Origin of the sequence: Xanthomonas sp. DAR33341, assembly GCF_003992815.1 — a bacterium.
Classification (GTDB): domain Bacteria; phylum Pseudomonadota; class Gammaproteobacteria; order Xanthomonadales; family Xanthomonadaceae; genus Xanthomonas; species Xanthomonas cissicola.
Window position 1 is genome coordinate 1 of record NZ_QEYV01000021.1, and the last position, 57,671, is coordinate 57,671.

At 64.8% G+C, this 57,671-nt stretch carries 36 protein-coding genes and 2 pseudogenes (1 of these 38 running past the window's edge); 21 read left to right on the forward strand and 17 right to left on the reverse strand.

Features of this window, described 5'->3' with window-relative positions:
• A pseudogene (locus tag EO156_RS07775) lies at nt 1-2,429 on the reverse strand (type IV secretion protein Rhs); the annotation flags it as partial.
• 342 nt (nt 2,430-2,771) lie between these two features.
• Entirely contained in the window at nt 2,772-4,676 is a 1,905-nt protein-coding gene (htpG, locus tag EO156_RS07780) for a molecular chaperone HtpG (RefSeq protein WP_016851156.1), read from the reverse strand.
• Between the two features lie 173 nt (nt 4,677-4,849).
• On the opposite strand from htpG, the gene rsmD reads away from it, so the two are divergent.
• From rsmD to EO156_RS07815, 6 genes are all read left to right on the forward strand, one after another.
• Nucleotides 4,850-5,539: a 16S rRNA (guanine(966)-N(2))-methyltransferase RsmD gene (gene rsmD / locus EO156_RS07785; RefSeq protein WP_029829133.1), complete on the forward strand. Its 690-nt coding sequence runs from the start codon at nt 4,850-4,852 to the stop codon at nt 5,537-5,539.
• The gene (coaD, locus tag EO156_RS07790) at nt 5,536-6,042 is read left to right on the forward strand and encodes a pantetheine-phosphate adenylyltransferase (RefSeq protein ID WP_005917071.1); all 507 of its coding nucleotides are present in this window, start codon (nt 5,536-5,538) and stop codon (nt 6,040-6,042) included. Before rsmD ends, coaD begins: the two co-directional genes overlap by 4 nt.
• 46 nt (nt 6,043-6,088) lie before the next feature.
• Nucleotides 6,089-6,586: a hypothetical protein gene (locus EO156_RS07795; RefSeq protein ID WP_005931897.1), complete on the forward strand. Its 498-nt coding sequence runs from the start codon at nt 6,089-6,091 to the stop codon at nt 6,584-6,586.
• Between the two features lie 231 nt (nt 6,587-6,817).
• Complete coding sequence (locus EO156_RS07805; RefSeq protein ID WP_016850607.1) at nt 6,818-7,102, forward strand: YfhL family 4Fe-4S dicluster ferredoxin; 285 nt, start codon at nt 6,818-6,820, stop codon at nt 7,100-7,102.
• Nucleotides 7,099-8,877, forward strand: a complete 1,779-nt coding sequence (ggt, locus tag EO156_RS07810) for a gamma-glutamyltransferase (protein WP_029829130.1) — start codon at nt 7,099-7,101, stop codon at nt 8,875-8,877. Before EO156_RS07805 ends, ggt begins: the two co-directional genes overlap by 4 nt.
• A 289-nt stretch (nt 8,878-9,166) precedes the next feature.
• Nucleotides 9,167-10,927, forward strand: a complete 1,761-nt coding sequence (locus EO156_RS07815) for a glycoside hydrolase family 9 protein (protein ID WP_016851229.1) — start codon at nt 9,167-9,169, stop codon at nt 10,925-10,927.
• 149 nt (nt 10,928-11,076) lie between these two features.
• Here the strand turns inward: EO156_RS07815 and upp are convergent, their stop codons facing one another.
• A complete protein-coding gene (upp, locus tag EO156_RS07820) occupies nt 11,077-11,709 on the reverse strand; it encodes a uracil phosphoribosyltransferase (protein ID WP_003489787.1) in 633 nt (210 codons plus the stop codon).
• Between the two features lie 151 nt (nt 11,710-11,860).
• Here upp and EO156_RS07825 point away from each other — a divergent pair, with 151 nt between their 5' ends.
• From EO156_RS07825 to EO156_RS07840, 4 genes are all read left to right on the forward strand, one after another.
• On the forward strand, nt 11,861-14,419 hold the full coding sequence (locus EO156_RS07825) for a TonB-dependent receptor (RefSeq protein WP_016851230.1): 2,559 nt from the start codon (nt 11,861-11,863) through the stop codon (nt 14,417-14,419).
• Entirely contained in the window at nt 14,416-15,534 is a 1,119-nt protein-coding gene (locus tag EO156_RS07830) for a phytase (RefSeq protein WP_016851231.1), read from the forward strand. The genes EO156_RS07825 and EO156_RS07830 overlap by 4 nt, the downstream gene beginning before the upstream one ends.
• The gene (locus EO156_RS07835; RefSeq protein WP_029829127.1) at nt 15,531-16,910 is read left to right on the forward strand and encodes a metallophosphoesterase family protein; all 1,380 of its coding nucleotides are present in this window, start codon (nt 15,531-15,533) and stop codon (nt 16,908-16,910) included. Before EO156_RS07830 ends, EO156_RS07835 begins: the two co-directional genes overlap by 4 nt.
• Nucleotides 16,911-17,283: 373 nt before the next feature.
• On the forward strand, nt 17,284-17,991 hold the full coding sequence (locus EO156_RS07840; protein ID WP_016851232.1) for a glycosyltransferase: 708 nt from the start codon (nt 17,284-17,286) through the stop codon (nt 17,989-17,991).
• 349 nt (nt 17,992-18,340) lie between these two features.
• On the opposite strand, the gene EO156_RS07850 is transcribed toward EO156_RS07840, so the two are convergent.
• Nucleotides 18,341-19,837, reverse strand: coding sequence for an aminotransferase class III-fold pyridoxal phosphate-dependent enzyme (locus EO156_RS07850; RefSeq protein WP_016851233.1), 1,497 nt, complete (start codon nt 19,835-19,837; stop codon nt 18,341-18,343).
• A 121-nt stretch (nt 19,838-19,958) separates the two neighbouring features.
• Between EO156_RS07850 and EO156_RS07855 the strand changes: the two genes are divergently transcribed.
• From EO156_RS07855 to secF, 6 genes are all read left to right on the forward strand, one after another.
• Nucleotides 19,959-20,390 (forward strand): Lrp/AsnC family transcriptional regulator, encoded by a 432-nt coding sequence (locus EO156_RS07855; RefSeq protein ID WP_003489775.1) that lies wholly within the window; start codon nt 19,959-19,961, stop codon nt 20,388-20,390.
• 118 nt (nt 20,391-20,508) lie between these two features.
• Nucleotides 20,509-21,579, forward strand: coding sequence for a tRNA preQ1(34) S-adenosylmethionine ribosyltransferase-isomerase QueA (gene queA / locus EO156_RS07860; protein ID WP_016851235.1), 1,071 nt, complete (start codon nt 20,509-20,511; stop codon nt 21,577-21,579).
• An 81-nt stretch (nt 21,580-21,660) separates the two neighbouring features.
• Nucleotides 21,661-22,806, forward strand: a complete 1,146-nt coding sequence (gene tgt / locus EO156_RS07865; protein ID WP_016851236.1) for a tRNA guanosine(34) transglycosylase Tgt — start codon at nt 21,661-21,663, stop codon at nt 22,804-22,806.
• Between the two features lie 131 nt (nt 22,807-22,937).
• Nucleotides 22,938-23,291 (forward strand): preprotein translocase subunit YajC, encoded by a 354-nt coding sequence (gene yajC / locus EO156_RS07870; protein ID WP_003489768.1) that lies wholly within the window; start codon nt 22,938-22,940, stop codon nt 23,289-23,291.
• 190 nt (nt 23,292-23,481) lie between these two features.
• A complete protein-coding gene (gene secD, locus EO156_RS07875; protein ID WP_005917104.1) occupies nt 23,482-25,326 on the forward strand; it encodes a protein translocase subunit SecD in 1,845 nt (614 codons plus the stop codon).
• A 59-nt stretch (nt 25,327-25,385) separates the two neighbouring features.
• On the forward strand, nt 25,386-26,354 hold the full coding sequence (secF, locus tag EO156_RS07880; protein ID WP_010372305.1) for a protein translocase subunit SecF: 969 nt from the start codon (nt 25,386-25,388) through the stop codon (nt 26,352-26,354).
• 554 nt (nt 26,355-26,908) lie between these two features.
• On the opposite strand, the gene EO156_RS07885 is transcribed toward secF, so the two are convergent.
• The 6 genes from EO156_RS07885 to ptsP form a co-directional block, all read right to left on the reverse strand.
• Complete coding sequence (locus EO156_RS07885; RefSeq protein ID WP_016851238.1) at nt 26,909-27,862, reverse strand: hypothetical protein; 954 nt, start codon at nt 27,860-27,862, stop codon at nt 26,909-26,911.
• A gap of 14 nt (nt 27,863-27,876) precedes the next feature.
• On the reverse strand, nt 27,877-29,742 hold the full coding sequence (locus EO156_RS07890) for an NAD(P)/FAD-dependent oxidoreductase (protein ID WP_029829122.1): 1,866 nt from the start codon (nt 29,740-29,742) through the stop codon (nt 27,877-27,879).
• A gap of 296 nt (nt 29,743-30,038) precedes the next feature.
• Nucleotides 30,039-31,316 (reverse strand): carbohydrate porin, encoded by a 1,278-nt coding sequence (locus EO156_RS07895; RefSeq protein WP_016851240.1) that lies wholly within the window; start codon nt 31,314-31,316, stop codon nt 30,039-30,041.
• A 185-nt stretch (nt 31,317-31,501) separates the two neighbouring features.
• Nucleotides 31,502-33,244 (reverse strand): fructose-specific PTS transporter subunit EIIC, encoded by a 1,743-nt coding sequence (locus EO156_RS07900; protein ID WP_033482785.1) that lies wholly within the window; start codon nt 33,242-33,244, stop codon nt 31,502-31,504.
• 152 nt (nt 33,245-33,396) lie between these two features.
• A complete protein-coding gene (pfkB, locus tag EO156_RS07905) occupies nt 33,397-34,353 on the reverse strand; it encodes a 1-phosphofructokinase (RefSeq protein WP_003490124.1) in 957 nt (318 codons plus the stop codon).
• Nucleotides 34,350-36,866: a phosphoenolpyruvate--protein phosphotransferase gene (ptsP, locus tag EO156_RS07910; protein ID WP_029829118.1), complete on the reverse strand. Its 2,517-nt coding sequence runs from the start codon at nt 36,864-36,866 to the stop codon at nt 34,350-34,352. Before ptsP ends, pfkB begins: the two co-directional genes overlap by 4 nt.
• Nucleotides 36,867-37,027: 161 nt before the next feature.
• Here ptsP and EO156_RS07915 point away from each other — a divergent pair, with 161 nt between their 5' ends.
• Both EO156_RS07915 and EO156_RS07920 read left to right on the forward strand, forming a co-directional pair.
• Nucleotides 37,028-38,023: a LacI family DNA-binding transcriptional regulator gene (locus EO156_RS07915; protein ID WP_005933858.1), complete on the forward strand. Its 996-nt coding sequence runs from the start codon at nt 37,028-37,030 to the stop codon at nt 38,021-38,023.
• A 51-nt stretch (nt 38,024-38,074) separates the two neighbouring features.
• Complete coding sequence (locus tag EO156_RS07920; protein WP_126936741.1) at nt 38,075-38,545, forward strand: hypothetical protein; 471 nt, start codon at nt 38,075-38,077, stop codon at nt 38,543-38,545.
• 1 nt (nt 38,546) lies between these two features.
• Here EO156_RS07920 and EO156_RS07925 read toward each other — a convergent pair whose 3' ends face one another.
• Genes EO156_RS07925 through EO156_RS07935 form a run of 3 tightly spaced genes read right to left on the reverse strand, consistent with a single transcriptional unit; the run spans nt 38,547 to nt 43,720 of the window.
• Complete coding sequence (locus EO156_RS07925; protein WP_005933604.1) at nt 38,547-41,717, reverse strand: multidrug efflux RND transporter permease subunit; 3,171 nt, start codon at nt 41,715-41,717, stop codon at nt 38,547-38,549.
• A 12-nt stretch (nt 41,718-41,729) separates the two neighbouring features.
• Entirely contained in the window at nt 41,730-43,034 is a 1,305-nt protein-coding gene (locus EO156_RS07930; protein WP_029829115.1) for an efflux RND transporter periplasmic adaptor subunit, read from the reverse strand.
• A gap of 14 nt (nt 43,035-43,048) precedes the next feature.
• Nucleotides 43,049-43,720 (reverse strand): TetR/AcrR family transcriptional regulator, encoded by a 672-nt coding sequence (locus EO156_RS07935; protein WP_016851524.1) that lies wholly within the window; start codon nt 43,718-43,720, stop codon nt 43,049-43,051.
• A 278-nt stretch (nt 43,721-43,998) separates the two neighbouring features.
• Here EO156_RS07935 and EO156_RS07940 point away from each other — a divergent pair, with 278 nt between their 5' ends.
• The 3 genes and pseudogenes from EO156_RS07940 to EO156_RS07950 all read left to right on the forward strand — a co-directional run.
• Nucleotides 43,999-49,008: an NAD-glutamate dehydrogenase domain-containing protein gene (locus tag EO156_RS07940; RefSeq protein WP_016851523.1), complete on the forward strand. Its 5,010-nt coding sequence runs from the start codon at nt 43,999-44,001 to the stop codon at nt 49,006-49,008.
• 338 nt (nt 49,009-49,346) lie between these two features.
• Nucleotides 49,347-49,808, forward strand: a complete 462-nt coding sequence (locus EO156_RS07945; RefSeq protein WP_078585842.1) for a hypothetical protein — start codon at nt 49,347-49,349, stop codon at nt 49,806-49,808.
• A gap of 125 nt (nt 49,809-49,933) precedes the next feature.
• Nucleotides 49,934-50,035, forward strand: a pseudogene (locus tag EO156_RS07950) (IS5/IS1182 family transposase); the annotation flags it as partial.
• 68 nt (nt 50,036-50,103) lie between these two features.
• Here EO156_RS07950 and EO156_RS07955 read toward each other — a convergent pair.
• The 4 genes from EO156_RS07955 to EO156_RS07970 all read right to left on the reverse strand — a co-directional run.
• Nucleotides 50,104-51,531: a DHA2 family efflux MFS transporter permease subunit gene (locus EO156_RS07955; protein ID WP_016851522.1), complete on the reverse strand. Its 1,428-nt coding sequence runs from the start codon at nt 51,529-51,531 to the stop codon at nt 50,104-50,106.
• Between the two features lie 418 nt (nt 51,532-51,949).
• On the reverse strand, nt 51,950-52,936 hold the full coding sequence (locus EO156_RS07960; RefSeq protein WP_005930803.1) for an HD domain-containing phosphohydrolase: 987 nt from the start codon (nt 52,934-52,936) through the stop codon (nt 51,950-51,952).
• Nucleotides 52,937-52,969: 33 nt separating this feature from the next.
• Nucleotides 52,970-57,064 (reverse strand): CHASE domain-containing protein, encoded by a 4,095-nt coding sequence (locus EO156_RS07965; protein ID WP_016851521.1) that lies wholly within the window; start codon nt 57,062-57,064, stop codon nt 52,970-52,972.
• Between the two features lie 144 nt (nt 57,065-57,208).
• A protein-coding gene (locus tag EO156_RS07970) for a DUF445 family protein (RefSeq protein WP_016851520.1) crosses the window boundary here: on the reverse strand, nt 57,209-57,671 show its final stretch. The gene runs 842 nt beyond the window's last position; only the last 463 of its 1,305 coding nucleotides appear in the window; its start codon lies off the right edge, out of view — the gene reads right to left on this strand; the stop codon is at nt 57,209-57,211.

Sequence of the window (57,671 nt, forward strand, 5' to 3'; positions counted from 1 at the left end):
AACTTGGTGTCGGCCTTGATGCCGGCGACATCCTGCAGCGTGCGCGAGAGGCGATTGAGCGGGTCGTACTCGCTCTGCGTCGCGGTTGCCAGCGCATCGGTCACTTTGGTGGCGTTGCCGTTGGCGTCGTACGCGAAGTCGGTGGGGTCGCTGGCGGCAGTGGCCTGGGTCTTGAGCTGACCGAGCTGGTTGTATACACGTGAGAGCGTGCGCTTCAACGCGCCCGACGCATCGGTGGTGTCTTCCTTGATGCGGTTGCCGGCATTGTCCAAGGTGTAGTGGACCGTATTGCCCGCGTTGTCGGTGATGTCGGTCAGCCGATGCGCCGCATCGTAGGTGAAGGCAGTGAACGCGCCATCGGGCTGGGTGACCTGCCTGACCAGGCCGGTGGGCCAGTAGTCGATGCGGGTGATGCGGTCATCGGCCTCGCTTGAGGCATCGGCGCCGCGCACCTTGCTGGCCGTCGGCCAACCGCGCGGGTGATAGCTGTAGTCGGTGACGATGCCGTTGGCGTCGTTGATGGACAACGGGCGCCCTGCGCCGTCGTAGGCGAGGTATTCGGTGATCTGGCCGAGGGCGTTGGTGATTTTCCATCGGTCGCCTTTGCGGTGCGGGCAGCTGAATGGTGTTGCGGCGCAAGTGCTATCGTCGGTGGCGTAATACGTGTAGCGCAGCAGGTCGGATAGATCGCTGCGCGCGCCGTCGACCGAGGTCGCCAGTCCAAGCAACGGACAGGTGCCCGCGTCTATGTCGGTTTGTTCGCAGTATGTGGTGGCTGTGGTTCGGGTGGTTCCGGCGACTGGATCGGTACGTGAAGAGCTCAGTGCCTGGCCGCGGGCGTTGTAGGTCCAGGTCGATTGTTCTATCAGCGTATTTGTCGCGTCATACACTTGCCGTGTTACTGGGACAGACAGGTCGGGATGCCATTCGGTTTGCGTGGTTCGGAGATGACTACCGTCGTAGCTATTTTCCGAAGCGGAAATCACGTGTCCGTTCTGATCACGGCTGAAGTTTTTTACTAGGGCACCATTGTTCGACCCACTCAGATAGCCGTCATCGCCATACGAGTAGGACGTTTCCGAGCGCTGACAACCAACGCACGCATCAACCGTCCTGCGTAGCCGCCGGCCGTTGTTGAACACGTCGAAATAGAACTCCTTGGACGACCCCAGGGGAGGCGTAACTGTCACTTGGTTGCCATTCTCCGCATAGGCTACAGCGAAGTGATTGCCGCCGATGCCGTTCTCTGTGGTCGTGGCACGCCCTTGCGTGTCGTAGACATACCGGCCGATCACAGTGCCGGTCTGGTCCAGCTTTTCCGTCAACAACACATTGTCATTGCCACTGTTGACGTAGCGATAGCCTACGGAATCTCCCGTCGAACCTGCCGATGTGAGGCGCTTCTCCGCATCGTACATGTAACCGATGCGTCCGCCATCGGGCAGATCGACACTGCTCGCTTGCATGTAGGAGGCGTAATTGATCGTGGCTTCACGGCTCTGCCGATCAATCAATTTGATAGGCTGGCCGGTCGCATCATAAACGACGGAGATCAGCAATTCGCCAAGACGTTCAACTCTGACAAGACGCCCCTTGCTATCGAAGATGTAGGTCAGCGTTCCGATACGCAACTGCCAGCCAGCGAAGGAGCCGTCCGTCTCTGCAATCTCAGAAAGGTGATAATGCCTTAGATCCGATTGCGTCAGCCATACGCCGCTGGTGTCCTTGATAAAGGGGGCGACCTTCCCGTCCTCCAAAAATACGAAGCCGGCCCTTTTTTGCTTATCCACCTCTACGCGAGACGTTAAAATGCTGCTCCAGTTCTTGCCAAAAGGAAAGAGGCCGGAGCTGGAGGAGGACAAAAAGGTCTGCTCAAGTGAAAATCCGTGGAATATCGCATCAGATCGATGCTCGACCTTATTCGCGCCGGAGCAGGAGATTGGGTTGCCGACTTCTGTGCTCATTCCAGTGCATTGTGCGGGTTTTGCAGCATCCGCCAGGTTAGTCGGCCTGCTACATATCCAGGAATCTGGATCATATATTCGGATGAGCGTGTAGCCGGCAGGGCACGCGGGAGCCGGGACGACCCAGTTCTGTCCATATCCTTCAATTTTCGATCCTACTGGGTATCCACCGCTATTGGGGCCAGTAAAAACAAGGGTGTGATGGCATCCAGGGTAATTGTCTTCCACGTAGTGGATATTCGTATAGACATAGCCATTATTCGCTTCAGGGAATGCGCTGATCGCAATCTCGCAGGCCGTGGTCCCGTCTGAAAGCTTGGGGAACGTATTGGGAACGTTGATCTGAATCGAATATTGCGTCAATGCCGGCATGCGGTCGAAATTTATGACCTCTGCGGGTGCATCGCTGATCCATGCGCTTCCTGATACCAGTACGAGCGCCAGCAAGGACGAAAATTTGCGCATCCAGCTTCAATCCTTACTATGGGAAATTTTCCCAAGATTAGCAAGAAACTAGAGTTCCGGCACAGTTGTAGTGCGATCCAGTTTCCAGGATGAGGCAGCGATACTCGGCCGGCCTTGGGGGTTTTCGGGTTTGGTCGGATAGGGGGTAGGTATTCGGCATCTCAGGTCGTTCGCCTCAGAGATTTCGAGCCGTAAGCCGCCAACTAAGCTAGACGTACACTCCGACTGCCACAAGGGATTGGGGCTCCGGCATCGTTCGATGCGACAACCCACATCCAAACGCAAAGACCGGCGATTACGCCGGTCTTTGCTGTTTGGCTGCTTATCCCACCAATGGGGCGGTTAGGCCGACAACTCCAACAACAACTTATTCAACCGCCGCACATAGGTCGCAGGATCCTTCAGGCTATCGCCTGCAGCCAGCGCCGCCTGATCGAACAACACACGGCTCAGGTCGCCGAAGCGATCCATATCCTGCTCCGCATCCAGTTTTTCGATCAGCGGATGGGTGGGGTTGAATTCGAATACCGGCTTGCTTTCCGGCACCGCCTGGCCGCTGGCTTCCAGCAGCTGGCGCATCTGCAGGCCCAGGTCGCCTTGGCCGATCGCCAGGATCGCGGGGGAGTCTGTCAGGCGGTGCGAAACGCGTACTTCGGCCACGTCGTCGCCTAGCGCTGCCTTGATGCGCGAGGCCAGGCCTTCCTTGGATTTGGCGACTTCTTCCTGCGCCTTCTTGTCTTCTTCCGAATCCAGCTTGCCCAGGTCCAGGTCGCCGCGTGCCACGTCCACGAACGACTTGCCGTCGAATTCGGTGAGATAGCTCATCAGCCATTCGTCGATGCGATCGGTGAGCAGCAGCACTTCGATGCCCTTCTTGCGGAACACCTCAAGATGCGGGCTGTCCTTGATCTGCGCATAGCTCTCGCCGGTGAGGTAGTACAGCTTGTCCTGGCCTTCGGCCAAACGACCTACGTAGTCGGCCAGGCCAATGCTCTGCGCGCCGCTGGTGTCGTGCGTGGAGGAGAAGCGCAGCAGGCCGGCGATCTTTTCGCGGTTGGCGTAATCCTCGGCCGGGCCTTCCTTCAATGCCTGGCCGAAGTTGCGCCAGAACGTGGCGTAGTCGTCCGGCTTGTCCTTGGCCAACTTTTCCAGCATGTCCAGCGAGCGCTTGGTCAGTGCGGACTTCATCGAGTCGACCACCGGGCCGGACTGCAGGATCTCCCGGGAAACATTGAGCGACAGGTCCGACGAATCCACCACACCCTTGATGAAACGCAGGTACAGCGGCAGGAATTGCTCGGCCTGGTCCATGATGAAAACACGCTGCACGTACAGCTTCAGGCCCTTGGCCGAATCGCGGTGGTACAGGTCGAACGGCGCGCGGCCGGGCACGAACAGCAGCGAGGTGTATTCCAGCTTGCCTTCGACCTTGTTATGGCTCCACGCCAGCGGGTTGCCCGCGTCATGGGCGATGTGCTTGTAGAACTCCTGATACTCCTCGTCCTTGATCTCGGACTTGGGGCGCGTCCACAGCGCGCTGGCGCGGTTGACGGCTTCCCACTCCGGCTCTGCAGGCTTGTCGGCGGCTTCGCCGTAATGCTCCTTGCGCATCTCGATCGGCAGGCCGATGTGGTCGGAGTATTTCTTGAGGATGCCGCGCAGCGTCCAGCCATCGGCGAACGATTCTTCGCCTTCCTTCAGGTGCAGCACGATGCGGGTGCCGCGCTCGGGCTTGTCGACGCTGGCGATTTCGAATTCGCCTTCGCCACGCGAGGACCAGTGAACGCCTTCGCTGGCCGGCAGGCCGGCGCGGCGCGAATACACGTCCACCTGGTCGGCGACGATGAAAGCGCTATAGAAGCCCACGCCGAACTGGCCGATCAGGTTGGCGTCCTTCTTCTGGTCGCCGCTGAGGTGCTTGAGGAAATCGGCGGTGCCGGACTTGGCGATGGTGCCCAGGTGCGAGACCGCATCCTCGCGGCTCATGCCGATGCCGTTGTCGTCGATGGTGACGGTGCGCGCGTCCTTGTCGTAGTCGACGCGGATGCGCAGCTCGCCGCTGCCTTCCAGCAGCTCGGGCTTGACCAGGGCTTCGAAGCGCAGCTTGTCGGCGGCGTCGGCGGCATTGGAGACCAGCTCGCGCAGGAAGATTTCCTTGTTCGAGTACAACGAATGGATCATCAGCTGCAGCAGCTGCTTGACCTCGGTCTGGAAGCCGAGCGTCTGCTTATCGGTTTCAACGGTCATTGGGGTCGTGCTCCGTGGTGGTCCAGGCCGCAACGCGGCCGATGGCCTGGGGATGCGGCCGTCTACCGATTTTTCAAGGCGGGCCTGCGCGAATGTGCCGCGCGCGGCGGCTGGCGCGGGGGAGGGCGGCCGCGGCGATGGCGGCGGTATCATGGCCGGCCGTTCGTCCTGCCTTGAGCCATGTCGCCAACTGCGCTGCTGCCGTGCTGTACCCGCCCGCCCTCGACAGGTGCGTGGCGATGAGCCGCCCGCAGCGTCCGGCGCCGCGTGGCGCGGAAGGGCAGGTGCGCATCGTGGGCGGGCGCTGGCGCAATACGCGGCTGGCAGTGCCCAGCTTGCCTGGCCTGCGCCCCAGCAGCGACCGGGTGCGCGAAACGGTGTTCAACTGGCTGATGCCGCGCCTGCCCGGCGCGCGCGTGCTGGATCTGTTCGCCGGCTCGGGCGCGCTGGGTCTGGAGGCAGTGTCGCGCGGCGCCGCGCATGCCACCCTGATCGAACGCGACCCCGGCCTGGTGCAGCGGCTGCGCGAGCACGTGACCCGGCTGGATGCCGCCACGCAGGTCCAGGTGCTGCAGGAGGATGCGGTGCGCTGGCTGGAGCGTGCGCCCGCAGCGTTGGCCGATATCGTGTTCGTCGACCCGCCGTTCGCGGCCGGCCTGTGGCCGGCTGTGCTGGAGCGCCTGCCGGCGCATGTGGCCGCCGACGCCTGGCTCTACCTGGAAGCGCCCGCCGATGCGCCGCCGCTGCTACCGGCCGGCTGGCACCTGCACCGCGAGGGCGCCACCCGTGAGGTGCGCTATGCGCTGTACCGCCGGGCCGCTGCTACACTGAAGAGCGATCCGACCCCGGTAGTCTCCGTATGAGCGTTGCCAATAGCCGCACCGCCGTCTATCCCGGTACCTTCGACCCGATCACCAATGGGCATATCGACCTGGTGAATCGCGCCGCGCCGTTGTTCGAGCGGGTGGTGGTGGGCGTGGCGTACAGCCCCTCCAAGGGCCCGGCGTTGTCGCTGGAGCGCCGCGTGGCGCTGGCCCAGGAAGCGCTGGCGGCGCATGCCAATGTGGAAGTGCGCGGCTTCGATACCTTGCTGGCGCATTTCGTGCGCGAGATGGGCGCCGGCGTGCTGCTGCGCGGCCTGCGCGCAGTGTCCGACTTCGAATACGAATTCCAGATGGCCAGCATGAACCGCCATCTGATCCCGGAGGTGGAAACGCTGTTTCTCACCCCGGCCGAGCAATACAGCTTCATCTCGTCCTCGCTGGTGCGCGAAATCGCGCGGCTGGGCGGGGATGTGTCCGGCTTCGTGCCGGCATCGGTTGTCGAGGCCTTGCGGCAGGTGCGGCAGTCCCGCGCGCAGGCCTGATCATCTGCAGTTACATCACCACACGCATTTCAAAGGGAGGAGTTTCATGAAACACACCATGCGCGCTCTGGCGCTCGCTTCGATCGCCGCTCTGGCGGTCACCGCCTGCAAGAAGGAAGAGCCGGCACCGACCGCGGCCGCCGCACCGGCCCCGTTGACCGCACCGGCCAAGGACGACAACGCCGGCTGGAAGAAGTACCTGCAGGAAGTGGTCGGCCAGAACCTGGGCACCACCACCAACAGCCCGTTCCTGTACTACTTGCCGCCGGAGTCGGACGCCGAATTTGCCGGCAGCTACGAGCGTCAGCTGGAAAGCGTCAAGACCGCACTGGCGCGCGGCGTGCAGCCGGGCAACATGCTGGCCTTCGGTTCGTCGGCGTCCAGCAAGATGGCCGACCTGATCGATGCAGCGTTCAAGGACGTGGCACCGGACTCGATGAAGGGTGTGCGCGTGCTGTTCATCGGCAATGCCGCCGATAACGCCCGTGTGCAGACCATCGTCCAGCCCAAGGGCGCGGAATACATCTTCGTTGAAGCCAAGTAATGCCGTACCAGGCCGGGTGCGCGGGAGGGCGCATCCGGCCGCAGCCTGGGAATGCACCATGCTGCCGAGTTCGCAGTCCACCGGAGCCGGCCGCGTCAGGCCGGTATCCGACAGCGCCCACGGCGTTGTCCACCTGCCCCTGCGCGCCACGTACGCCGGGCTGCGGCAGTACATTGCGTTCCAGCGCCTGCGGTTGCAGCGCGCTGTGTCGCGTCGCATCGTAGTGCCGATATGTCTCTGAAAATCAACGAGCTCTGCGTCAACTGCGACGTCTGCGAGCCGGCGTGCCCGAATCAGGCCATTTCGATGGGCGAAACCATCTACGTCATCGATCCGGCACGTTGCACCGAGTGCGTGGGCCATTTCGACGAAGCGCAGTGCGTGGTGGTGTGCCCGGTCGAATGCATCGACCCGGATCCGGCCATTCCGGAAACCCATGATCAGTTGCTGGCCAAGCTGATGCAGTTGCAGCGCGATCACCCCGAATTGTACGAACAGGAGTCCCCCGCCCCGTGAGCACTTTTTCCCGACGTTTTTCTTCGCGCGGCGTGTTGCTGCTGGCCTTTGTGCTGGCGCCGGCGGCCTGGTGCGCCGATGCCGCCAAGCCGGCGACGGCCACCACCGCAGCGGTTGCCGCGCATCCGCCCGGCGCGGCGATCGCCAGCGGCCATGCGCTGGCCACCGATGCCGGCCTGCAGATCCTGCGCGAAGGCGGGAATGCATTCGATGCCGCGGTGGCGGTGTCCTCCACGCTGGCGGTGGTCGAGCCGATCAGCTCGGGGCTGGGCGGCGGCGGTTTCTTCCTGTTGCACGACGCCAAGACCGGTAAGGACGTGATGCTGGACGCGCGCGAAACCGCGCCCGCGTCGGCCACCGAAGCGCAATTTCTCGACAAGAAGGGCGAGCTGGACCGCGACCGCTCGGTCAACGGCCCGTGGTCGGCGGGCATCCCGGGCCTGCCCGCAGCGCTGGTGGAGCTGGCTGCCAAGCACGGCCGCCTGCCGCTCAAGCAGTCGCTGGCCCCATCGATTCGCATCGCGACCGAGGGCTTCCCGGTGTATGCGCGCATGGCCAAAGGCTATGCCTCGCGACGCGAGGTGATGGAGCGTTACCCCGGTACGCGCGCGGTGTATCTGCGCGGCGGCAAGCCCATTGCCGAAGGCGAGATCTTCAAGCAGCCGGAGCTGGCGCATACGCTGCAGCTGCTCGGCGACAAGGGGTTCGACGGCTTCTACAAGGGCGAAACGGCCAAGAAGCTGCTGGCCGGCGTGAAGCAGGCCGGCGGCCAGTGGAGCGCGGCAGAGCTGGCCGGCTATCGTGTCAAGGAGCGCGCGCCGATCCAGTTCGACTACCGCGGCTGGAAGATCACCACTGCGCCGCCGCCGTCGTCCGGTGGTATTGCGCTGGCGGCGATGCTGCAGATTCTGGAAGGCTGGGATTTGAACACGCTCGATGACGTGCATCGCACCCATCTGGTGGTGGAGTCGATGCGTCGCGCCTATCGGGATCGCACCTTCTTCCTGGGCGACCCGGACTTTGTGGACGTGCCGCAGCGCGTGCTGACCAGCAAGGATTACGCGCAAGGCCTGCGGGCCACCATCAACCCGGACAAGGCCACCCCCAGCGATCTGCTGTCGGGTAACCCCACGCCGCTGGAAGACGACGAGACCACGCACTTTTCCATCATCGATGGCGAAGGCAACCGCGTTGGCGCCACCCAGACCGTGAACCTGCTGTACGGCTCGGGCCTGATTCCCAAGGGCACCGGCGTGCTGCTCAACAACGAGATGGACGACTTCGCGCTCAAGCCCGGCACCCCGAACGCCTTCGGCGTGATGGGCTACGCCGCCAACGCGCCCAAGCCGGGCAAGCGCATGCTCAGCTCGATGACGCCCACCTTCATGGAATCGGCCGACAAGGCGATCGTGCTCGGCACCCCGGGCGGCAGTCGCATCATCACCATGGTGCTGCTGGGGATCCTGGGCTATGACGCCGGCCTGGATGCACAGGCGGTCAGCGCCTTGCCGCGTTATCACCACCAGTGGCTGCCGGACGTGATCGATGCCGAGACCGACGCGTTTTCGGCGCAGACCGCCAAGGGCCTGCAAGCGATGGGGCATGCGCTGGAATTGCCAGGCGACACCGCCGAAGGCGGCCGCGGCTCCAGCCATGTGTGGGGCAACCTGCAAACGGTGGAGTGGGACAAGCGCAGCAACGTGCTCAGCGGCGGCAGCGACCCGCGCAACCCGGTGGGCAAGGCGCAAGTGCAGTTGGACACTGCGGCACACTAAGGTGTGAAACCCATTGCGTTGACGCCCGGTAGCCGGCAAGGCGGCCGGGCGTTGTTCGTTGTTTCGATCGATCGCCGCAGATGCAATGCGACCGTGGTTGCCCGGGGTGGCGCGTTTGCCGCCAGCCCGGCATGCAGTTGATCGGCGGCATGCAGTGATGATGAGCGCGGCATGGCTGCGTGCGAGGCGATCCGTGCATCGGGCGCATTCCCGCAGCGATGCGGATTGACGCATCGGCTATGCCGGCATTGGACTTGTCGCTGCAAGATAATGCGGCGACCATCGCGGCATGACTATCTTCAAGACTCTGCTCACCAGCCTGATGGTCGTTTCGCCAGTGCTCGCCTGCGCTGCCGAGACGCCCGGCAGGCAGGAGGCCATGGCGGCCAGCGACGCCATCCACGTCAACCAGCTGGGCTATCTGCCGGGCTCGGCAAAACTGGCGATCGTCGGGCTGCCGCCGCAGGGCGCCGCGAACCGTTCGGACCGCTTCACGGTCGAAGATGCACAGGGACGCAGCGTGTTGCAGGGAATCCTGCAGCCGGCCGCGCTGTGGTCGCCGGCCGGTCAGCAGGCGCGGGTGGCGGATTTTTCCGGGCTGCGTGCGGCCGGAACCTATCGGTTGAAGGTCGACGGGCTGCCGGCATCGGAAACCTTCGCCATCAACGCGCATGCCTACCAGCCCCTGGTCGATGCAGCGTTGAAGGCGTTCTACTTCAACCGTGCCAGCACCGCACTGCCGGCACGCTACGCCGGGCGCTATGCGCGCGCGGCCGGGCACCCGGATACGCAGGTGCGCATCCATCGGTCCGCAGCGTCTGCGACGCGTCCAACCGATAGCGTGATCAGCGCGCCCAAAGGTTGGTACGACGCGGGCGACTACAACAAGTACGTCGTCAATTCCGGCATCAGCACCTACACCTTGCTGGCGGCCTACGAGCAGTATCCGGCGTTCTTCAAATCCAAACCGTTGACCATCCCCGACGATGCGCCCGGCGTGCCCGGCATCCTGCAGGAGGCCTGGTGGAATCTGGACTGGATGCTCGCCATGCAGGACCCGGCCGATGGCGGCGTGTACCACAAGCTCACCGACAAGCAGTTCGATGGCTTGGTGATGCCGGATCAGGCCACGCAGCAGCGCTACGTGGTGATGAAGACGACTGCCGCGAGCTTGGACTTCGCTGCGGTGATGGCCGTGGCCAGCCGCGTGTATGCGCCGTTTGAACAGCAGTATCCGGGTCTGTCGGCGCGCATGTTGAAAGCCTCGCGGGCTGCATGGGCGTGGGCGAAGCAGCATCCGGATGTGATCTACCAGCAGCCCAGCGACGTGCGCACCGGCGGTTACGACGATGCGCACCTGGACGACGAATGCGCCTGGGCGGCGGCCGAGTTGTACATCGCCACCGGCGAGGATGGGTTCTACGATGCGATGATCGCGCGCAACGTGCCGGCCACCGTGCCGTCGTGGGGCAATGTCGGTGGCCTGGCCTGGATGTCGTTGGCCGGGCATCGCGAGCAACTCACGCCGCATGCCGATCGCGCGCGGATCGCACGGGAGATCACCGGCCTGGCACAGCAGTTGGCCGACACCTGGCAATCATCGGCATGGCGGCTGGCGATGAACGATGGCGATTTCGTGTGGGGCAGCAATGCAGGGGTGCTCAACCGCGCGATGATGCTGCTACAGGGCTACCGGCTGACGCAGCAGCGGCAATTTCTGGATGCGGCGCAATCGCAGCTGGACTACATCCTGGGCCGCAATCCGCTGGGGCTGTCCTTCGTTACGGGAATAGGCAAACGCACCCCGATGCATATCCATCACCGCCCCTCCGAGGCCGATGGTATCGAAGCGCCGGTACCGGGTTGGCTGGTCGGCGGCCCGCAGCCGGGGCAGCAGGATGCCAAGGAGTGCAAGGTGCCGTATCCCTCCAAACGGCCGGCGTTGTCGTACCTGGACAACTTCTGCAGCTACTCCACCAACGAGGTGGCGATCAACTGGAATGCGCCGCTGGTGTATGTGAGCGCGGCGATCGAGGCGTCGACGCGCTGAGGTGGGCGTTTTCAGCGCGACAGAACGCTTGCCTTCTTCCTCCGGGAGAAGGTGGCGCATAGCGCCGGATGCGGGTACGGCGTCGGCAGGAACACCGACACATCGTACCCTCACCCCAACCCCTCTCCCGGGGGGAGAGGGGCTTAAACTCACTCCAGCCGCGTCCCAAAGATCCGGTCGCCTGCATCGCCCAGGCCGGGCAGGATGTAGCCCTTGTCGTTGAGGTGGTCGTCGATGGCCGCGGTATAGACCTCGACATCCGGGTGCGCCGCTTCCAGCGCCTTCAGGCCTTCCGGCGCAGCGACCAGAAAGATGCCTTTGATGCGCCGTGCGCCCGCGCGCTTGAGCATGTCGATGGTGGCGATCAGGGTGCCGCCGGTGGCCAGCATCGGATCCAGGATCAGTGCGTCGCGTTCTTCCAGGCGGCCAGTGAGGCGTTCGAAATAGGGCACCGGTTGCAGGGTCTCTTCATCGCGCTGCAGACCGACCACGCTCACGCGTGCGGCAGGAATCAGTGCCAGTACGCCGGGCAGCATGCCCAGACCGGCGCGCAGGATCGGTACCAAGGTGATCTTTGCGCCGGCAATGCGCTGCACCGTCACCGGGCCGGCCCAGCCGGGCTGGGTGTGCGATTCGGTGTCCAGGTTGGCGGTGGCCTCGTAGGCCAGCAGCGTGCCCAGTTCGGTGACCAGTTCGCGGAAGCCCTTGGTGCTCAAGGCGGCATCGCGTAGCAGGCCGATCTTGTGCTGGACGAGGGGGTGGCGGACTTCGACGATTTTCATGGGTGGGGGCAGGCGGGAGAGAGGCACAGTGTGCCGCAGCCGCGCGGTGTGTCGCCACATTTCGGGTGTGATCGCCGATGCATATGTCATGTCAGTGAAACGTCGTAGACATAGTGTGCCCACCCATTCTTAACCGATTGGGGAAGCACCCGTGTTGAACAAGACTCCGCTCTGCCTGGCGATCACGCTGACGTTGGCTGCGGCCACGTGGAGTCCGCTGGCGCATGCGGCCGAGGGTGCGGCCACTGGCGGCGGCGCCAGCGCTGCGGCAATCGACCTGGAGCGGCTGGAGGTGCGCCCGCAGCTGGAAGCGCAGGAGCGCGCGGTCGATCTCAAGCGTGCCTCCGATGCCATCCAGGATGCCGTCGCCTCCGATGCGATGGGACGTTATCCGGACAAGAATGTTGCAGAATCCTTGCAGCGCCTGCCCGGCGTCAGCGTCACGCGCGACCAGGGCGAAGGCCGCTTTGTGGTCATCCGCGGCCTGGATTCGTCGCTCAACAGCGTCACCATCGACGGCATGACCATGGGCACGCCGGAAGACGGCACGCGCTCGGCACCGCTGGACGTGATTCCCTCCGATTCCACCGAGCGCCTGAAGGTGGTCAAGTCGCCGACCCCGGACATGCCGGGCGATTCCATCGGCGGGGCGATCCAGGTGGAATCCACCTCCGCCTTCGATCGCGACGGACGCACGTTGCGCGGCTCCATCGAAGCCAGCCACCAATCGCTGTCGGGCAAGACCAGCCCGAAGGGCGCGTTCAACTACAGCGACATCTTCAATGGCACCTTCGGGGTGGCGGTGGGTGTGAACTACCAGGACCGCGAGTTCGAATCGGACAATACCGAAGTGGCCTACGACACCTTCGACGGCGGCGCGGACGACGATCTGTTCGCCGGCGAAGTGCAGCGCCGCAAATACTTCATCGAACGCACCCGCATGGGTGCGAACCTCAATCTGGACTGGCGCCCGGACGCGGATAACCGCTACTACCTGCGCACGCTCTACAGCCGCTTCGACGATGCCGAAACGCGTCAGCGCACCATCTTCGGTTTGAGCGATGGCGAGGTCAGTGCCAATGGCGACGGCACCTATACCGTGGCCAACCTGCCGGCCGACAGCATTTCCAAGCGCGTGCGCTACCGCACCAAGCAGGAAGACACCATGGCGTTGAGCGTGGGCGGCGAAAACCGCCTGAGCGCTGCCACCGTGGATTACAAGCTGGGCTACACCAAGACCCGCGAACGCGTGAACGATGAAAAGGAAGCGCGCTTCAATTACGACGGCGACGATCTGGCGGCCACGGTGGATCAGCGCAGTGGCATTCCGAAGCTGGGCTTTTCCGACAACGGTTGGCAGAGCAACGATGATTTCGTATTCGATCGCTTCGTGATTGCGCCCACGCAGGTGGACGACAGCGAGCGCAGCGCGCAGATCAATGTGCGCTTCGACGGCGAGCGTTCCAGCCTGAAGATGGGCGTGCTCGGCCGCTGGCGCCAGCGCGGGGTCAACGTGGACGAAAGCGAGCTGCGTCGTGGGCCGGCCATCGACCTGAGCGACTGGACCACCGCCGCGCCCGAACACCGTGGCGGTACCTTGGGCCAGAGCATCGGCTCGGACGGCATGCGCCGCTACTGGAACACCTCCGGCGATCTGTACAGTGCGCGCCCGCAAGATGTGGGCGGCAATCTGCAGACCTCGCTGCAGGACGATTACACGGCCACCGAAGATGTCTTCGCCACCTATGCGATGGGCACCTGGGACATCGGCGCGCTGCGCATGATCGCCGGCGTGCGGGTGGAAAATACGCAGTTCAATGCCACCGGCAACCAGGTGGACGTGGCAGCCAATGGCCGCACCGCCACGGTGACGCCGCGCGAGGCCTCCAGCAGCTACACCAACGTACTGCCCGGCCTGCATCTGCGTTACGACAGTGGCAATGACTGGGTACTGCGCTTTGCGGCCAACAAGACTTTGTCGCGCCCGGCGTTCGGCGATGTGTCGCCGCGCGTGAGCATCAACCGTGGCGATAACGAGGTGAGTCTGGGCAACCCCGATCTCGATCCGTATCGCTCGCAGAATCTGGACCTGTCGTTCGAAAAATACATCGGCAGCACCGGCGTGATCTCGCTGGGCGTGTTCCACAAGTCGATCGACGACTACATCGTGCAGACCATCAATACCGATGATGCGGAATTTCCGGGCCTGCGGGTCACACGCTCGATCAATGGCGACACCGCAAAGGTGCGCGGCGCGGAATTCAATTGGCAGCAGACCCTGGACTTCCTGCCCGAGGGCTGGAATGGCTTTCTGGTGGGTGCCAGCGCCACGGTGCTGGACAGCGATTTCAACCCGGGCCTGGAAAATCGTGCCGGCGATGACTTCACCCTGTCGCGTGCGTCCAAGCGCATCTACAGCGGCCACCTGGGCTACGAAAAATACGGGTTCAGCGCGCGCGTGGCGGCGGTGTATCGCAGCCAATATCTGGACACCATCGGGCAGAGCCGTGCGTACGATATCTACGTCGCCCCACACACGCAGCTGGATTTCAGCATGAACTATCAATTCAACAGCCACGTCAGCCTGTATCTGGAAGCGCAGAACCTGCTGGACGAGCCGTTGGAGCTGTATCAGGGCATCCGCTCGCGCACCCTGCAGAATGAAGAGTACGGCCGCACCTACGCGCTTGGCCTGAAGGTGGCGCTGTGATCGCACCACGCACCTTCGTGCAGATCACGCTGCTGTCCGCCGCCGCATTGGTCGGTTGCGCCAGCGCCCCGGCCGGCCGCGAAGCCGACGAAGCGCTGCTGAAGGATCCCTTGCTCAGCGAGGCCAAGGTGGCGCACGACGTGGTGCCGGAAGCCTTCATTACCGCGCTGACGCCATCGGACAACCTGGATTCGCCGGCCAGCTGGCTGGCGCCGGATGGCCGCCGTTGGGTGATCGCCACGGCCAAGGGCACGCATGCGCTGGTGGTGTTCGACGGCGACAGCGGCAAGCGGCTGCGCGTGGTCGGCGGCAAGGGCAAAGCCCTGGGCAAACTCGACCGCCCGAATGGCATCTCGGTGGTCGATGACCTGGTGTTCGTGGTGGAGCGCGACAACCGGCGCGTGCAGGTCTTCTCCTTGCCCGATCTCACGCCGGTGACGGCGTTTGGCCAGAACGAGTTGCGCGAGCCCTACGGCCTGTGGGTACGCAAGCACGATGGCGGCTACGAGGTGGTGGTCAGCGACAACTACATGTCGCCGGCCAACAAGGATCTGCCGCCGCCGCTGGCCGAACTTGGCCAGCGCTTTCGGCGTTATCAGCTCAATGCTGCAGGGCAGGGCTGGCAGGCACGCCTGACGCAGAGTTTTGGCGACACCAGCGAAGCGGGCGCGGTGCGGATTGCCGAATCGGTGTTCGGCGATGAAGCCAATGCGCGGCTGATGATTGCCGAAGAAGACGTGGCCGTGGGCACGCAGTTGCGCGACTACGGCATGGACGGGCGGTATCGCGGCCGCGACGTCGGCGCCGGGCTGTTCAAGGCGCAGGCCGAGGGCATCGGCCTGTTCGCATGCAGCGACGGTAATGGCTACTGGATCGCCACCGATCAGTTCAAGGACCGCAGCGTATTCCAGGTCTTCGATCGCAAGACGTTGGCGCATGTCGGCGCCTTTGCCGGCCGTGTGACCGCCAACACCGATGGCGTGTGGCTGGATCAACGCGGCGATGCGCGCTTTCCGGGCGGCGTGTTCTACGCGTTGCATGACGACCAGGCAGTGGCCGCGTTCGATTGGCGCGATATCGCGCGGACATTGCGCCTGAAGGAGTGCACGCCATGATGGCCGCGCGCGCATCGATCTACGCGTTGCTGGCAGCGATCGCAACCACGAGCATTCACGCGTCGGCGGCCGACCGCGCTGCCGAACCCAATACGCAGGTGCCGGCGGGTTCCATGCATTATGTTGCCGACGGCTTCCCGGACCGCATCGTTGCCACCCCCGCCCAGGACGCGGCCACTGGGTTTGCGGTTGCCTGGCGCACCGATGCCAGCGTCGAGAGGCCCTGGCTGGAACTGGTGGTCGCCGGCGATTCGCCGGATGTGGGTACGCCCCGACGCATTCGGGCGAGCACGCTGACGCTCGCCAGCGAAAACGGCAGCTCGCATCACCATCGCGCCGATGTCGATGGGCTGCAGCCGGACACGATGTACGCGTACCGCGTGCAGGGGCAGGGAACATGGGGCGCGTGGAATCACTTCCGCACGGCTGCCACAGCCACCACGCCGCTGACCTTGCTGTATTTCGGCGATACCCAGAACAAGAACCTCAGCCTGGTCTCGCGGGTGATCCGTCAGGCCTGGCGCTCGGCCCCGGACGCGCGGCTGGCCTTGTTCGCTGGCGACCTGGTCAGCGGCAAGGACGGCCAGGACGACAACGAATGGGCCGAGTGGTTCGAGGCCGGGCGCTGGCTGCTGGAAGGCACTGCAGTGGCGCCGGCGCCGGGCAATCACGAGTATCACGAAGAAGGCGAGGACACGCCGCAGGCAACGCGCATTCTCGGCAGTCATTGGCCGGTGACCTTTGCATTGCCGCGCAACGGACCGTCGGCCGCCGCGCGCACCAGCTACTGGTTCGACTACCAGGGCGTGCGCGTTGCCGTGCTCGACGGCACCTCGGCGCTGGATCTGGGCACCGGCCCCGCGCAGGCGCAGTGGCTGGACAAGGTGCTGGCCGACAACCCGCATCCCTGGTCGATCGTGCTGATCCATCAGCCATTCTTTTCGCCGCGCGCCGATCGCGAAAACGAAAAGTTGGTCGAACAGGTGTTGCCGGTGATCCGCCGCCACAAGGTGGATCTGGTGTTGCAGGGCCACGACCACACCTATGGCCGGCGCGGCGATGCGGCCGGGCAGGCGACACCGGTATTCGTGGTCTCGGTCGCCGGGCCCAAGCAGTACCGCCTGTCGGACATGGCGCGCACCACCATGCGCCCGGTGGGCGAAGACACCCAGCTCTATCAGGTGCTGCGTCTGGATAGCCAACATCTGGTGTACGAATCGCGCACGGCCACCGGACGTCTCTACGACGCGTTCGAACTGCAACGCGGCAGCAACGGCAGCAAACGCTTGATCGAACGCGAGGCTGGACGCATTGCGCCGCGCAATTGCCCGCGCAGTGCAACGCTCAAGGGGCGTGCGGATCGATGCTGGGAATGAGCGAGGGCAGGCAACAGCCTGTCCGCAATGCCGTGCTGCTGGTGGGCAGAGCCAGCAGTGCGCAGAGTTTCTGCGTGCCAGGTGCACCTAGCGGTGTGTCCTCCGCTAGCTTCTTCGACGTACCCGCTGCCGCCTTGAATATGACAAGGCAGCAAGCGGTTTAATCCGGATTTCGACGGCAGTTACGCGTTGTTTCAGGACTTCGCATCTGCATAGCTTGTTTCTATGGGCGCGCGTTTGATCATCAGCGAGTGCGATTTATGTCACGTCGCTAGTGCGACTACGGTTGGTGCGGCCGGGCCAGCGACCAGGTAGCCGAATCGATGCGGCACTGCGGTGGCGGCTCGGTTCCCCCACAGCCAGAGTCGCGCCCATGATTCCCCAACTGATTCACCTGACCGCGCCCACCAAGCAGCTGCTATGGGAAGAGCGCAGAATCTGCGATCGCCTGCAGCGCCTGTTGCCTGGATGGACCTGTTACGTCTGGGACGATGCCGATAACTCCCAGCTGATGCGGCGTGCGTTCCCCGAGTTTGCCGAGCGCTACGAGCAGATTCGCTTCAGTGTGATGAAAGCCGATATCGCCCGCTGCGCGTACATGCACGCACATGGCGGCTTCTACTTCGACACCGACTACAAACTGCTACGACCGCTCGATGCGCAGGTGCTGTCGCAGCATTGCGTGCTGCCCGTCGAGGAAGGTGCGCCGGGCCAGGAAGACTTCAAGATCGGCAATGCCGTGTTCGGCTCCGAGCCCGGGCATCCGTTCTGGCGCGCGTTCATCGAGCACATCTTTACCGCGTATGCGCCGGAAACGCTGCAGGACCACCGCGAGATTCCGATGATTTCGGGCCCGCGTGGACTGACGCGTTTCTACAACGCGCACGGTGGGCAGTTCGCCGACATCCTGTTCCCGCCACGCGATGCCTTCCACCCGGATCGCACCTGGTTCGGGCTTGGCCATCGTGGCGGCAAGAGCGCGGTCGGCTCGCACCTGTGTTGGGCTTCGTGGCGCGGCAAGTCGCCGCGGCGTGCGCTGACCAACTATCTGCGCCGCAAGTTGAACGCTGTGCCGATTTGAGTGGCAGCGTGCGCGTGATAGGGCAATCGGCCTGGGGCGGGGCCGCTCGGGTCGAATCTGAGTGAGGTCATTGCCCTGCATGCTGCCGGCGATTTATGCGAGCGCAAGCTTGCATGTTCAATTCGCTTCGCATCGTGTGTTGCAGGTGTTGCACGAATTCGGACCAGGCAACGCAGGCCGGACAATGGCTGATGGCCCAGCCTGGATCGGTGGACGCAACCGAAGGCTTGCGCCACTGTCGCTGACACCGGTCAGGGTTCCAAGGCACACCGCAGAGAACTGGTAGCAGACCTATCAGCCATCTGCAGCACACCGACGCCATACGCGCCGGCATGCCGCGTTGAGCGAATCAGGCCGCCTCGGCCTGCACCTGGCGTGGGCCTTCCTTGAGCGCACGCGCGATCAAGCCGACCAGCAGATCGAGCTCGTCTTCATCCATCGCAAAATGCGGAGTGAAGCGCAGCGAATTCTCGCCGCCGTGGATCACGTTGACGCCGCGATGGCGCAACCACTCCTCGGTGGAACCGGCGCCGTAGCACTTGAATTGCGGTGCAAGTTCGCAGGAGAACAACAGGCCGGTGCCTTGCACCTTGGTGATCAAGCCGCCGAGTTCGGCCTGCAGCGCTTCCAGCTTGGCAATCGCCTGCGCACCGCGGATGCGGATGTTGTCGCGCACCTGCGGCGTGAACAAGGCCAACGTGGCGCAGGCCACATCGAGCGCGCGCGGGTTGGTGGTCATGGTGTTGCCGTAGGTGCCCTTGCGATACACCTGCGCGGCGTGTTCGGTCACCGCCAGCACCGACAGCGGGTACTGGGCCGCGTTGAGCGCCTTGGAATAGGTCTCCAGATCCGGCGGGTCGAGCTGCTCGAACCCCGGGTAGTCCACTACCGACAATACGCCATGCGCGCGCAGCCCGGCCTGGATGGAATCGACCAGCAACAGGCTGCCATGGGTCCGGGTGAGCGCGCGCGCGGCGGCGTAGAACTCGGCCGGCAACGCACGCCCCGGGTCGCCTTCGCCCATCACCGGCTCCAGGAATACCGCTTCGATAAACCAGTGATTGCGCGCGGCCTCATCGAAGGCGCGTTGCAACGCGGTCACATCGTACGGGGCGATCGCGATGACCGAATCCTCGTCTCGATAGCTGGCCAGGTATTTGGTATAGGTCTTGCGACTGGAATCGGAATACAGGCCCGGGCGATCGGTACGGCCATGGAAGCTGCCCTTGACCACCAGGCGCTTGATGGTGGCACCGGCGTGCCGCGCGCCGGGGTCGGTGTGCAGCTTGGCGTTGGTATCGACGATGCGGGCGGCCAGGCCCACCGCTTCGGAGCCGGAATTGAGACACATGAAGCGTGCGAACGGGCAGCCGCCGCGGCTTTGGCCGATCTCGGCACGCAGGGCGCGATCGAGCCGGCGTTGCGCCAGGCTGGGCGTCATCACGTTCGCCATCACCTGCGGGCGCGCCATGGCCTCGAGCACCGCGGCCGGCGTATGGCCGAAGCCGAGCATGCCGTAGCCGCCGGCGTCGTAGAGCACCGCGCCCTTGAGCGTGACAACCCATGGTCCGCGTGCGGCCAGTGCCACGTAAGGCGTCACTGCGTCGTCGGCGTAGAAATTGATGAAACCTTCCTGCACTGCGCCGATCTGCGCCTCTTCGTCCAGGTCCAGCAGGTCGGCGGCGTCATCGCGCACCAGCGCGTATTCGGCTGCCGCCGCATGGATGGCCTGCTGCAGGTCAGGGTGGCTGACGGCCAGCCGCGCGATGGTCGCGTCGTCCAGGCCTTCGGTCAGGCGGCGGCCGCTATGGGCACGCAGCGGGGCGAGCGGGGCAAGGACGGACATGGCGCATCTCCTTCAAAGGTGGCGTTCCCTTCCTATTATCGGCAGAAGATCGGCGTTTGGCAGCGTGAATCTGGGCAAGAAGTACGATATTTTCGGCGATTCGCCGAAACGAATGCGCAATGTGAAGATCACCCCGTCCGACGAACGCCTGTTATCGCTGCTGCGCGAGGACGCACGCGCCTCCACCGCCCAGATCGCGCGGCGGCTCGGGCTCTCGCGCACGACCGTGCAGAGCCGCATCGAAAAGCTCGAACGCGACGGCGTGATCAGCGGCTACACCGTGCGCACGCATGACCACTACGAGCAGGGCCGCATCCGCGCGCACATCCTGATTACCGTGCTGCCCAAGAAAATGCCTGCCGTGGTGAAGGCCCTGCGCGATATTCCGGAAGTGCGCCTGCTGCATTCGGTCAGCGGTGCCTACGACCTGGTCGCCCTGGGGGTGGTCGGCGGCGTCAACGAGATGGACGTGCTCACCGACGCCATCGGCGCCATCGACGGCGTGGAGCGCACGACCAGCGCGATCATCCTGTCGACCAAATTCGAGCGGTGAATGGAGAATCGGGAATAGGGAATCGGAAGCGCTGCCGCCCGTCCGATTCCCCAGTCCCAATTCTCAATTCCCGGCCGCAGTTACACTATGCGGCTACCCAGACAACGATCCCGCGGCCTTGAAGAAGTCCGATTTCCATTACGACCTGCCCGACGAACTGATCGCCCAGGCGCCGCTGGCCGAGCGCGCGGCGAGCCGGTTGCTGGTGGTGCCGCCATCGCCGCAGGCGCTGGCCGACCGCCAGGTGCGCGATCTGCCCGAGTTGCTGCAGCCCGGCGACCTGCTGATCTTCAACGACACCCGGGTCATTCCGGCGCGCTTGTTCGGGCACAAGGCCAGCGGCGGGCGGGTGGAAATCCTGATCGAGCGCCTGCTTGGCGAGCGTCAGGCGCGGGTACAGATCGGCGCCAGCAAGTCTCCCAAGGCCGGCAGCCTGATCGCGCTCGATGCCGGTGGCCAGGCCGAGGTGCTGGGCCGCGATGGCGAGTTCTATCTGCTGCGTTTCGAGATCCCGACCCCGCTGGAGCACTGGCTGCTGGAGGCTGGCCGCCTGCCGCTGCCGCCCTACATCCGCCGCGAGCCGGGCGTGGAAGACCGCGAACGCTATCAGACCGTGTTCGCGCGCGAAGTCGGTGCGGTGGCCGCGCCCACCGCCGGGCTGCATTTCGACGAGCCGCTGCTGGCACGCTTGCGCGAGCGCGGGGTGGAGTTCGGCCACGTCACCTTGCATGTGGGTGCCGGCACCTTTCAGCCGGTGCGGGTGGACAAGCTCGACCAGCATGTGATGCACAAGGAGTGGCTCAACGTCGGGGCGGCGCTGGTGGAACAGGTGCGCCGCACGCGTGCCCGCGGCGGCCGCGTGATCGCGGTGGGTACCACGGTGGTGCGCTCGCTGGAAAGCGCCTGGCGCAAGACCGAGGCCGCGCCCGAAGGCGAATTGCAGCCATTCGCCGGCGAAACCCAGATCTTCATCCTGCCCGGCTACCGCATCCGCAGCGTCGATGCGATGGTCACCAACTTCCATCTGCCCGAAAGCACCTTGATGATGATGGTCTCTGCCTTCGCCGGCCGCGAGCGCATCTTCGCCGCCTACCACCACGCCATCGCGCAGCGCTACCGCTTCTTTTCGTACGGCGATGCGATGTTGTTGTGGGGCGGGGAAACGGGAGTCGGGAATGGGGAATCGTAAGGCGGGACCCGCCGAACGATCAGCCACCTGCCAACCGCTCTTCCCATTCCCGATTCCCCACTCCCCATTCCCGGCCCCTCAATGTCCCGACTCCAGTTCCAACTCCAAGCCACCGACGGGCATGCCCGGCGTGGGCGCCTGACCTTTCCGCGCGGCACGGTCGAAACGCCTGCGTTCATGCCGGTCGGGACCTATGGCTCGGTCAAGGGCATCCTGCCCGAGCAGATCCGCGCGCTGGGTGCGGAGATCATCCTGGGCAACACCTTCCATCTGTACCTGCGTCCGGGTCTGGAGGTGATCGGCGATCACGGCGGGCTGCACGGGTTTGCGCGCTGGGATGGGCCGATCCTCACCGATTCGGGCGGCTTCCAGGTGTTTTCGCTGGCGCATCGCCGCAAGATCACCGAGCAGGGCGTGACCTTTTCCTCGCCGACCGATGGCGCGCGGGTGTTCCTGGGCCCCGAAGAGAGCATGAAAATTCAAAAGGTGCTCGATTCGGACATCGTGATGATCTTCGACGAGTGCACGCCGTATCCGGCCACCGAGGACGTCGCGCGCCGCTCGATGGAGCTGAGCCTGCGCTGGGCGCAGCGCTCGCGCGATGCGCACGACGGGCTGGGCAACGATGCGGCGCTGTTCGGCATCGTGCAGGGTGGGGTGCATCCGGATCTGCGCAGCCGCTCGCTGGACGGCCTGCAAGCCATTGGTTTCGATGGGTATGCGATCGGTGGGCTGGCAGTGGGCGAGCCCGAGCACGAACGCAATGCCATGCTCGAACACCTGCATCCGCGCCTGCCGGCCGAGCGCCCGCGCTACCTGATGGGCGTGGGCCGCCCGGAAGACCTGGTCGAAGGCGTGGCCCGCGGGGTGGACATGTTCGACTGCGTCATGCCCACCCGCAACGCGCGCAACGGCCACTATTTCACCTCGTTCGGCACCGTGCGCATCCGCAATGCCAAGTACGAGCGCGACCTGGACACCATCGAGCCGGGCTGCGGTTGCCATGCCTGCAGCAGCGGCTATACGCGCGCCTACCTGCGCCATCTGGACCGCTGCAACGAAATGCTGGCGCCGATGCTGGGCACCCTGCACAACCTCTGGTACTACGAAAAACTGATGGCCGACATGCGCGCAGCGATCGCTTCGGGAACCTTTGTGGAGTTCCGGCGGTCCTTCTATGCGGCACGCGGCGCCACCACGCCGCCGTTGTCGGGGGAAACCAGCTGAGACCGGCCGCCCGCGCCCCGGCGCGGACGGCGTGGAACCTGCGTGGCATAATTCCCGGCTGTTCCGCCCCGGCGGTACCTGAATAGCGAGCGAGCCCGTGGGCGCGCTGGCACCAAACTAGGATGCACTGAATGAACCTGCTCGATTTCCTGATCCCCGCTGCCCAGGCGCAGGCCGCTGGCGGCGCGCCGGCACCCGGCCCGATGGGAGGCCTGTCCACCTTCGCGCTGCCGATCATCCTGATCGCGGTGATGTACTTCCTGATGATCCGCCCGCAGATGAAGCGTCAGAAGGAGCACAAGGCGCTGCTGGACAAGCTGGCGCGCGGCGATGAAGTGATCACCTCCGGCGGCGTTGCGGGCGTGATCACCGACATCGGCGACAACTTCATCAGCGTGGAAGTGGCCGACAACGTGCGTATCCGCGTGCAGAAGAGCGCCGTGGGCCATGTGCTGCCGAAAGGCACGCTGAAGTCGGCGAGCTAAGCGCGTCCTGCAATGGCTGCGCCGCTGTCAGGCAGGCGCAGTCGCCAGGTGGAACCGGAGGTCGTGAACCGCTGGTTCCACCGTACCGCCCGTATCCATCTGAAGACCATTGGCGACGTTGTACCGGTCGCTTGAAGTCGTTCTCACTGCTAGGCGCGGCGCCGGGATGGTGCCACGCGGGACTGTCGCAATGCTCGAATTTCCTCGCTGGAAGTACTTCCTGATCCTGCTGGTACTGGCCGTCAGTGCGCTGTATGCGCTGCCCAACGTCTACCAGAAGGACCCGTCCGTGCAGATCACCGCCAGCCGCGGTGCGCAGCTCGACGACGCACTGCGCAGCCGCATCGACGGTGAGCTCAAGAGCGCCGGCATCACCCCGAAGGCGATCACGAAAGAAGGCGACAGCCTGATGGTGCGGTTGCCTTCGCTGCAGGCGCAGACACGCGCCAACGACGTGTTGCGTCAGCAGCTGGGCGAGAACTACACCGTGGCGCTGAACCTGGCCTCCACCGTGCCGGACTGGCTGGCCAAGCTGGGCGGCCGACCGATGGTGCTGGGTCTGGACCTGGTGGGCGGCGTGCACTTCGCCATGCAGGTCGATCAGAAGGCCGCGCTGGAAAAGCGCCTGGACGGGTTTGCCGAGGATATCCGCACCACCTTGCGCGATGCGCGTATCCCATATCGCTCGGTGGAGCGTCGCGCCGACAACAGTATCCAGGTCAACCTGGGCGAGGGCGCCAGTGCCGACGCCGCGCGCGTGGCGCTGGCCAAGGCGCAGCCGACCCTGACCTACGACGTCAGCGGCCAGAACATCGCCGTGAAGGTGCCGGAGGCCGAACTCAAGCAGATCGCCAGCGGTGCGATCGAGCAGAACCTCACCACCTTGCGCAACCGCGTCAACGCACTGGGCGTGTCCGAGCCGACCATCCAGCGCCAGGGCGAGGACCGCATCGTGGTCGAACTTCCCGGTCTGCAGGACACCGCCGAAGCCAAGCGCCTGATCGGTGCCACCGCCTCGCTGGAATTCCGCGCCGTGGTCGACGGCAACGCCGACGATGCCGTGCGTAGCGGCAACATTCCGCCGGAGGCCAAGGTCTATCGCCTGCGCGACAGCAACGCTCCGGTGTTGTTGAACAAACGCGCGCTGGTGACTGGCGACCAGATGGTCAGCGCATCGGTCAGCACCGACCAGAACGGCATGCCGGCAGTGGCGGTGACGCTCAACAACGTCGCCGGCCAGCGCATGTTCGACTACACCAGCGCCAACGTCGGCAAGCTGATGTCGGTGGTCTACATCGAGCGCATTCCCACCGTGACCATGGTCGACGGCAAGGAAGTGCGCAGCGTGCGGGTCAAGGAAGAAGCCTTGTCGCCGACCCGCATTGCCGGCGTGTTCGGCAAGAACTTCCAGACCACCGGTCTGGAAAAGACCGAAGCCGAGAACCTGGCCAAGCTGCTGAAATCCGGCTCGCTGGCCGCGCCGATGGATTTCGTCGAGGAATACGTGATCGGTCCGAGCCTGGGTGCGGAGAACGTGGAGCGTGGCGTCACGGCGGTGGTCTACTCGTTCCTGTTCACCCTGGTGTTCTTCACCATCTACTACCGCGTGTTCGGCGCGATCACCTCGGTGGCGCTGCTGTTCAACCTATTGATCGTGGTGGCAGTGATGTCGCTGTTCGGTGCCACCATGACGTTGCCGGGCTTTGCTGGCCTGGCGCTATCGGTGGGTCTGTCGGTGGACGCCAACGTGCTGATCAACGAGCGTATCCGCGAAGAGTTGCGCCTGGGCGTACCGGCCAAGTCGGCGATTGCGGCCGGTTACGAAAAGGCCGGCGGCACCATCCTCGATGCGAACCTGACCGGCCTGATCGTGGCGGTGGCCTTGTACGCGTTCGGTACCGGCCCGCTGAAGGGTTTCGCGCTGACCATGATGATCGGTATTTTCGCCTCGATGTTCACCGCGATCACGGTCTCGCGTGCGCTGGCGGTGCTGATCTACGGCAGCCGCAAGAAGCTGAAGTCTGTCGCTATTTAATGCGAGTCCCTCGCAAGAGCCCGCACATCCATGTGCGGACTTTTTAGGAAGATCTTTCGATGAAAATTTTTCCGCTTCACCTGATCCCGAACGACACCAAGATCGATTTCATGAGCTGGCGCAAGCCGGTGCTCATTTTGATGCTGGTGCTGGCAGTCGCCTCGGTCGGCATCATCGTCGGCAAGGGTTTCAACTACGCGCTGGAGTTCACCGGCGGCACGCTGGTGCAGACCTCGTTCCAGAAGACCGTGGACGTGGATCAGGTGCGCGAGAAGCTGTCCAAGGCCGGCTTCGAAAACGCCCAGGTGCAGAACGCCCGCGGCGGCAATGAGGTCATGATTCGCCTGCAGCCGCATGGCCAGAACAACAATCGCGACGATGCCGCACGCACCGTTGCCGAAGATGTGCGCAAGGCGGTGACCAGCGACGAGAATCCGGCCACCGTGCAGCCTGGCGAATTCGTCGGCCCGCAGGTCGGCAAGGATCTGGCCTTGAACGGCGTGTATGCCACGGTGTTCATGCTGGTGGGCTTTTTGATCTACATCGCGTTCCGCTTCGAGTGGAAGTTCGCGGTGGTCGCCAGCCTGACCGCGTTGTTCGATCTGCTGGTCACCGTGGCCTTCGTGTCGCTGACCGGCCGCGAGTTCGACCTGACCGTGCTGGCCGGCCTGCTGTCGGTGATGGGCTTTGCGATCAACGACATCATCGTGGTGTTCGACCGCGTGCGCGAAAACTTCCGTGCCCTGCGCGTGGAGCCGCTGGAAGTGCTCAACCGTTCGATCAACCAGACGCTCTCGCGCACGGTGATCACCGCGGTGATGTTCTTCCTGTCGGCGCTGGCGCTTTACATCTACGGCGGCGAGTCGATGGAAGGCCTGGCCGAGACGCACATGATCGGTGCGGTGATCGTGGTGATCTCCTCGGTAATCGTAGCCGTGCCGATGCTGAGCATCGGGCCGTTCGCGGTGACCAAGCAGGACCTGCTGCCCAAGGCCAAGGACGTGGAGGCGCTGGCGCGCCGTCCTTGACGGGTTGGCAAAAGGTGACGAAAAACCGCGCATTGCGCGGTTTTTCGTTTTCTGAGGTGGTCTACATGTTTGCGTGCTGGTGCATTAACAGCATCGCCGAGCGCTCTGGACAATAGCGCCGCTGGAGTTGCATGAGCGCCGGCCGAACATCCCGACACCGGCCTTGGCGGCGTCTGGTCATCCGTCTTGCTCGCGCAATGGCTTGCTGCTGGCGTGCTGTCTCCATCGTATGTATGCACCAGTTGCATCGATTCCTGGATCGACGGGCGGGCTCGGCCAGGGAGAGTTTCATGCGCCTGGTGGGGGACGGCGTCATGTTGCGCAAAGAAGTTGCCGTCGACCACATCCACGCGCCCGCGCCAGGCGGGCTTGAGGCCGATGATGTACATGTCGGCGCTGACCTAGTGCAGACGATCTTCCGGCAGTAGCGTGCCCTTGACTTCCAGTCGATTCTTGATGGCTGCATACATCGCACGCGGGTGCGCTCATGGGGCGCAGGTTCTGCGATTGCATGGCGTGCTTGCTGTGGCTGAGCATGGCTGGTTGTTCGTTCGCTACGTCGCGGTGCACTGGATGCCGTCGGCGATGACCTGAGCATAGCGATCGAATGCCTGTCCCTCGGGTAGAAGCAGGCGCGGAATAGCCAGTTCGCATTCCAGCAACTGCAGTCGGCCATCCCGATCATGGAGTACATCGATACGATCGAACCATAGCCAGCCGTAGCGGCGTACCAACGTGTCATGGACGTGCTGGGCCCAACTCAGCTCTTCGCGGCCCGCACTCCACGGCTGATTACGGCCGCCCAGACGCTCGTGTGCCCACCAGCCGCCTTGATCGCCAACGGTCTTGCGGACCGCGTGGCTGAAGTGTCCGCCAAGAAACACGAAGGAAAGCTCGCCGAACTCGAGTACCGAAGGCTCGAAGCGCTGCACGCAGATGCTATGAGTTTTCAATAATCTGGACAGGATTGCCGTATAGCGTTCGGTGTCTGCTCCGAGCACGTAGTGACTCTTGGCGCTGCGTCTGCCGCCTCGCGAAAGGCGGATGGTTCTCCACGATCCGGAGGAAACGGTCGGCTTGATGACGATGTCGTCCCAGCCGGTTTCCGCCATGAGTTCCTGGATGCGCAGCGGCGCGGCGCACTCGACCCACCGGGTCGGGATCAGGTCGATTCCTGAGTCGCCCAGCTTGCGCAGATACAGACCCTTGTCGAGCGCATCGCGGATCAGCACGATATTGTTGGCGAACGGAATCGCTCCATCTGGAAGATCCTGCACACGCTGATGCAGGCGCTCTATCTGATTCAGGAATCCACTGTGCTTGTGATACCAGCGACACATGCGGACATTGATGAGATCGACGCCGCGCAGGTCCACTTCGTCGATCTCGTTCAAGTGCACCATGCGTGCGTGCACCCCACGTAAGCGCAGGGCTTGAACCGCTTCCGGATACTCCAGATGCGGTGCACCCAGACTGAGGTAGATCGCATTCTTCTGCTTGGCAACCATCAAGGCGCGCTCCGTTATCGCGCGTCCTGCTGAGGTGATGGTACGTCGTTGACAGCAGCGTGGACGCGGTTGACGCCACGCCAGCCTCTGCGCATCCGCGTCTCCGCAGCGTCCCACGCATAGCAGAGCGCAAACTGCAGCAATAATCCCAATGGACGCAGCCGGATGACCCAGCCAAGACGCGTCATGGGGGAGATGGGTAACCGGTCGAACCATGTCGCGCTGCCAGCTGGCCGCTGGTCGGCAGGTTGCACGAGGTCGCGTGCGCTGACGTCGATATGGCCAACCTTTGCGCCGCCAAACAGCTTCCAGACACGCGGCAGCGGAGCCGTCAGGCTCAGGAAACTGGTGATACGCGGTACCCTGATGCCATTGTCCTGGCGCCAACGTGCGCGTCTGGCGAGCTGACGTTGTAGATGCGCCTGCAGGCGTTGCACCCGTTCTGGCGACAGCCATAGCCAATAGGGCGAGCGCGAGTAGAACAAACGCGATTCCAGTCGCTGCCGCAGACGGCGCAGCTGGGCGGTTTCACGCGAGGATTGACCTTCGGTCTGCACGAGCCAATGCGTCAACGCCGAGCGAGTGCTGCCCATGCACCAGAACACCGCCATATCCAGCATGTGCGACAGCAGGAAGAAGCGTGAATCCTCGATGGCCGGCGAGTACTTCTGGTGGACCATGTTGCGCAACATGTGCCAGTCCTGGCGGGTGGCATGATTGATTCTCTCGATATAGCCCCGGTCCAGATGCTGATCGAGCACGTCGCGTTGCACCACGTTGGCGATGTGCCAGCTGGTCACCATGCCCAGCGCCATGCCCTGGCTGTAATAAGCATCGATGATGCTCGCCGAGTCTCCGGCCATTGCGTAGCGACGCGCGCTGACAAAGGTGTCGGTCCAATGCTGCACGTTGCGAAAGGTCTGTAGCTCGAGCAGTGTCTGTTCGTTGATGACGCCGTCCAGCAACGGATAGCGCCGGATCAGGTTCCAGAATTTCTCGGCAGGTGTCGCCCCTTCCGGCGGGTTGCGCTGGTCGAAGGTCGCGCCAACGCTAATACGATCCTGGGACAGGCGAATCACCCAGATCCAGTAGCCGCGCCCCCAAAGGTGTACGGTATACAGATCGCGAGGCGTCGATCGCCCGTCCTGCAGCAGGCAACGCCAGCGCGCATCGAACACCGCATCTCCCGCATGTTCGAACTGGCCCCAGATGGCGGTGGTCTGGAATCCATCGCGCCCTTCGTGCTGCTCTGCGGTGTGTCCCTGCTGCCTGGCCAATAGCCGACTGCGCCCTGAGCAATCCACCAGCCACCGCGTATCGCTCGTTCCCTCACACCCCTGGCCTTGCCAATGCATCAGGTGGGGTCCTTCGTCCTCTGCGAGCACCACCTTGCGGATGCGCACGTTGTCGATCAAGGTGATGTTTGGATGTTCACGTGCCGCTTCGAGCATGACCGCTTCGGCTTCTGGCCTGACGATTTGCATGTCCAGAAACATGCAGCGAAACCATTTCTTGTCGGGGGCCAGGTCATAGAGATAGTGCGGTGGATGCGGATCTGCGTTGACTGCCCATTCGGTGGCCTGGCCGAAATCGTGACGGTACTCGGCGCCAGCGCTGAACCAGACGCCGAGCTTGATGAACGATCGCTCGGTGATAAATGTGTCCAATTCGCCGATGGTGCGCAAGAATGCGCTGGTAAAGACCAGAAAGGATTCGCCTACCTTGAAGCTGTGTCTGCGCGCTTGCAGGTTGTCGATCAGCGTGACGTTTAACCCACGCTTGGCCAACTGAAGTGCATTCGTCAGCCCGATGATGCCTGCACCGATGACGACGACTTGATTGGATTTAGGTGGGCATTGGTGTGCAGCAGTCGAACTCATGTCCGTGATCCTTCAACGGCCGATGAAAGACCGGTACTTGAGCCTACCTACGGTTTTTCACAGAGAGTGCGCCGTCGCGAATTTATGTCGCGCAATTGCACGATTTTTTCAGGCGCGAAAGCGAAAGTGGAAACATTGTCGAGCATTTATCGTCGATTCCCCCAACTGGCGCTTATGCGGTATGGGTCGGCAAAAGCGGTAACAGCCACCTGCACAGCCAGAGCCAGACCCCAGGCAATGCGAGCGACGGCCCGCATTGCAGGCCTCGCCATGAAAACGCTTGTGCTGGTGCCCGATCACAGATTCCAGTCGATCCGCATGCCCGCGATCAGCGCGTTCTTCAGATCGGTGGTGCGGGTCGGTTCGTTGAACTGATCCGGGTTGATCACGTAATGCAGGTTCGGCGCGATGCGCAGGCGCTTGGTGACCTGGATGCCGTAGCTCAGCTCCATCATGATCTGGTTGTCGGCCGGGGTGCCGGTGCCGCCGGCGGAGGCGCGCGCCAGGCGCAGGTTTTCGATCGCTTCGTCGCTGTATTTCTGCTGCGTGATCACAAACGCAATGTTGTCCTGCGGGCGGCTGGCGAAGGTGCCTTTCTGCACCAGGCCGAGCTGGATGAAATGGTCCTCGATCGCTTGGCCGCCGGTGCTCTGCAGCACAGCGCCGAACACGGTCAGGCCGCGCGTGCCCGACGGGTCCGGATTGGTCACCTGCTGTTCGAAGCGTGCGAACAGGCCCGAGCGGCCTTGCTTGTTTTCATACCCCAAGCCGCTCAGCACGGCCGGGTTGCCGTTGCGGTCGCGCAGCGGGTCGGTGTAGTCGGAGTTGTCCTGCCAGCCGCCCAGTTCGTACATGGCGGCCATGCTGCCGTCGCCGCCCTTGTTCTTGTAGCCCACGGCATAGGGCACCACCACGCCGGTGGTGTCGTTGGTGCTCCAGTTCAGGCCGTGCTGGCCGTCCTGCGCCTGGATTGGGTTGACCTCGTAGGCGCCGACATGCAGATAGACCTTCGGTGTGACCCAGGCGGTAGCATGCGCGGCCCAGCTGGAGACCGGCCAGTAGGTGAAGTTGCTGGTGCGGAACACGAAGGTGGGGTTGCCGCAGGCCGAGTTGCCCTGGAAGTACTGGCACAGGTCCGAGCCGAGGAAGTGGATGTTGGCCACGCTGCGGCCGGCTTCCAGTTCCAGACGGTCGTTGAAGAGCTTCTGCAGCAGGGTGAAGTTGGCCAGGCGCGTGCCCTGTCCGCCGTAGATTTCCTGCACCGAGGTGCTGTTGCCGATGCTGCTGTTGGCCAGGTTGGTGCCGTGGCGGTTGGTGACGTACAACTTCACCGTGGCGCCGTTCCAGCCGAACAGGCGGTCCATGTCGACATCGGTGCCGACCATCAACTGGCCTGCGTAGGCGTCGCCGCTTTTGCGGCCGCCGTCGATCATCGAGGCGGCTTCGCCGGTGTAGCCCAACTTGAGCTTGAAGGCGTCTGCGGCGTCCTGCGCGTGGGCGAGCGGGGTCAGCGCCAGTGCCAGCGACACGCACAGCAGGCGGGGACGGGCATGGCGGGGGGCGAGGACGGTCATGGCAGGACTCCGAACGAAGGTAGGCGTGGCCGGGTGGCGAACGCGACAGCTAGGGGATGGGCAAGCCGCTGGCCGCGCACGAAGGTGCGCAGCGCAGCGGTGAAACCAGTCAGGGGTGGAGCGGGGCGGCGATCAGGCGTGGCGCATGCGCGGGCGGCAAGCGGCAGTGGCGGGGGGGTCGAAGGTCAGGCGACCACGTCGGCCACCGGCTTCTTGAGCAGGCGCAGTGCCACCGCGGTGACCACCACGCCGACCACCAGGGCCAGCACGTAGTTGAGCAGGTGGGTGACGGCGTTGGGGATCAGCAGCACGAAGATGCCGCCATGCGGCGCCTTCAATTCGGCACCGGCGGTCATCGAGATGGCGCCGGCCACGGCCGAGCCGATCACCAGCGCCGGGATGGTGCGCAATGGGTCGCGCGCAGCGTAGGGGATGGCGCCTTCGGTGACGAAGGCCAGCCCGAGCACGCCGGCGGCAGTGGCCGATCCGCGTTCTTCGGCGGTGAAGCGGTTGCGGAATACCCAGGTCGCCAGCGCGATGCCCAGCGGCGGGGTCATGCCGGCCACCATGGCGGCGGCCATCGGGGTATAGACCTGGCTGGCGATCAGGCCGGTGGAAAACGCATAGGCCGCCTTGTTGACCGGCCCGCCCATGTCGAAGGCCATCATGCCGCCGAGCAGCAGGCCCAGCAGCAACGCGCTGCTGCCCTGCATGCCGCGCAGCCAGGCGGTGAGCCAGGCCAGCAGGTCGGCCACCGGCTGGCCGAACACGTACATCATCGCCAGCCCGACCAGCAGGGTGCCCAGCACCGGCAGGATCAGCACCGGCTTGAGGCCTTCCAGGTTGCGCGGCAGGCGGATGTAGCGGTTGAGCGCAGCCACGCCATAGCCGGCGATGAAGCCGGCAATGATCCCGCCGAGGAAACCGGCATTGAGATTGGCCGCCACCAGGCCGCCGATCATGCCGGGCGCGATGCCGGGGCGGTCGGCGATGGAGTAGGCGATGTACCCGGCCAGGGCCGGCACCATCAGGGTGAAGCCGGCCTTGGCGCCGATCTGGAACAGCGACCAGGCCAACGTGCCCTGGTGCGCATCGTCGCCGGCGTAGATGCCGCCCAGCGCAAAGGCCAGCGCAATCAGCAGGCCGCCGGCAGTGACGAAGGGCAGCATGAACGAGACGCCGGTCATCATATGCTTGTAGGCGCCGGTGCGGCCATTGCCCTTGCTCGCGGCGGCGCTGGCGGCGGTGCCGGTGGCGGGCGTGGCGCCGCCCTGCACGCTGGCCTCGGCCAGGGCCTTGTTGATCAGCGCCGGGCCATCGTTGATCGCCGGCTTGGTGCCGCTCTTGAACACGCGCTTGCCGCCGAAGCGGGCCAGATCGACCTCGCGGTCGGCCGCGATGATGACCACGTCTGCCGCACGGATTTCATCGTCGGTGAGCGCGTCCTGCGCACCCACCGAGCCCTGGGTTTCCACCCGCATCTGGTAGCCGAGCTTCTTGGCGGCCTGCTGCAGGCCTTCGGCGGCCATGAAGGTGTGCGCGATGCCGGTAGGGCAGGAGGTGATGGCGACGATGCGCTTGCTGCCGCTGGCGGCGCCACCGGGACTGCCGGCGACGGCCGGGTCGGCGTGGGCGGCCAGCTTGCCGATCGCAGCGGCCGGGTCGTCCAGCACCGCGCCCAGGCTCAGGCGCACCAGTTGCGCATCGCCAAAGCGAGTGGTGTCGGCATCGGCGTCGCCGACCACCAGGACCTGGGCGGCACCGCTGGCGAGTTCGCCCGGCAAGGCGCCGAGTACGCCCTGGTCGCTGCGGATTTCGATCGTCACGCGACGGCCGGCGGCAGTGGCCGCGCGGCGCAGCGCTTCGGCCGCCAGGACGGCTTCGGTACTGCGTTCGCCAGCGGCGATGACCACGATGGAAGAGGACATGGCAAAACTCCTGCTGTGTTGCGGTCGCCGGTGTTGTCGGCGGGGGAATTTCAAGCGTTATGCGTGGCGGTGATGCGCGCGATCTGCCGCTGTCTGCAACTGCCGGCCCGACGGCCACCTGGGTGCATGCATCGGCAGTGGCCAATGGCGGCTCATGACAGCATTTCGATCACGACATCGGTTGCGGCGCGGCGCACGCCCTCTGGGGTCATCCGGCGCGCGTCGCCGCTTTCCAGCCGGCACATCGAAAACGCCGTGGCCAGCCGTGCGCACTGCTCCAGCGTGGTCGCGGCATCGAGCGAGGCGGCGGCCAGACCGGCCACCATCGCATCGCCTGCGCCCACGCTGCTGCCGTGCGCCAGGCGTGGCGGACGGGCGATCAACCGCTGGTCGCGCTGCACGAACAGGGCGCCTTCGGTGCCCATCGAAATGACCACCAGCTGGATGCCGCGTGCGATCAGTTCGTGCGCGGCGGCGCTGAGTGCGCCGCGGTCGTTCAACGGGCGGCCGGTCCAGGCTGCGAGTTCGTCGCGATTGGGCTTGACCGCGTACGGCAGCGCCTCGCGCGCGGCATCCAGCGCGCTCACCAGCGGCATGCCGCTGGTGTCCAGCAGCACGCGCGCACCGGCAGCGCTGGCCTGGGCCTGCAATTGCGCCCAGCTGTCGTCCGGCAGCCCGGCCGGCAGGCTGCCCGACAGCACCACCGGCAGGCCGGGGCGCAGCAGCGGGGCGAGATGATCGGCCACGCCTTGCAGATGCGCAGGCCCTAGGCGCAGGCCGGGCAGGTTGATGTCGGTGGTGTCGTTGCTGCGCGCGTCGACCAACTTGAGATTGGTACGGGTTTCGCCGGCCACGCGCTGGCAGTGATCGGCGATGCCGCGTTCGCGGAACAGGGCTTCGAATACGCCGGCATTGCCGACCCCGAGCACGCCCAGCGCAGCAACCTCGCTGCCCCAGTCGGCCAGGCAAGCGGCCACATTGATGCCCTTGCCGCCGGCATCGTTGCGCACGCTGCTGGCGCGGTGCACGGCGCCAGGCTGCAGGTGTTCGAGCTGGATGGTCTGGTCGATCGCCGGGTTCAGCGTGACGGTGATGGCCTGCAGGCTCATGCCTTGTCCTCGCGCTTGGCTTCCAATGCGCGCACCTGTTCGGCGGTTTCGCAGGCCAGCGCTTGTTCGGCGAGCTGTTGCAGCTGGCTCAACGCGGCGCCGCGCAGGCGTGCCTTGACCGCCGGGATGTCGTTGGGCGTCATCGACAATTCCTGCACGCCCAGGCCGGCCAGCAGGCTGGCGCCGAACGCATCGCCGGCCAGGCCGCCGCAGACGCCGACCCAGCGGTCGTGCTTGCGTGCGCCTTCGATGGTGCTGCGGATCATGCGCAGCACCGCCGGGTGCAGGCTGTCGGCTTCGGCCGCCAGTTCCGGGTTCTGGCGGTCGATCGCCAGCACGTACTGGGTGAGGTCGTTGGTGCCGATCGAGAAGAAGTCTGCGTGGCGCGCCAGCACGTCGGCCTGCGCGGCGGCGGCCGGCACTTCGATCATGATGCCGATCGGCACCTCCGGTGCGTCGAGGTCGGCGCGGATGCGTGCGCAGATCTCGCGCAGCGCGATCAGTTCCGGCACCGAGGTGATCATCGGGAACATGATCGACAGCCGCGCGCCGTCCTTGGCGGCGCGATACAGCGCACGCAGTTGCGGCTCCAGCAGGTCGGGGCGACGCAGCAGCAGGCGCGCGCCGCGCACGCCCAGGAACGGGTTTTCTTCGTGCGGCAATTCCAGATGCGCCACTTGCTTGTCGCCGCCGATATCCAGCGCACGCACGATCAGCGGGCGGCCATCCAGCGCCTGCGCCATCGCCAGGTAGGTGGCGTGCTGTTCGTCTTCGCTGGGGGTGCGGCCGCTTTCCAGGAACAGGAATTCGGTGCGCATCAGGCCAACGCCCTCGGCGCCCTGGGTCAGCGCCATCGCGACCTGGTCGGGTAGATTGACGTTGGCGCCGATGTCGATGTGGTGGCTGTCGGTGGTTTCGGCCGGCAACGCGCGCTGCGCCGCTTCGCGTTCGCGAATGGCCTGCTGCTCGGCGATATGCGTGCGTGCTGCGTCCAGATCCTGCTCGGACGGGTCGATGTACAGACGCCCGCTGCTGCCGTCGATGATGGCGGTGACGCCGTCTTCGATTTCCAGCAACTGGCCGCCGGCCGCGACCAGCGCCGGCAGGCCGAGCGTGCGCGAGAGGATGGCGGTGTGCGAAGTTGGGCCGCCCTGCGCGGTGGCCAGGCCGAGCACGCGCGCGGTGTCCAGATTGGCGGTATCCGACGGCGACAGGTCGCTGGCGAGCAGGATGCACGGCTGATCGGGCAGGTCGGTGAGACCGGCGCCGGCCGCGGCCGGGTCGAGCTGGGCCAGCACGCGCCGGCCGACATCGCGCAGATCGGCCGCGCGACCGGCCAGCACCGGGTTGCCGAGTGCGGCCAGGCCGGAGGCGATCTGTTCCACCGCCTGGTGCCACGACCACGCCACGCCATGGCCTTCGACCATCAGTTGGCAGGTGCGGGTGATCAGGTCGGTGTCGTTGAGCAGTTCGGCCTGGGCCTTGAAGATGGCCGCGTCCGAGGCGCCGAGCCGGCGCTGGGTGTCGTCCTGAATCGCCGCGAGCTGCTGGCGGGTGCGGGTCAGCGCGTCGTGCAGTTGCGCGCCGCCATCGCCCAGGCCTACCGGTTGATCGGCCACTTCGGTCTGCGCGGCGCGCAGGCGATGGACGATGCCGATCGCCACGCCCGGGCTGGCACCAATGCCGACAATGGCCGGCTGCGCTTGCGGCGGCGTCCAGCCGGCCACCGGGGCGGCGCGACGTTGCGCTGCGCGCTCGGCATCGGCCTTTTCCTGCGCGGTCAGGCTGTCCATGACGGCGCGCAGGCGCTTGAGCAGCTCCGCTGCGTCGCTGCCTTCGGCCGAGACGGTGATGCTGTCGCCGGCACGCAGGCCCAGCTGCAGCAAGCCGACCAGGCTCTTGGCATCGGCGGCCTGGTCGCCGGCGCGTACCTGCGCGCGTGCCGAGAAGCCGCGTGCGGTCTCGGCCCAGCGGGTGGCCGGGCGCGCGTGCAGGCCGTTGGGGTAGGCGATGGTCCACTCGAATGCTTCGGCCAGGTCGGTGGCCGGCGCGGCGCTGGTCTCGGGTGCGCGGTCGCCGGTGAGTGCGGCCACGATCACGCTGGGGTCGTCGGTACTGAACAGCGTTTCCAGCTGCGCCGGATCCTGGATCAGCCGGGTCAGCCGGCGCAGCAAGGTGATGTGGGTGTCCGATTGCGCGGCGATGCCGACCACCAGCCGGGTGATCTGGCCGGGGTTCCATTCCACGCCGTCGGGGAGCTGCAGCACTGCGATGCCGTCGCGGCGCACCAGGTGGCGGTCTTCGCCGACGCCGTGCGGGATCGCCAGGCCGTGGCCCAGGAAGGTGTTCGCCAGGCCTTCGCGCCGCCGCATGCTGGCCTCGTAGCCCGGCGCGACGCAGCCGGCCGCGACCAGTAACTGGGCGGCCTGGGCGATGGCGTCGTCCTTGTCGCGGGCTGAGGCGCGCAGGCGCACAAGGTCGGGGGTGACGGGGGCGGGCGACGGAGAGGACAAGGCGGGCTCCGGATGAGGTGGGGCTGGGAAGTATAGTGGGAACGTTCCCACGATTCAGGTCAATGTGCGGTGCACAAAAACGCTGTAGTGCTTTCGGGTTAGCATCAGGGCCGACACCGCGCCTGGGTCAAGGTGCGCAAAATGGAGCGGGAACGGTCCCAGTGAGTATCAGCATCAATGACGTGGCCCGCGTGGCCGGCGTGTCCAAGTCCACGGTGTCGCGCGCGCTGGGCAGCGGCCCTGTCAGCGACGAGGTGCGGGCCAAGGTGGAAGCGGCGGTGCGCCAGACCGGCTATCGGCCCAACCTGATGGCGCGTCGATTGCGATCCCAGCAATCCGGCATCCTGGGGGTGATCGTGGCCGACATCCGCAACCCGTACTTCACGGCGCTGATCCGTGCGGTGGAAGAGGTCGCCTACAAGGCCGGTATGCGCGTGACCCTGTGCAATACCGATGAAGATCCCGAGCGCGAGGCGTTATACCTGGAGCTGATGCAGGAAGAACGCATCACCGGGCTGATTTTTGCGCCGACCCGCGTCACGGTGGGGCGCATGCACGAGTTGGCGCTGGATTACCCCGCCGTGCTGGTTGACCGCGCCGGCCCTGGTAGCCGTTATGACAGCGTCGTGCTGGACAACGGCGCGGCCATGGCCGAGCTGGTGGCGCATCTGCAGGCGCAGGGCTATCGGCGCATCGGCGGGCTGTTCGGCAGCACCAGCACCACAGCGGCCGAGCGCCGCGACGGCTACCTGGCAGCGATGCGCGCACAGGGGCTGCAGCCGGATTACCGCGAAGTGGCGCCTACCGCCGAGGCGGCGATCGCCGAGCTGGGGGCATGGCTGGCCAACGACCGGCGGCCCGAGGCCATCGTCACCAGTAACAGCCTGCTGCTGATGGGCGCACTGAAGGCCGCACGCACCGCCGGCCTGCGCCTGCCGCAGGATCTTGCCCTGGCCGGGTTCGACAACGAGCGCTGGACCGATCTGGTCGAGCCGGGCATCACCGTGGTCGAGCAGCCGGTGGAAGACATGGGCCGGGCGGCGATGTCGCTGCTGCTGGAACGGCTAAGCAATCCGCAATTGCCGATCCGCCGCATGGTGATGACAGGACGCTGCGTGGTGCGTGGGTCGACCGGCGCGCGTATTGCGGGCGTGTAGGGCGGTAGCTTTTGGGTGCGGTGGCTTTAACGGCCATGCGTTCGCGCCCAGGTGCGCTCCTACAAGGATGGCTGTCTGCCGCGCGTTGCGGACCTGCACGATGTCGGCGAACCGGAGGTGTCGCTGGGCGTGATTGTTCACGCCATCGCGCCGATCACCGCAACCTGCCGACCATCGCACCTTCGTAGGAGCGCACCCGGGCGCGACGGGCGTTATCGGGAATGCGTTCGCGCCCGGGTGCGCTCCTACAAGGATGGCTGTCTGCCGCGCGTTGCGGACCTGCACGATGTCGGCGAACCGGAGGTGTCGCTGGGCGTGATTGTTCACGCCATCGCGCCGATCACCGCAACCTGCCGACCATCGCACCTTCGTAGGAGCGCACCCGGGCGCGACGGGCGTTATCGGGAATGCGTTCGCGCCCGGGTGCGCTCCTCCGAGTGGCGGATTTCGCAATGGTTTCAACGATGCCGCACAAAAAAGCCCCGGCAGTGCCGGGGCTTTTTATTTGCAACGACTGCCTGACTCAGCGATCCGGGCGGTGGGTGCCACCCTCGTTCTGCACGGCCAGGTATTCCTTGGACTGTTCGTCCAGCTTGTCGCCCAGCATGCGGCGCACCACCACGAAGAACAGCGGGATGAAGATCACGCCGAGTACGGTGGCGAACACCATGCCGCCGATCACGCCGGTACCGATGGAGTGACGCGAGTTGGCGCCGGCACCGGTGGAGATGGCCAGCGGCAACACGCCCAGGATGAACGCGAACGAGGTCATCAGGATCGGGCGGAACCGCAGGTGCGCCGCTTCCAGGGTGGCCTCGCGCAGGGTCTTGCCCGCCGCCCGCTGCTCCACTGCGAATTCCACGATCAGGATCGCGTTCTTCGCCGCCAGGCCAATCACCGTGATCATGCCGATCTTGAAGTACAGATCGTTCGGCAACCCACGCAGCATCGAGAAGGTGATCGCACCCAGCACGCCGATCGGCACCACCAGCAGCACCGCCACCGGAATCGACCAGCTCTCGTAAAGCGCGGCCAGGCACAGGAACACCACCACCACCGACAACGCCAGCAGCAGCGTGGCCGCATTACCGGCGATGATTTCCTGGTACGACATGCCGCTCCAGTCGAAACCGAATCCCGGCGGCAGATCGTTGTTGACGATATCTTCCATCGCGCTCATCGCCTGGCCGGAACTGCCGCCCGGAGCCGGGTTGCCGACGATGTTCACGGCGGAATAGCCGTTGTAGCGGTTCAGGGCCGGCGAGGCGTAGTTCCACTCGGCCTTGACCACGTTGCTCAGCGGGATCATGGCCGGCTGACCGTCGATACCGGTGGCGGTGGCGCTGGGAGTGAAGAAGTTGCGCAGCGACTCGGGGCCGGCGCGGAACTGATCGTCGGCACGCATGTTGACGCGCTTGATGCGGCCCTCGGCGAAGTAGTCGTTGACGTACACCGGCGCCAGCATCAGCTGGATCGAGCTATAGATATCGCTGACATCCAGGCCCATCGACTGCGCCTGTACGCGGTCTACGTGCAACTGCAGCTGCGGCGAGTTTTCCAGGCCGTTCGGACGCACGCCCACCAGGGTGTCCTGCTTCTCCGCGGCCTTGCCGAGCACGATGTTGCGCGCATTGATCAGCGCCTCCTGGCCGGCACCGGAACGGTCCTGCAGCCACATGTCGAAGCCGCCGAACTGGCCCAGGCCCTGCACGGTGGGCAGGTTGACCACGAAGATCTGCGCGCCCTTGATGCCATAGAAAGCGCCATTGAGTTGCTGGATCAGCTGCTCGGCAGTGACGTCGCGTTCTTCCCACGGCTTGAGCCGGATGAAGCCCATACCGACGTTTTCGCCCGAGCCCAGGAAGCTGAAGCCGGCGATCTGCAGCATGCCTTCCACGGCCGGCTGCTTCTCCAGCACCGCACGCATCTGCGCGAACGCCTCGTTGGTGCGGATCTTGGTCGCGCCCGGCGGCAGCTGCACGATGGCCACCGCAAAGCCCTGGTCTTCTTCCGGCAGGAAGCTGCCCGGCATCCGCGTAAACAGGAAGCCGCACAGCACCAGCAGCGCCACGAACGCAATCATCCATGGCGGCGAGCGCTTGAGGGTATGGCCCACCACGCCGACATAGCGATGCGCCAGCTTGTCGTAGTACTTGTCGAAGGTGCGGTAGACCCAGTTCTTCTTGGTGGAGTGGGTCGACTTGAGGAACGCGCCGCACAAGGCCGGCGTGAAGCTCAACGCGAGGAAGGCGGAGAACCCCATCGACATGGCGATGGTCAACGCGAACTGCTTGTAGATCGCGCCCGAGGCGCCAGGCTGCAGCGAGGAGGGGATGAACACCGCTGCCAGCACCACGGTGATGGCCACCACCGCGCCGGTGATCTGGGTCATCGCCTTCTGGGTGGCCGCCTTCGGCTCGAGGTGTTCCTCGCTCATGATGCGTTCGACGTTCTCGATCACCACGATCGCATCGTCCACCACGATGCCGATCGCCAGCACCATCGCAAACAGCGTCAGCTGGTTGATGGTGAAGCCGATCATGTACATGCCGAAGAACGTGCCCAGCAGCGCGACAGGAATCACCAGCGTGGGAATCACGGTGGCGCGGAAGTTCTGCAGGAACAGCAGCATCACCAGGAACACCAGCACGATGGCTTCCACCAGCGTGTGGATCACTTCCTCGATGGAGATGCGCACGAAAGTGGTCGATTCGTACGGCGCAAACCAGGTCACGCCCTGCGGGAAGGTCGGCTGCAGTTCGTCGAGCTTGGCGCCGACCGCTTCGGAGACGTTCAACGCGTTGGCGCCCGGCAACAGCTGGATACCGAAGGCACCGGTGGGCTTGCCGTTGTACTGGGTATCGAAGCCGTAGTTGCTCGGCCCCACGGTCACGCGTGCAACGTCCTTCAGGCGCACGGTGGCGCCGTTGTTGTCGGTCCGCAGGATGATGTTTTCGAACTGCTCGGGCGAGCTGAAGCGGCCTTCCGCCGACACCGTGGCGGTGAAGCTGATGCCTTCCGGGGTCGGGTCCGCGCCCACCGAACCGGCCGCGAACTGCACGTTCTGGTTACGCACCGCGGTCAGCACCTGGGTCGCCGACAGGTTGTAGCCCTGCAGCTTCTCCGGGTTCAACCAGATGTTCATTGCGTACTCGGCGCCGAACTGGTTGGTGCTGCCCACGCCGGGCACGCGCGAGATCTGCTCGAGCACGCGCGAACCGACGATGTCGTTGAGCGCGTCGCGGTTGATCGAGGGGTTGTCCGAGCGCAACGCGGCCACCATCAGGAAGCCGGCGTTGGCCTTGGCCACCACTACACCTTGCTGGGTCACTTCCGAGGGCAGGCGCGGCGTGGCCAGCGACACCTTGTTCTGCACCTGCACCTGGGCGATATCCGCGTCGGTGCCGGTTTCGAAGGTCAGGGTGATGGTCACGCGGCCGTTGGCGGCCGAGGACGAGTTGAAGTACAGCAGGTGGTCGATGCCGGTGAGCTGCTGTTCGATGACCTGGGTCACCGCCTTTTCGGCGGTGTCGGCGCTGGCGCCGGGGAAGTTGGCGGTGACGGTGACCTGCGGCGGGGCGATCGTCGGGTACGACTCGATACCCAGATTCAGGATCGAGATCACGCCCGCAAGCGAGATCAGGATCGCCACCACCCACGCAAAGACCGGGTGTTCGATAAAAAACTTAGGCATGTCCGGGTTCCGTCACTGCTGCTTGGACTGGGAGTCGGCCGGCTGCGCGGCCGCATCCTGCTTGGGCTGTTGCTGGGCGGCCGGCGCCGCTGCATCGGCCTTGTCGGCCGACGGTGCAGCTTGCGCGTCGCCGCCCTGTGCCGCGGCGGGCGCCGCGCCCGCTGCGCCGGGCTGGCCGCCTTGTGCCGGCTTGTTCGGATCCCACGGCACGCCCTTGGCCGGCTGCCCTTCCTTGGCCTTTTGCACGCCATCGACGATGACCTGGTCGCCCGGGGTCATGCCGCCGGTGACGATCCACTGGCCCTTCTGCTGGCCGTCGACGGTGAGGTTCTTGCGGACCACCTTGCCGTCCTTGCCCAGCACCAGGGCATAGGGTCCGGTGGCATCGCGCTGCACCGCCTGCTGCGGCAGCAGGTAGGCATTGTTGCGCTGGCCCAGGCTGGCCTTGAAGGTCACGAACGCGCCCGGCAGCAGCGATTGTTCGGGGTTGGGCAGGGTGGCGCGCAGCGACACCGCACCGGTGCTCGGGTCCACCGTCACCGCAGACACGTCCAGCGTGCCGGGGTGCTGGTACTGCGTGCCGTTGCCCAGCTCCACGTTGATGGAGGACTTGCCGTCGCCGCTGAGCTGCACGTTGCCGCTGCTCTGCGCCTGACGCAGGGCGGCCAGTTCTTCGCTGCTCATGGCGAAGTTCACATACAGCGGGTCGATCTGGTCGACGGTGGTCAGCAGGGTGGCTTCGCCGGCACCAACCAGTGCGCCTTCGGTCACGCGCTGAATGCCGGCGCGGCCGGTGATCGGCGAGGTCACGGTGGCGAAGCCGAGCTGGATGCGCGCGGCCTCGACCGCGCCGCGCGCCTGTTGCACGTTGGCGCCGGACGAACGCTCGTTGGCTTCGGCGGTGTCGATGTCGGCGCGCGAGACGTACTGCTGCGGCGCCAGGCTGCGCGCACGCGTCGCGGCGATCTTGGCGTTGGTATAGGTCGCTTCGGCGGCGGCCAGCTGGCCCTGCGCCTGCAGCAGCGTGGCCTTCAGCTGCGACGGGTCGATCTGGAACAGCGGCTGGCCTTCGGTGACGTTGGCGCCTTCGGTGTACAGGCGTTTGAGCACCACGCCGTCCACGCGCGCGCGCACGTCCGCCGAACGGTACGCCGACAGGCGGCCGACCAGGTCGCGTTCCAGCGGCAGCGTCTGCGGCTTCATCTCCAGCACCGACACTTCCGGCGGCGGTGCCTGCTGTTGGTCGGGCTTGCTGCAGGCAGCCAGCGCCACGGTGATGGCACAGGCCAGGCCGAATGTGCGGAGCGGGGCAATCATCAGGAGGAACTCCGTTAGGGTCTTGAAGTGAGAAGAGAAGGCGGTGGCGGTGGCGGTGGCGGCGTCGGCGCGGCAGGAGCCGGAGCAAACGCACGCAGGAAGGTGTCCACGGCGAACTGCGCCCACCGCTGCCTGGCGGGGAGGCCGGCGCGATGGGGAACTTGAAACCGTTGGCGGTCGAAATCCAGCCCGACGATCATGCTCAGCAGCAGTTCGGCCATGAAGTGCGGATCGTCATGCCGCAGTTGGCCGGCGTCGATCGCCTGTTCGAAGCGATGCGCCAGGCGCTGCTGCATGCCGACCACGCCGTCGTGGAAGATCTGCTGCGACTGGTCGGGAAACCGGTGCGACTGGGCTTCGACCAACCGGCAGGTCTGTAACACATCGGGGTTGTTCAGACGGTCAAGATGGGCCAGCGCGAAGGCCAGCAGATCGGCGTGGAGATCGCCCGAGACCGTGCCCAGCGGCCCGGCCGCCAGGCGCACGTGGTCCTGAAGTACATCGCGCAGCAGGTTTTCCTTGCAGCCGTAGTAGCTGTACAGGGTTTGCTTGGAACAGCCGGCCCGCTCGGCCACCGCATCCATGCTCAGCCGCATGCCACGCTCGGCCAGCAGCGCATGCACGGCCGCATGGATGCGGCGGTCGCAGTCCGAACGCCGGGCAGCACGGTGGGAACGAGGAATCATGGCGGTAGACTATACCGTCCAGTTTAGTTTTTAAACAGGCTTGACGGCCGCAGCGTTGTCTGCGCAACACCTTGTGTGCCAAGCCTTTGGCCGGACTTTGCCGGTTGTGGCGATCCAGCCCCGCCTTCCTGCCGTCGCGTCTTCGTCCATACAGACATGTAGCGCTTTTGCATGCCGCCAGAGGCCATCGCAGCCCACACATTTGCGCTATGCAGCAAGGCGTCGTCACTGCGCACCGGTACAATTCAGGTTTTCCACCGAGCATTCCAGCTCTACTCATGACAGCCAAGAAAGCCGCTTCGAAATCGTCCACGACGTCGGTCAAACCGGTCGCCGAACGTGCCGTCCCCGTGCTTGCCACCGAACCGCAGGCGGTGACCCTCGAGCCGGTGTTTGCCGCATTGCGCAAGCGCTACCCGGCCGCCCGTCAGGCCGAAGTCCAGGCGTTCGCCGCCGACTTCTACCGGCGCATGGAGGAGGACGAATTCCCGAACCATCCGCCAGAGCAGTGGGCGGCGCTGGCATCGGACATGCTGGAGTTCGCGCGCGCGCGCAAGGCCGGCACGGTCAACGTGCGGGTGTTCAACCCGACCTTGAAGAGCCACGGCTACGAGTCGCCGCATACCCTGCTGCAGATCGTCAACGACGATATGCCGTTCCTGGTGGATTCGGTCAGCATGACCCTGGCCGACCTGGGCATCGGCGTGCACGTGCTGGGCCATCCGGTGCTGCGCATCGCGCGCGACAAGTCCGGCAAGCTCACCGCAGTGGGCGAGGGCAAGAGCGAATCGCTGATGGTGCTGGAGATCGACCGCCAGCCGCCGGAAGAAATGCCCAAGCTGGAAGCGGCAGTGCGCAAGGTGCTGGCCGAGGTGCGCGCCATCGTGCAGGACTGGTCGGCGATGCGCGAGCGCATGGTCATGCTGGCCGACGATCTGGCGACCCGCCGTCTGCCGATCGACGACATCAGCCGGCATGAGGCCCAGGAGTTCCTGCGCTGGGCCGCGGCCGACCACTTCACCTTCTTCGGCTACCGCGAGTATCGGGTGGAGAAGCAGGATGGCCAGGACGTGCTGGCGCCGCTGGAAGAGACCGGCCTGGGCCTGCTGCGCGGACGCGACACCTCGCCGGCGCGCCCGGTGACCACGCTGGCCGCGCATGGGTTGAACGCCTCGTCCAAGCTCAAGGATGCGTTGATCCTGACCAAGACCAATGCACGCTCGCGCGTGCATCGGGTCGGTTACATGGATTACATCGGCATCCTGGAATTCGACGCCAAGGGCCGCATCGTCGGCGAGCAGCGCTTCCTGGGCCTGTTCACGTCCAGCGCCTACAACCGCCGCCCATGGGAAATTCCGCTGGTGCGTCAGCGCCACGAATACGTGATGAGCAAGTCGGGGCTGACTCCGAGCAGCCATAGCGGCAAGGCCTTGCGCCACATCCTGGAAACGCTGCCGCGCGAGGAGCTGTTCCAGTCCAACGAAGAAGAGCTGTACCGCACCGCGATGGGCATCCTCGGGCTGCAGGAGCGCGTGCGTAGCCGCCTGTTCCTGCGCCGCGACAAGTACGGGCGTTTCATCTCGGCGCTGGTGTACATCCCGCGCGAACGCTTCAACACCGATGTGCGCCTGCGCATCGAAGCCTTGTTGAAGGACGCGCTGCACGGCGAATACATCGACTCCAGCGTGGTGCTGGGCGAATCGCCGCTGGCGCAGCTGCACCTGATCGTGCGTCCCAAGAGCGGCGAGGCGTTGGAGTTCAACACCACCGAACTCGAATCGCGGCTGGCGCACCTGCTGCGCAACTGGCGCGATGCTCTGCGCGAAGCGTTGGTTGCGCGGCATGGCGAGGCCAATGGCCTGCGTATGGCGGCCAACTTCGGCCGCGCATTGCCGGCCGGCTATATCGAAGATTCGTCGATCGAATCGGCGGTGTCCGACGTCGAGCATCTCGCCTCGCTGGACGGCCCGGACGATCTGCATCTGAGCCTGCAGGAAATCCGTCGCGACGATGGCGTGCGTCTGGACGCGGGCGAAGGCCTGCGCCTGAAGCTGTACCGCCAGCTCGACGATATTCCGCTGTCCGATGCGATGCCGATGATGGAAAACATGGGCCTGCGCGTGATTTCCGAGCGGCCGTATCGGCTGCAGGTCGGCGAAACGCCGGTTTACATCCAGGATTTCGAGGTCGAATCGACCTCCGGCAAGATCAATGCCGCACACGCCGATGCCAGCTTCGGCGAAGCGTTCGAGCGCATCTGGAACGGCGACGCCGAAAACGACGGCTTCAATCGCCTGATCCTGGCGGCCGGCCTGCATTGGCGCCAGGTGGCCTTGCTGCGCGGCTACTGCAAATACCTGCTGCAGACGGCGGTGCCGTTCTCGCAGGCCTACGTCGAAGCCACCTTCACCCGTTATCCGCTGCTGGCGCGCTTGCTGGTGGAATTGTTCGAAGCGCGCTTCGATCCGTCCACCGGCGCTGAAACCAAGGCACAGATCTTCGCCGGCCAGGAGCGCCTGCGCGAAGAACTGTCTGCGCTGGCAAGCGGCGACGAGGCCACGCTCAAGGCGCTGGAAGCCGTGCTGGAAGCACGCGGCAGCGATCGCAACGCGCAGCAGGACGCTACCCGCGCCACCTTGCTGAAGTTGATGGATCGCGTGTCCAGCCTGGACGAAGACCGCATCCTGCGCAGCTTCATCGATGTGATCGATGCGACCTTGCGCACCAACTATTACCAGACCGACAAGAACGGCAAGCACCCACACTGCATCAGCTTCAAACTGGATTCGGCGCGGGTGCCGGATCTGCCCAAGCCGCGTCCGTATCGCGAAATCTTCGTCTACGGCCCGCGCGTGGAAGGCGTGCACCTGCGCTTCGGCGCGGTGGCGCGTGGCGGCCTGCGCTGGTCGGATCGCCGCGAGGATTTCCGTACCGAAGTGCTGGGCCTGGTCAAGGCGCAGATGGTCAAGAACACCGTCATCGTGCCGGTTGGAGCCAAGGGCGGTTTCTACGTCAAGCGCTCGCCGGTGGGCGGCGACCGCGATGCCATCCAGGCAGAAGGCATCGCCTGCTACAAGCTCTTCATCCAGGGCCTGCTCGACATCACCGACAACATCGTCGGCGGGAAGATCGTGCCGCCACCGCAGGTGGTGCGTCACGACCAGGACGACCCGTACCTGGTGGTCGCGGCCGACAAGGGCACTGCCACGTTCTCCGACATCGCCAATGGCCTGGCGCTGGACCACGGCTTCTGGTTGGGCGATGCGTTCGCCTCCGGCGGTTCGGTCGGTTACGACCACAAGGGCATGGGCATCACTGCGCGCGGCGCGTGGGAATCGGTCAAGCGCCACTTCCGCGCCATGGGCCGCGATTGCCAGAGCCAGGACTTCAGCGTGGTGGGCATCGGCGACATGTCCGGGGACGTGTTCGGCAACGGCATGCTGCTCTCAAGGCACATCCGCCTGCTGGCCGCGTTCGACCACCGCCACATCTTCCTGGATCCGAACCCGGATGCAGCGCTGTCCTTCGCCGAGCGCGATCGCCTGTTCAAGCTGCCGCGTTCCAGCTGGGCCGACTACGACGCCAAGCTGATCAGCGCCGGTGGCGGCATCTATCCGCGTACGCTCAAATCCATCGACATCAGTGCACCGGTGCGTGAAGCGCTGGGCCTGGGCGCCAGCGTCAAGCAGCTGTCACCGAACGAACTGATGAACGCCATCCTCAAGGCCCCGGTGGACCTGTTCTGGAACGGCGGCATCGGCACCTACGTCAAGGCGGCCAGCGAGTCGCATGCCGATGTCGGCGACCGCGCCAATAACGGCTTGCGCGTCAATGGCGGCGAGTTGCGCTGCAAGGTAGTAGGCGAGGGCGGCAACCTGGGCCTGACCCAGCTGGGCCGCATCGAAGCGGCGCAGACCGGCGTGCTGCTCAACACCGACTTCATCGACAACTCGGCCGGCGTGGACACCTCCGATCACGAGGTGAACATCAAGATCCTGCTCAACGACATGGTGCAGGCCAAGAAGCTCACCTACGACGCGCGCAACATATTGCTCGCCTCGATGACCGATGAAGTGGCCGACCTGGTGTTGTGGGACAACTATCGCCAGAACCAGGCGATCAGCCTGATGGAGCGGATGAGCGTCAAGCGTCTCGGCTCCAAGCAGCACTTCATCCGCACATTGGAATTGCAGGGCCTGCTCGATCGCCAGATCGAGTTCCTGCCCTCCGATGCCGAACTGTCCGCACGCAAGGCGCGCGGGCAGGGCTTGTCGCGCCCGGAGCTGTCGGTGCTGTTGTCGTACTCCAAGCTGGTGGCGTTCCAGCAGCTGCTGGAATCGGATATTCCGGAAGACCCGTATCTGTCCAAGGAATTGCAGCGCTACTTCCCGCAGCCGCTGCAGAAAAAGTACGCCGATGCGATGGAGCGTCACCGCCTCAAGCGCGAGATCATCGCCACCGCGGTCACCAACACCACCATCAACCGCATGGGCGCCACCTTCCTGATGCGCATGCAGGAAGATACCGGCCGCAGCATCGGCGAGGTCGCCAAGGCCTATACCATCAGCCGCGAGACGCTGGATGCACGTGCGCTGTGGACGCAGATCGACGCATTGGACGGCAAGGTGCCCGAGTCGGTGCAGATCGATGCGCTGGAAGTGATCTGGCGCCTGCAGCGCTCGTTCGTGCGTTGGCTGCTGTTGCGTCCGGGCCAGATGCCGGGCATCACCGCGGCGGTGGAGCGTTACCACGGCCCGTTCAACGACATCCGTGTGGCGTCGGGCGTGCTGTCGGATGCACAGCGCCCGCAGTACGAAGCCAGCGTGCAGCAGTGGCAGGACAAGGGCCTGACCCCGGCACTGGCGCAGCAGTTGTCCGAACTGCGTTATCTGGAACCGGCCTTCGACATCATCGAAACCGCGCGCACCCGCAAGCTCAAGCCGGTGGACGTCTCCAAGGTGCATTTCCGCCTTGGCGAAGCGCTGGGGCTGCCGTGGCTGTTCGAACAGATCGACGCGCTGGAGGTCAACGGCCGCTGGCATGCGGTGGCACGCGGGGTGCTACGCGACGAGCTGGCCGCACATCAGCGCGCACTGGTGGCGCAGGTGCTGACCCTGCCCGGCAGCAGCGCCGAGGCCAAGGTGGCCAACTGGATGCAGCGCGACGATTCCAGCCTGCGTTTCACCCTGGCCATGCTTGCCGATGTCGCCGAGCAGAAGACCCTGGACTATCCGACCGTGTCGGTGGCGGTGCAGCGGCTTGGGCAGTTGGCTGCGCACGGGGTGTAAGTGCTGATCGAACCGCGCTGACGGAACGTAAAACCCGTCGTCGCGGTTCTCTTTAGTCGCTCCTGGAACGGGATTTTCAGGGCGGCTATGTAATGCAATATTGACGAAGAGGGGCGGCCATGGCTGCCCTTTTTTCGCGTATAAAAATCAATTATTGAAGTAACTCAGGTGGTGGCATAGTAGCGCGGCCTTTAGCTTCGGTTGCGTGTAACTTGAATAAATTAAATTACGAAATCAAACAAATAAAATCTCTGATCTTATCTGTTGTATTTTTTTCAGCTTGCGTTAATTTTTATAGGGGGATGGTTGCGTTGCGGTAAAGCACTCATGGAGAATTTATGGAAAAGGCATTTGCATTCGCAGCTAAATTATTGCTTTTTACTTCTGTTTCCTTCCCGGTACTGGGTTTCGCTCAGGAAAATCATTCCCGAACGTCAATAACCAGCGAAATTACCTATGCGGCAGGCTCGCTTGAAGCGAAACAGATTGCGCAGTGGCTATCAACAGCACCAGGGGCAGGAAAATCTTTCGATTCGAATGTGACATTTTTCGGGGATGTCACCGTGCGTCTTGCCACTGTCAATAGCGGTGGAATCCGCCCTCTTCAGGAAGCGCCACCTGTCCCGCTTCCTGCAAGTGGTTCTAATGGTCAAAGATTTGGAATTTCCAGCTGTGCGGGCGACGTCTCTAGGACATGGTCATATACGTGGCAGTCTGGCGCTAACGGCAGCGGTGGTGGCTGGGTGTTGACTTCTTATACGTACAACCGAACAAGGAGTTGCGGTACGGGTGGAGCCTGATGTCGGTAATTACCTGCTGGCTTTTAAAAGAGTCCACTGAAAAGTGGATTCTTTTTGGCTTGAATAAATTTGGAGGGTATTCATTTTAGTTGTCCCCAAACAGACCAGGCTAGCCCGATCACGGCAATCGGCGCGAGCTGTCGCGGGTGAACGTGGACACCACGGTGCAGGAGAAGGCGATCGCCTATCCGACCGATAGTCGTCTGCTTGATGCAGCACGCAAGAAGAGGTTGGAGTTGGGTTCGTCACACAGCCGAAGCGGCTCGGCTGGAGCGCCAGCGATATCTCCCTTACCTCACGCCCGATGCCCGCTCATTTCCTGCCCGGCATGCTTGTCGAAGCGCAGATGCCACCAGGTGGCGCTGAGCGAGATCAGGCTGACCACGCAGAACGCCAGCGAGAAATCGCGTTGCGCAGGCTGGCTGTGATCGCCGGCCAGCATCGCCAGTTTGAGGATCATCGCACCGGCGCACACGCCCACCGAGAGCATCAGTTGCTGCAAGGTCGTATACAGGCTGCTGGCGCGGCTCATGCGCGCGGCAGGCACGTTCTCGTAGGCGATGGTGTTGTAGGCGGCGAACTGGAACGACATGAAGGCGCCGCAGCACAGCAGCAGGCCGAACATCAGCGCCGGCGGCCACTCTGACCGGAACAACGCGCACACCATGTAGCCCAGGCTGGCGAGCACACCGTTGCCGATCAGGCTGTTGCGATAACCGAAGCGGCGCAGCAATTGCGGGGTGATGCTGCGCATCAACAACGCGCCGAGCGCGGTGGCCAGGATCAGGCGGCCGCTGTGCGCAGCGCTCATGCCGAAGCCGATCTGAAACAGCAGCGGCAGCAGAAACGGATGCGCGCCCTGGGTGATGCGCATCAATGCGCCGCCGATCACCGACAACCGGAACGAGTCGATCCGCAGCAAGCTCAGATCCAGCAGCGGAGCAGGGTGGTGACGCGCGTGCCAGAGATACCCCAGCGCAGCGCTGCCGCCGATCGCCAGCAACCAGCTGGCCGTGCCGATGCCGTTTTGCTGGCTGACCATTTCCAGGCCGAACAGCAGGCAACCGAGCGCAGTGCCGCACAGCACGAAGCCGCGCAGGTCGAAGCGCGCTGGCCCCGATTCGGTGGGAATCTCGGGAATGAAGCGCCGCACCAGCACAAAGCCGGCAATGCCGATCGGCACGTTGATATAGAAGATCCAGCGCCAATCCAGGTACGAGACGAAAAAGCCGCCCAGCGGCGGGCCGAGCATCGGGCCGATGAAGGCCGGCACCAGCGTCCAGGCCATGGCCGACACCAGATGGCGGCGTTCCACCGTGCGCAGCAGGATCAGCCGGCCCAGCGGGGCCATCATGGCGCCGCCTGCGCCCTGCAGCACGCGCGCGGCCACCATGGTGGGCAGGCTGTCGGCCAGCGAACACAGGATCGAACCACCGACGAACACCCAGATGGAGGCGCCGAACACGCGGCGCAGGCCGAAGCGGTCGGCGATGGCGCCGCTGGCCGGGATCAGCACCGCCAGGGCCAGCAGGTAGCTGGTCATGGCGATGCTCATGGCCGGCGCCGCCACGCCGAAATCGCGCGCCAGCGTCGGCAGCGCGGTGGCCAGCACGGTGGCATCCATCTGCTCCATGAAAATGGCGCAAGCCAGGATCAGCGAGATGATGCGGTAATCGGGATAACGCGGCGGCGTAGCGCCGGCCTCGGACACGCTGGAGGACATCGGACTCTCGGTTGCGGGGCCGCGCCGCCTGCGTCGCAGACGACTGCAGGGTCGGCCCGCGTCGCACGGTGTTGTGCGGCGCAACATGCCCATTGTCTGCCTCTGCAGCGTTGCGTTCAAGCCAATGGCAGCAACGCTGCGTACGTTTGTTGGGGGCAGGCCAGGCGTTGTGCGCTGCGAGGGACGCGGCCGTGTGGAAACGTACATGCCGGGGAACGCGGCCGCGGCGCGCGCACGCTTATCCGTCCCTTCGAGGCTTCTTCCAAATGAGAGAAGGGCATCAGGCGGCCGCCTTGCTGAGCCCCTTCCTGCTGAAAAAAGGGTTTGGATGAGGATGCGGCGAAGGACCGCCGACATCAAATCGCGTTTCGCGATCGTTCGCCTGCCTGCATCAGCGCGGGACCTGCCCGGATCAGCGCTACGCCACTGGGCTGTCCCAAGCGTCCTTGATCTGCAGAATCTGCGGCAATGCCTCGTGGAAATGCTGCACCAGGCGCGGTTCCAGTTGTTTGCCTGCCATGCTGTCGAGCTTGCGCATGGCGTCCTCCACCGTCCACGGCGCCTTGTAGGCGCGTCGCCCGCACAGTGCATCGAACACGTCGGCCACCGCCACGATGCGCGCCGATTCGGGAATCGCATCGCCTGACAAGCCTTGTGGATAGCCGCTGCCGTCCCAGCATTCGTGATGATGCAGTGCGATTTCCGCTGCCAACCGAAACACCGGGCCGCGGCCGTGGCGCAACAGATCATGGCCGGCTTGCGGGTGCTGGCGCACCACCGAGCGTTCGTGTTCGTCCAGCGCATCGGGCTTTTGCAGGATGCTGCCGGGCACTGCGATCTTGCCGGCGTCGTGCAGCGGGGCGGCGTCCTGCAGGGTCTGCGCCTGCTGCGGCGACCAGCCCACCGCTTCGGCCAGGACCCGCGCATACACCGCCATGCGCCAGATATGCGCGCCGGTGTCGGCGTCCTGGCCCTGGCCGGCGGTGCCGAGCAGATGGATCGCGTCGCGGTATTGCTGGGCAAGACGTGCGTTTTCGGCCAGCTTCAACTGGGTACCGATGCGTGCCTTGAGCAGCGCCGGCGAGTAGGGCTTGCTGACGTAATCGGCCGCGCCCGCCTCCAGCCCGAGGCGTTCGTCGTGTTCGCTGTTGCGCGAGGTCACGAACAGGATGGGGATGGCGTTGCTGGACGGCTGTTGCTTGAGCGCGCGCGCCACCGCGTAGCCGTCCATGTCGGGCAATTCGACATCCAGCAGGATCAGCTTTGGGGCGTGGCGGCTGACCGCATCCAGGGCTTCGCCGCCGGACTTGGCGAAGACCAGTGCGAAGTCGTCGCGCAGCAGCTGGCGCAAGGTGGCCAGGTTGCTGGACTCGTCGTCGACACACAGCAGGGGGCGGGACGGCATCGTCGATCCTTGCCAAACGCTCGGGGAGCGCGATTAGTGCGGGTGGGTGGTTTGCCACTCGCGCAACGTGGTTTCGGCGCGGCGGAAGTCGAAATCTTCGACCGCGCGTTGCAAGGCCTCCTGCAGTGCGCGCGGTAAGCGTGGCGCGCAGATCAATAGCGCGTGATCGATCCGGTCGGCATCGTCGCTGGCAAAGGCCGATGTCAGGATCTGCACACTGTCTGCATCCAACGCAGCGCCATCCTCGTCGGCGGCAACGTCGCTGTCGCCATGCTGCAAAAATGCCCGGATCGCTTCGGCGGTGCGCTGCATGACGTCCTTCAACGCAATCAGCGATGCGGTGATGTCGTGTCCTTCCTCGATACGCGTCTCCAGGTCGCCGGCCGCACCTGCCAGGGCCGGCAGCGCGAGCGATCCAGCCGCGCCACGCAGCTTGTGGGCCATCGCGCCGATGGCCGGCAGTTCGTTGCGTCGCAGATGCTCGGCGGCTACCTCGCCCGGGTCCGGGTTGTCGCGTAGCAGCTTGATCAGATAGCGCGCATAGGGTTCGCGCTCGCGCCACAGGCTGCGCGCGCGGGCGGCGTCCAGCAATTCCGGGTCGCTGTATTTCCATTCGGGACCGGCGTGCGCCTGCGCCTCGTGCGGAAGCGAGGGAATGCGCCGCGTGCCCGGCTGCAAGAAATGACGGATGGCAGTGACCAGTTCTTCGACGTTGAATGGTTTGGCGATAAAGCCGTTCATGCCCGCTTCCAGCGCTTTTTCCTGCTGGGGGCGGAAGGCGCCGGCGGTCAGCGCGATCACCGGCAGGCTGGCCAGAGCCGGGATCTGGCGCAACCGGCGCGTGGCTTCATAACCGTCCACCACCGGCATCTGCACATCCATCAGCACCAGGTGGAACAGGTTGGGCGCGCGTTTGAGCGTGCTCACCGCCTGTTCGCCATCGTGGGCGACGGTGACCATGGCGCCTTCGCCCTCCAGAATGCGCTGGGCGACTTCGCAATTGATGTCGCTGTCGTCGACCAGCAACAGGTGCGCGCCTTCCAGACGTCGCGCGACAAACGTCGGCGTGGCAGGGCGGGCACCCGGGCGTTCCTCGAGCAGTTGCTCGACCAGCCGGTGCAGGGCCGCGCCGGTCACCGGCTTGGTCATCACCGCATCCAGATCCTGCTGTTCGGGATGTTGTTCCAGCAGGCGGCGTTCGTAGGCGGTGACCATCACGATGACCGGATGCGGGCCGGGCGTGGCGCGTGCACGAATCTCGCGTGCAATGGCCACCCCGTCGATATCGGGCATGCGCCAGTCGAGCAGGAAAATATCGTAGGGCTCTGCAGCGTGTTCGATGGCCTGCAGCGCGGCCTGTCCGCTGGCTACGGCATCCACGCGCCAGCCAAGTTCGGTGGCGATGCGCACCAGGTTGTTGAGCGCTGCATCGTGGTCGTCGGCGATCAGTACGCGCGGCATCGCTTCCGGCGGCAAGACCGGCAATTCGCGCTGTGCCTGCAGTGGCGCGGATTTTTCCAGCGTCACCACGAAATAGAATTCGCTGCCGCGGCCGGGCACGCTTTCCACTTCCAGTTCGCCGCCCATCAATTCGACCAGGCGCCGGCTAATGGTCAGGCCCAGGCCGCTGCCGCCGTAACGCCGACTGGTGGACGTGTCGGCCTGCAGGAACGGCGAGAAGATCACGCTCTGCTTTTCCTTGGAAATACCGATGCCCGTGTCGCGGACCGAAAACAGCAGCTTGAACTTGTTGGGGTCGCCGCTGGGAAAACGGCGTACCGACAGCACCACTTCGCCCTGTTCGGTGAACTTGATCGCATTGCCGACCAGGTTGACCAACACCTGGTTGATGCGCAGCGCATCGCCCAGCAGCCAACGGCTGTCGCGCGGGAGGGGTTCGACGATCATTTCCACCGGCTTGGCGCTGAGCGAGGAGCGCATCAGGTCGGCGATGTTGTCGAACAGCTGGTTCAGATCGAACGGTGCGCATTCCAGGTCGATACGCCCGGCCTCGATCTTGGAAAAGTCGAGGATGTCGTTGATGATTTCCAGCAACGTGCGCGCGGAGCGATCGATCTTGGCGACCATGTCCTGCGCTGCGCCGGGCAGTTCGCTGCGCTGAAGCAGGTACAGCATGCCCAGGATGGCGTTCATCGGCGTGCGGATTTCGTGGCTCATGTTGGCCAGGAAATCGGACTTGGACTGGTTGGCGCTCTTGGCCGCATCCATCGCCAGGCGCAGCTGTTTTTCGTGCAGCTTCTGCTCGGTGAGATCCACCGCCACGCCGAGATAGCCGATCACCTGGTCGTGGTCGTCGCGCAGGGTGCTCAAGGTCAGCAGCACCGGCAGGCGACGCCCGTCATGGCTCACGTAGGTCCACTCGCTGGTGTCGCTGCGCCCCAGGCTGGTGAGCGCGGCGATCGCTTCCAGCGTGTGCGCCACCTGTGTGCCGGTCTGCTCGGCCAGCATGTGCGCGCGCTCCTGCAGTTCCTCTTGCTCGACGAACTGGCTGGCCTTGCGTCGCCCGATCACTTCTGCCGCGCTGTAGCCCAACAGTTTTTCGGCGGCCGGATTGAACAGCGTGACGAAGCCGCCGGAATCGGTGGCGATGATGGCATAGCCGGCGTGCGCCAGGATCGCGCGTTGCAGCACCGAGAACTTCACCAGCTCGCTGGTGCGTTCGGCGACCTGGTGTTCGAGCGAGGCGTTGAGGTCGATGATGCGTTGATGCGAGCGCACTCGGTCGGAGATGTCGCGGAAGAAATGCGAATGGCCGCTGAGCGTGCCTTCGCTCTCGATGATCGGCGCCTTGCTGGCCAGCACATGCACCTGATGCCCGTCGCGATGGCGCATGGTCTGCGCCGCCGATGCGTTGCCCGCCAGTGCAGCATCGGCATGGTCGACCTCAGACATCGCATACGGCTGCGGCGACAGCAGCGTGGTCAGGTCCTGATCGATCGCCTCGTCGGCCGTGTAGCCGAACATCGCCTCGGCGGCCGGGTTCCAGTGCGTGATGCGTCCATCCGGGGTTTGCGCAACGATGGCTTCGCTGGAATGGCTGACCAGCGCGGCCAGCTCCATCTGCTTGCGCAGTACTTCCTCGCGGCGCAGCCCGTTGCTGAAATACAGCACCAGCAGGGCGGCGAACAGGACCGAGGCGGCCATCACCAGCCCGCCGATCAACCAGGGCGAACTCTGGTTGAGCGAGGCGACGAAGCCGGCGGTGGGGTGGGCGGTAATGACCCAGGTGCGGCCGTAGATCGGCAACAGCCGCACCACCGGCGGACGCAGCGCGCTGTCGCTGGCTGGCGTGCCGCTGCGATAGAAATTGTGGGTCGGCTCATTGCGATCGGACAGGTCCAGCGCCACGTCGTCGCGCTCACCCAATGCGCTTCGTACCATCTGTTCGACGCTGAAAGGCGCATACACCCAGCCGCTGGTGGCGAGCATGCGCTGCTGCGGAGTCTGCAACGGCATGCCTTCCCGATAGACCGCCAACAGCACCAGAAAGCCGCTTTCGTTGGGAATGCGGTAACCGGACAGCGAGATCGGCGAGGTCATGACCGGCTCGCCGCTGCGTGCGGCCTGCAGGGCGGCGGCGCGCCGGCGCGGCTCGGAGGCGATATCGATGCCGAGCGGGCGGTTGCCGGAGGATTCCGGCTCGAAATACAGCACCATGTAACGCTCGCCATCCCACGGCGCCAACGGCCGGCGATGGATGTCCGGCGCACCGTCGGCACGCGCGGCCTGCAGAAATGCGGCCTCGTCGGCCGGGGCGACCCGATGGATGTAGCCGTAACCCAGTACCCCGGGAAACTCGCGTGGATAATCCCGCGAGCGGCTGTACAAGGTGAAGCGTTCTCGACTGATGATGTCGCTGCCTGCGCCGATCACCGCACCGCGTGCGCCGCGCAAGCCATGCTCGAAGGTGGACATGCGCTCGCCGATGTTGCGCGCCAGCGTACGCACCACGTAGTCGAACCGTTGCTGGCGCTCGAGCTCGTTTTGCCGTTGCAGCCATACGCCGGTGACGATGGCGGCAACCAGGCCGGCGCTCAGAATCAGCAGTGCACCAAAGAATGCGCGCCGCCCGTATGTCCTGCGCAAATCCCAGCGGCCCTTCGGCATGTTCGTCCCTTCGCCTTGCCTGTTACGTGCCCAGAGTGCTGGCCGACCTGCGTCGACCCCGTGGTACCGCCCGACATGCGACGGCTGTGCGCAGTCCCCTAAGCCTGCACGTCATTTTCGGGATAGGCGATCAACGTTCCCGCATCAAAACGACAGCCAGATCGACAACGCGTGAAGAATCAGTCCGATCAGTCCACCGACCAATGTTCCATTGAACCGAATGTATTGCAGATCGCGTCCCACCCCCAATTCCAATTGTTCGACGAGGTGACGTTCGTCCCAACTTTTCATCGTCGATGCAATATGGTCGGTCACCGATGCGCGCAGGCGCGCGGTGAGTTTGTCGGCAGCCTGCAACATATGTTGATTGAGCGCGTCACGCAGCGAGGGATCCTGCGACAAGGCCCGGCCGAGCGATTGCATGGAACGCTCCACGTGTGCGGCCATCGACGATTGCTCGCGCGCCAGATCATTGCGCAGTGCGTCGCGAATTTCGCCCCACAACCCCTGCACATAGTCCTGCAGTGCCGGGTGTTCGATGGCGCGTTGCTTGAGTTCTTCCACGCGCACGGCCATTTCCGGTTCGTCGCGCAAGCGCGTGATGTAA

Coding starts and splice junctions, on each gene's coding strand:
- tgt (WP_016851236.1), top strand. CDS start 21,661: ATGTCCCGACTCCAGTTCCAACTCCAAGCCACCGACGGGCATGCCCGG.
- EO156_RS07850 (WP_016851233.1), bottom strand. CDS start 19,837: ATGTCCGTCCTTGCCCCGCTCGCCCCGCTGCGTGCCCATAGCGGCCGC.
- secD (WP_005917104.1), top strand. CDS start 23,482: ATGCTCGAATTTCCTCGCTGGAAGTACTTCCTGATCCTGCTGGTACTG.
- htpG (WP_016851156.1), bottom strand. CDS start 4,676: ATGACCGTTGAAACCGATAAGCAGACGCTCGGCTTCCAGACCGAGGTC.
- EO156_RS07930 (WP_029829115.1), bottom strand. CDS start 43,034: ATGATTGCCCCGCTCCGCACATTCGGCCTGGCCTGTGCCATCACCGTG.
- EO156_RS07835 (WP_029829127.1), top strand. CDS start 15,531: ATGATGGCCGCGCGCGCATCGATCTACGCGTTGCTGGCAGCGATCGCA.
- yajC (WP_003489768.1), top strand. CDS start 22,938: ATGAACCTGCTCGATTTCCTGATCCCCGCTGCCCAGGCGCAGGCCGCT.
- EO156_RS07945 (WP_078585842.1), top strand. CDS start 49,347: ATGGAAAAGGCATTTGCATTCGCAGCTAAATTATTGCTTTTTACTTCT.
- EO156_RS07940 (WP_016851523.1), top strand. CDS start 43,999: ATGACAGCCAAGAAAGCCGCTTCGAAATCGTCCACGACGTCGGTCAAA.
- pfkB (WP_003490124.1), bottom strand. CDS start 34,353: ATGAGCCTGCAGGCCATCACCGTCACGCTGAACCCGGCGATCGACCAG.
- EO156_RS07805 (WP_016850607.1), top strand. CDS start 6,818: ATGTCTCTGAAAATCAACGAGCTCTGCGTCAACTGCGACGTCTGCGAG.
- EO156_RS07960 (WP_005930803.1), bottom strand. CDS start 52,936: ATGCCGTCCCGCCCCCTGCTGTGTGTCGACGACGAGTCCAGCAACCTG.
- coaD (WP_005917071.1), top strand. CDS start 5,536: ATGAGCGTTGCCAATAGCCGCACCGCCGTCTATCCCGGTACCTTCGAC.
- EO156_RS07885 (WP_016851238.1), bottom strand. CDS start 27,862: ATGGTTGCCAAGCAGAAGAATGCGATCTACCTCAGTCTGGGTGCACCG.
- EO156_RS07890 (WP_029829122.1), bottom strand. CDS start 29,742: ATGAGTTCGACTGCTGCACACCAATGCCCACCTAAATCCAATCAAGTC.
- secF (WP_010372305.1), top strand. CDS start 25,386: ATGAAAATTTTTCCGCTTCACCTGATCCCGAACGACACCAAGATCGAT.
- EO156_RS07965 (WP_016851521.1), bottom strand. CDS start 57,064: ATGCCGAAGGGCCGCTGGGATTTGCGCAGGACATACGGGCGGCGCGCA.
- EO156_RS07815 (WP_016851229.1), top strand. CDS start 9,167: ATGACTATCTTCAAGACTCTGCTCACCAGCCTGATGGTCGTTTCGCCA.
- EO156_RS07955 (WP_016851522.1), bottom strand. CDS start 51,531: ATGTCCTCCAGCGTGTCCGAGGCCGGCGCTACGCCGCCGCGTTATCCC.
- EO156_RS07935 (WP_016851524.1), bottom strand. CDS start 43,720: ATGATTCCTCGTTCCCACCGTGCTGCCCGGCGTTCGGACTGCGACCGC.
- EO156_RS07895 (WP_016851240.1), bottom strand. CDS start 31,316: ATGACCGTCCTCGCCCCCCGCCATGCCCGTCCCCGCCTGCTGTGCGTG.
- EO156_RS07795 (WP_005931897.1), top strand. CDS start 6,089: ATGAAACACACCATGCGCGCTCTGGCGCTCGCTTCGATCGCCGCTCTG.
- EO156_RS07840 (WP_016851232.1), top strand. CDS start 17,284: ATGATTCCCCAACTGATTCACCTGACCGCGCCCACCAAGCAGCTGCTA.
- EO156_RS07925 (WP_005933604.1), bottom strand. CDS start 41,717: ATGCCTAAGTTTTTTATCGAACACCCGGTCTTTGCGTGGGTGGTGGCG.
- upp (WP_003489787.1), bottom strand. CDS start 11,709: ATGAAAATCGTCGAAGTCCGCCACCCCCTCGTCCAGCACAAGATCGGC.
- EO156_RS07900 (WP_033482785.1), bottom strand. CDS start 33,244: ATGTCCTCTTCCATCGTGGTCATCGCCGCTGGCGAACGCAGTACCGAA.